Source organism: Streptosporangium sp. 'caverna', from assembly GCF_003203775.1.
GTDB classification, from domain to species: Bacteria; Actinomycetota; Actinomycetes; order Streptosporangiales; family Streptosporangiaceae; genus Streptosporangium; species Streptosporangium subroseum.
On the sequence record NZ_CP029711.1, the window covers coordinates 8,817,037 to 8,874,707 of the forward strand.

The 57,671-nt window shown below is 69.0% G+C and carries 47 protein-coding genes, 1 tRNA gene and 1 pseudogene (2 of these 49 only partly in view); 15 read left to right on the forward strand and 34 right to left on the reverse strand.

Annotation, left to right across the window (positions count from 1 at the left end; translation table 11 throughout):
• Positions 1-525, reverse strand: the 5' portion of a protein-coding gene (locus DKM19_RS37870; protein ID WP_162642072.1) for a hypothetical protein. It extends 195 nt beyond the left edge of the window; the window shows 525 of its 720 coding nt (coding positions 1-525); its start codon is at positions 523-525; the stop codon falls past the left edge of the window.
• A gap of 123 nt (positions 526-648) precedes the next feature.
• Positions 649-1,248 (reverse strand): hypothetical protein, encoded by a 600-nt coding sequence (locus tag DKM19_RS50135; protein ID WP_162642073.1) that lies wholly within the window; start codon positions 1,246-1,248, stop codon positions 649-651.
• Positions 1,249-1,331: 83 nt separating this feature from the next.
• Here DKM19_RS50135 and DKM19_RS37880 point away from each other — a divergent pair, with 83 nt between their 5' ends.
• Positions 1,332-5,756: a cation-translocating P-type ATPase gene (locus DKM19_RS37880; RefSeq protein WP_110702576.1), complete on the forward strand. Its 4,425-nt coding sequence runs from the start codon at positions 1,332-1,334 to the stop codon at positions 5,754-5,756.
• A 604-nt stretch (positions 5,757-6,360) separates the two neighbouring features.
• Here the strand turns inward: DKM19_RS37880 and DKM19_RS37885 are convergent.
• Both DKM19_RS37885 and DKM19_RS37890 read right to left on the reverse strand, forming a co-directional pair.
• On the reverse strand, positions 6,361-8,202 hold the full coding sequence (locus DKM19_RS37885; RefSeq protein WP_239513805.1) for an endo-1,3-alpha-glucanase family glycosylhydrolase: 1,842 nt from the start codon (positions 8,200-8,202) through the stop codon (positions 6,361-6,363).
• Between the two features lie 258 nt (positions 8,203-8,460).
• Entirely contained in the window at positions 8,461-9,357 is an 897-nt protein-coding gene (locus DKM19_RS37890; RefSeq protein WP_110702578.1) for a helix-turn-helix transcriptional regulator, read from the reverse strand.
• A gap of 179 nt (positions 9,358-9,536) precedes the next feature.
• On the opposite strand from DKM19_RS37890, the gene DKM19_RS37895 reads away from it, so the two are divergent.
• Positions 9,537-10,550, forward strand: coding sequence for an aldo/keto reductase (locus DKM19_RS37895; protein ID WP_110702579.1), 1,014 nt, complete (start codon positions 9,537-9,539; stop codon positions 10,548-10,550).
• Positions 10,551-10,670: 120 nt separating this feature from the next.
• Here the strand turns inward: DKM19_RS37895 and DKM19_RS37900 are convergent, their stop codons facing one another.
• Entirely contained in the window at positions 10,671-11,756 is a 1,086-nt protein-coding gene (locus DKM19_RS37900) for a phosphotransferase family protein (RefSeq protein ID WP_204358417.1), read from the reverse strand.
• 490 nt (positions 11,757-12,246) lie between these two features.
• On the opposite strand from DKM19_RS37900, the gene DKM19_RS37905 reads away from it, so the two are divergent.
• Positions 12,247-13,140, forward strand: a complete 894-nt coding sequence (locus DKM19_RS37905; protein WP_110702580.1) for a methyltransferase domain-containing protein — start codon at positions 12,247-12,249, stop codon at positions 13,138-13,140.
• 229 nt (positions 13,141-13,369) lie between these two features.
• Here DKM19_RS37905 and DKM19_RS37915 read toward each other — a convergent pair whose 3' ends face one another.
• Positions 13,370-13,975, reverse strand: a complete 606-nt coding sequence (locus DKM19_RS37915; RefSeq protein WP_239513806.1) for an NUDIX hydrolase — start codon at positions 13,973-13,975, stop codon at positions 13,370-13,372.
• Positions 13,976-14,039: 64 nt separating this feature from the next.
• On the reverse strand, positions 14,040-14,924 hold the full coding sequence (locus tag DKM19_RS37920) for a glycosyltransferase family 2 protein (protein ID WP_204358418.1): 885 nt from the start codon (positions 14,922-14,924) through the stop codon (positions 14,040-14,042).
• Positions 14,925-15,230: 306 nt separating this feature from the next.
• Here DKM19_RS37920 and DKM19_RS37925 point away from each other — a divergent pair, with 306 nt between their 5' ends.
• Positions 15,231-16,223: a phosphotransferase family protein gene (locus DKM19_RS37925; RefSeq protein WP_110706281.1), complete on the forward strand. Its 993-nt coding sequence runs from the start codon at positions 15,231-15,233 to the stop codon at positions 16,221-16,223.
• Between the two features lie 70 nt (positions 16,224-16,293).
• On the opposite strand, the gene DKM19_RS37930 is transcribed toward DKM19_RS37925, so the two are convergent.
• Complete coding sequence (locus tag DKM19_RS37930; protein ID WP_110702584.1) at positions 16,294-16,806, reverse strand: ATP-binding protein; 513 nt, start codon at positions 16,804-16,806, stop codon at positions 16,294-16,296.
• A gap of 84 nt (positions 16,807-16,890) precedes the next feature.
• Complete coding sequence (locus tag DKM19_RS50140) at positions 16,891-17,055, reverse strand: hypothetical protein (RefSeq protein WP_162642074.1); 165 nt, start codon at positions 17,053-17,055, stop codon at positions 16,891-16,893.
• Between the two features lie 146 nt (positions 17,056-17,201).
• On the opposite strand from DKM19_RS50140, the gene DKM19_RS37935 reads away from it, so the two are divergent.
• Together DKM19_RS37935 and DKM19_RS37940 are read left to right on the forward strand one after the other, a co-directional pair.
• Positions 17,202-18,629, forward strand: coding sequence for a sensor histidine kinase (locus tag DKM19_RS37935; protein ID WP_110702585.1), 1,428 nt, complete (start codon positions 17,202-17,204; stop codon positions 18,627-18,629).
• A gap of 7 nt (positions 18,630-18,636) precedes the next feature.
• On the forward strand, positions 18,637-19,320 hold the full coding sequence (locus DKM19_RS37940; protein WP_110702586.1) for a response regulator transcription factor: 684 nt from the start codon (positions 18,637-18,639) through the stop codon (positions 19,318-19,320).
• Between the two features lie 42 nt (positions 19,321-19,362).
• On the opposite strand, the pseudogene DKM19_RS53135 reads toward DKM19_RS37940, so the two are convergent.
• The 12 genes and pseudogenes from DKM19_RS53135 to betA form a co-directional block, all read right to left on the reverse strand.
• Positions 19,363-19,998, reverse strand: a pseudogene (locus DKM19_RS53135) (phosphatase PAP2 family protein); the annotation flags it as partial.
• A gap of 285 nt (positions 19,999-20,283) precedes the next feature.
• On the reverse strand, positions 20,284-20,865 hold the full coding sequence (locus tag DKM19_RS37950; RefSeq protein ID WP_110702587.1) for a sarcosine oxidase subunit gamma: 582 nt from the start codon (positions 20,863-20,865) through the stop codon (positions 20,284-20,286).
• On the reverse strand, positions 20,858-23,872 hold the full coding sequence (locus DKM19_RS37955; RefSeq protein WP_110702588.1) for a 2Fe-2S iron-sulfur cluster-binding protein: 3,015 nt from the start codon (positions 23,870-23,872) through the stop codon (positions 20,858-20,860). The genes DKM19_RS37950 and DKM19_RS37955 overlap by 8 nt, the downstream gene beginning before the upstream one ends.
• Positions 23,869-24,147, reverse strand: a complete 279-nt coding sequence (locus DKM19_RS37960; protein ID WP_110702589.1) for a sarcosine oxidase subunit delta — start codon at positions 24,145-24,147, stop codon at positions 23,869-23,871. The genes DKM19_RS37955 and DKM19_RS37960 overlap by 4 nt, the downstream gene beginning before the upstream one ends.
• 61 nt (positions 24,148-24,208) lie before the next feature.
• Positions 24,209-25,429: a sarcosine oxidase subunit beta family protein gene (locus DKM19_RS37965; protein ID WP_239513807.1), complete on the reverse strand. Its 1,221-nt coding sequence runs from the start codon at positions 25,427-25,429 to the stop codon at positions 24,209-24,211.
• A 111-nt stretch (positions 25,430-25,540) separates the two neighbouring features.
• Positions 25,541-27,967 carry an FAD-dependent oxidoreductase gene (locus tag DKM19_RS37970; protein ID WP_110702590.1) on the reverse strand — a complete coding sequence of 809 codons (2,427 nt, stop codon included), beginning with the start codon at positions 27,965-27,967 and terminating at the stop codon, positions 25,541-25,543.
• 472 nt (positions 27,968-28,439) lie between these two features.
• Positions 28,440-29,429 (reverse strand): ABC transporter substrate-binding protein, encoded by a 990-nt coding sequence (locus tag DKM19_RS37975; RefSeq protein WP_239513808.1) that lies wholly within the window; start codon positions 29,427-29,429, stop codon positions 28,440-28,442.
• A gap of 105 nt (positions 29,430-29,534) precedes the next feature.
• Positions 29,535-31,529 carry a proline/glycine betaine ABC transporter permease gene (locus tag DKM19_RS37980; RefSeq protein ID WP_110702592.1) on the reverse strand — a complete coding sequence of 665 codons (1,995 nt, stop codon included), beginning with the start codon at positions 31,527-31,529 and terminating at the stop codon, positions 29,535-29,537.
• Positions 31,526-32,617, reverse strand: a complete 1,092-nt coding sequence (locus DKM19_RS37985; protein ID WP_110706282.1) for a glycine betaine/L-proline ABC transporter ATP-binding protein — start codon at positions 32,615-32,617, stop codon at positions 31,526-31,528. Before DKM19_RS37985 ends, DKM19_RS37980 begins: the two co-directional genes overlap by 4 nt.
• A gap of 88 nt (positions 32,618-32,705) precedes the next feature.
• Complete coding sequence (locus DKM19_RS37990) at positions 32,706-34,163, reverse strand: aldehyde dehydrogenase family protein (protein ID WP_110702593.1); 1,458 nt, start codon at positions 34,161-34,163, stop codon at positions 32,706-32,708.
• An 88-nt stretch (positions 34,164-34,251) separates the two neighbouring features.
• A complete protein-coding gene (locus tag DKM19_RS37995; RefSeq protein ID WP_110702594.1) occupies positions 34,252-35,055 on the reverse strand; it encodes an IclR family transcriptional regulator in 804 nt (267 codons plus the stop codon).
• 55 nt (positions 35,056-35,110) lie between these two features.
• Positions 35,111-36,751, reverse strand: coding sequence for a choline dehydrogenase (gene betA, locus DKM19_RS38000; RefSeq protein ID WP_110702595.1), 1,641 nt, complete (start codon positions 36,749-36,751; stop codon positions 35,111-35,113).
• 132 nt (positions 36,752-36,883) lie between these two features.
• Here betA and DKM19_RS38005 point away from each other — a divergent pair, with 132 nt between their 5' ends.
• Complete coding sequence (locus tag DKM19_RS38005; RefSeq protein ID WP_110702596.1) at positions 36,884-37,675, forward strand: IclR family transcriptional regulator; 792 nt, start codon at positions 36,884-36,886, stop codon at positions 37,673-37,675.
• 181 nt (positions 37,676-37,856) lie between these two features.
• Here DKM19_RS38005 and DKM19_RS38010 read toward each other — a convergent pair whose 3' ends face one another.
• Genes DKM19_RS38010 through DKM19_RS38020 form a run of 3 tightly spaced genes read right to left on the reverse strand, consistent with a single transcriptional unit; the run spans position 37,857 to position 40,617 of the window.
• Entirely contained in the window at positions 37,857-38,975 is a 1,119-nt protein-coding gene (locus DKM19_RS38010) for an aromatic ring-hydroxylating dioxygenase subunit alpha (RefSeq protein ID WP_110702597.1), read from the reverse strand.
• Complete coding sequence (locus tag DKM19_RS38015) at positions 38,972-40,273, reverse strand: NAD(P)/FAD-dependent oxidoreductase (RefSeq protein WP_110702598.1); 1,302 nt, start codon at positions 40,271-40,273, stop codon at positions 38,972-38,974. The genes DKM19_RS38010 and DKM19_RS38015 overlap by 4 nt, the downstream gene beginning before the upstream one ends.
• Positions 40,270-40,617, reverse strand: coding sequence for a bifunctional 3-phenylpropionate/cinnamic acid dioxygenase ferredoxin subunit (locus DKM19_RS38020; protein ID WP_110702599.1), 348 nt, complete (start codon positions 40,615-40,617; stop codon positions 40,270-40,272). The genes DKM19_RS38015 and DKM19_RS38020 overlap by 4 nt, the downstream gene beginning before the upstream one ends.
• A gap of 436 nt (positions 40,618-41,053) precedes the next feature.
• Between DKM19_RS38020 and DKM19_RS38025 the strand changes: the two genes are divergently transcribed.
• On the forward strand, positions 41,054-44,722 hold the full coding sequence (locus DKM19_RS38025) for a choice-of-anchor D domain-containing protein (protein WP_110702600.1): 3,669 nt from the start codon (positions 41,054-41,056) through the stop codon (positions 44,720-44,722).
• 208 nt (positions 44,723-44,930) lie between these two features.
• On the opposite strand, the gene DKM19_RS38030 is transcribed toward DKM19_RS38025, so the two are convergent.
• Positions 44,931-45,737, reverse strand: a complete 807-nt coding sequence (locus DKM19_RS38030; RefSeq protein ID WP_110702601.1) for an alpha/beta fold hydrolase — start codon at positions 45,735-45,737, stop codon at positions 44,931-44,933.
• 329 nt (positions 45,738-46,066) lie between these two features.
• Here DKM19_RS38030 and DKM19_RS38035 point away from each other — a divergent pair, with 329 nt between their 5' ends.
• Positions 46,067-46,567 (forward strand): MarR family winged helix-turn-helix transcriptional regulator, encoded by a 501-nt coding sequence (locus DKM19_RS38035; RefSeq protein ID WP_110702602.1) that lies wholly within the window; start codon positions 46,067-46,069, stop codon positions 46,565-46,567.
• Between the two features lie 121 nt (positions 46,568-46,688).
• Here DKM19_RS38035 and DKM19_RS38040 read toward each other — a convergent pair whose 3' ends face one another.
• Together DKM19_RS38040 and DKM19_RS38045 are read right to left on the reverse strand one after the other, a co-directional pair.
• The gene (locus DKM19_RS38040; protein ID WP_110702603.1) at positions 46,689-47,465 is read right to left on the reverse strand and encodes a methyltransferase domain-containing protein; all 777 of its coding nucleotides are present in this window, start codon (positions 47,463-47,465) and stop codon (positions 46,689-46,691) included.
• A gap of 70 nt (positions 47,466-47,535) precedes the next feature.
• A complete protein-coding gene (locus DKM19_RS38045; protein WP_204358419.1) occupies positions 47,536-48,171 on the reverse strand; it encodes a GNAT family N-acetyltransferase in 636 nt (211 codons plus the stop codon).
• A gap of 485 nt (positions 48,172-48,656) precedes the next feature.
• Here DKM19_RS38045 and DKM19_RS38050 point away from each other — a divergent pair, with 485 nt between their 5' ends.
• Positions 48,657-49,148, forward strand: coding sequence for an SRPBCC family protein (locus DKM19_RS38050; RefSeq protein ID WP_110702605.1), 492 nt, complete (start codon positions 48,657-48,659; stop codon positions 49,146-49,148).
• Positions 49,149-49,271: 123 nt separating this feature from the next.
• Here the strand turns inward: DKM19_RS38050 and DKM19_RS38055 are convergent, their stop codons facing one another.
• Positions 49,272-50,429 (reverse strand): cation:proton antiporter, encoded by a 1,158-nt coding sequence (locus DKM19_RS38055; protein WP_089208843.1) that lies wholly within the window; start codon positions 50,427-50,429, stop codon positions 49,272-49,274.
• 8 nt (positions 50,430-50,437) lie between these two features.
• Positions 50,438-50,920 carry a cation:proton antiporter regulatory subunit gene (locus tag DKM19_RS38060; RefSeq protein ID WP_110702606.1) on the reverse strand — a complete coding sequence of 161 codons (483 nt, stop codon included), beginning with the start codon at positions 50,918-50,920 and terminating at the stop codon, positions 50,438-50,440.
• A gap of 404 nt (positions 50,921-51,324) precedes the next feature.
• Here DKM19_RS38060 and DKM19_RS38065 point away from each other — a divergent pair, with 404 nt between their 5' ends.
• Positions 51,325-52,494, forward strand: a complete 1,170-nt coding sequence (locus tag DKM19_RS38065) for an ROK family protein (RefSeq protein WP_239513809.1) — start codon at positions 51,325-51,327, stop codon at positions 52,492-52,494.
• Between the two features lie 265 nt (positions 52,495-52,759).
• Here the strand turns inward: DKM19_RS38065 and DKM19_RS38070 are convergent.
• Positions 52,760-52,836 (reverse strand) — tRNA-Lys (locus DKM19_RS38070).
• A 248-nt stretch (positions 52,837-53,084) separates the two neighbouring features.
• On the opposite strand from DKM19_RS38070, the gene DKM19_RS38075 reads away from it, so the two are divergent.
• Positions 53,085-53,453 (forward strand): PRC-barrel domain containing protein, encoded by a 369-nt coding sequence (locus tag DKM19_RS38075; protein ID WP_110706283.1) that lies wholly within the window; start codon positions 53,085-53,087, stop codon positions 53,451-53,453.
• Positions 53,454-53,669: 216 nt separating this feature from the next.
• Here DKM19_RS38075 and DKM19_RS38080 read toward each other — a convergent pair whose 3' ends face one another.
• Positions 53,670-54,266, reverse strand: coding sequence for a nucleotidyltransferase family protein (locus DKM19_RS38080; protein WP_110702608.1), 597 nt, complete (start codon positions 54,264-54,266; stop codon positions 53,670-53,672).
• Positions 54,267-54,332: 66 nt separating this feature from the next.
• Here DKM19_RS38080 and DKM19_RS38085 point away from each other — a divergent pair, with 66 nt between their 5' ends.
• Complete coding sequence (locus DKM19_RS38085) at positions 54,333-54,836, forward strand: DUF6328 family protein (protein ID WP_110702609.1); 504 nt, start codon at positions 54,333-54,335, stop codon at positions 54,834-54,836.
• Positions 54,837-54,858: 22 nt separating this feature from the next.
• Positions 54,859-55,008 carry a GPGG-motif small membrane protein gene (locus tag DKM19_RS51290; RefSeq protein ID WP_204358420.1) on the forward strand — a complete coding sequence of 50 codons (150 nt, stop codon included), beginning with the start codon at positions 54,859-54,861 and terminating at the stop codon, positions 55,006-55,008.
• A 261-nt stretch (positions 55,009-55,269) separates the two neighbouring features.
• Here DKM19_RS51290 and DKM19_RS38090 read toward each other — a convergent pair whose 3' ends face one another.
• Both DKM19_RS38090 and DKM19_RS38095 read right to left on the reverse strand, forming a co-directional pair.
• Entirely contained in the window at positions 55,270-55,983 is a 714-nt protein-coding gene (locus DKM19_RS38090; RefSeq protein ID WP_204358421.1) for a metallophosphoesterase, read from the reverse strand.
• Positions 55,980-56,225, reverse strand: a complete 246-nt coding sequence (locus DKM19_RS38095) for a BON domain-containing protein (RefSeq protein WP_089208835.1) — start codon at positions 56,223-56,225, stop codon at positions 55,980-55,982. Before DKM19_RS38095 ends, DKM19_RS38090 begins: the two co-directional genes overlap by 4 nt.
• A gap of 174 nt (positions 56,226-56,399) precedes the next feature.
• Here DKM19_RS38095 and DKM19_RS38100 point away from each other — a divergent pair, with 174 nt between their 5' ends.
• Positions 56,400-57,608: a glycosyltransferase gene (locus DKM19_RS38100; protein WP_239513811.1), complete on the forward strand. Its 1,209-nt coding sequence runs from the start codon at positions 56,400-56,402 to the stop codon at positions 57,606-57,608.
• Positions 57,609-57,662: 54 nt separating this feature from the next.
• Here DKM19_RS38100 and DKM19_RS38105 read toward each other — a convergent pair whose 3' ends face one another.
• Positions 57,663-57,671 carry the 3' end of a DUF4235 domain-containing protein gene (locus DKM19_RS38105; protein WP_110702611.1) on the reverse strand. Its footprint extends 243 nt past the window's final position, so only the last 9 of its 252 coding nucleotides appear in the window; the start codon falls outside the window, past its right edge; its stop codon occupies positions 57,663-57,665.

Sequence of the window (57,671 nt, forward strand, 5' to 3'; positions counted from 1 at the left end):
GTCCGCAGGCCAGACGGCGACCGCCGCACCGAAGCCCGCATCATCGAGAGCGAAGGCGACCGCCAAACCGAAGCCCGCAGGCCAGAGAGTAAGAGCGGCGGCCTCGTCGGCGAAAGCCAAGACGACGTCCACGCTGAAGTCCGCAGGCCAGACGGCAAAGGCAGCGACCTCGCCAAAACCCGCGTCGTCGAGAGCGAAGGCGACCGCCAAACCGAAGCCTGCAGGCCAGAGAGTAAGGGCGGCGGCCTCGTCGGCGAAAGCCAAGACGACGTCCACGCTGAAGTCCGCAGGCCAGAAGGCGAAGGCGACCGCCACGCCGAAGCCCGCGGGCCAGCGAGCAAGGGCGGCGACCGCGTCAAAGTCCACGAGGCCGAAGGTCACGGACCAGATGTCCGCTGAGCAGAAGCCGACGACAGGACAGAAGGCGACGGGATCGAAGGCGACGGGGCGGAAGAGCGCCGGGCATCCACTCACCCTGAATCTGCCGATGATGACCCTGCAGGTCCGGCCTCCGAACCTTTCCATGCCTTCTATGCCCTCCATGCCTTCTATGCCGCATGTCCCCATGCCACACGTCAACCGGCAGGAAGTCGGTCAGGCCGTCGACACCGCCAAGTCGTTCCTTCCGCCGCCGGAGCGCATTGCTTACTACGGAGGTCTCGGCGCGCTCGCGGTCGCGGGGTTGATCGAATGGCCGGTGGCCGCCGCCATCGGGGTTGGAACGCTTATCGCCCAGCGTGCCCGCGGGAAGAACGGGCCCGCCAGGTCCTCTTCCCGGGCGCAGAGCACCACGGGGTCCGCCGCGTCGTCGCAGAGCACCACGGGGTCCGGCGCGTCGTCGCAGGGCACCACGGGATCTGCCACCACGGGGTCCACCCGCCGGGCCGCGGGCACCACGAGGTCCTCCACTTCCCGGGCGAGCACCGCAAGGTCCGCCGGTTCCACCGCGAGGTCCACCGGTTCCACCGCAAGGGCCGCCGGTTCCACCACGAGGTCGGCCGGTTCCACCACGAGGGCCGCCGGTTCCACGAGGGCCGCCGGTTCCACCACGAGGGCCGCCGGTTCCACCACGAGGGCCGCCGGTTCCACGAGGTCCGCCGGTTCCACCACGAGGGCCGCCGGTTCCACGAGGTCCGCCGGTTCCACCACGAGGGCCGCCGGTTCCACGAGGGCCGCCGGTTCCCGGGCGAGCACCGCGAGGTCTGCTCCCCGAGCGCAGGCCGGTACGGGCAGTAGGAGTGCGTCCAAGTGATCAAATGCTCGCGGTGACACGGCTGACCGGGCCACGGGTCATCACGGCTTGATCTGAATGTTTGTCACTGGAGAACTGAATGTCTTTGTCGCGTGTGCTCACGCTTTCCACCGCAGCGGTGTGGGGCGTCATGCCCGACGCCATCCGGAACATCCTTCCGCGCCCTCGTGAGATGCGAACGTGTGCCGGAGGACTCCATATCGCGCTGAGCACGGTCGGTGGCCCGGGCACCGGTCGGGTCGCACGACGGCTCGAAGAGGTGCTCCTCACGCTGCAGGGAGTCGAGAGAGCCGAGGTCAACGGCGCCCTCGGCTCTATCTTCGTGGGAGGTGAGACGGACTCGATCGACCTCGACAAGCTGTTGTCGATCATCGATGAGTTCGACATCGACGAGGACGGTGACGAGGACGACGAGGACTTCGATGAGGAGTTCGACGAGGACGACGGCGAGGAGGCCGACAAGGATCAGACGCAGGGGTCGGGGTTGTCCAGCATGGTGGGGCATCACACCCGTGCCGGCATCCGCCTCGGCGCGAGCCTGATCGGGACCGGACTGGCGCTCGCCGGGCGCACGATCCAGGCACCGAGCCTCTCCCCCGCCGTTCCCGCCCTGCTGCAACTGGCTGAGTCCACCCCGCGTATCCGTCACGAACTGGAGCACCGCCTCGGTCGCCCTGCCGTCAGTGCCCTGTTCGCGACGGCGAACATCGTCACCCATACGCTCGCGCTGCGTCCGACCGGACTGCTCGTCCAGTCGGTGACCGCCGCCAGCCGCTACGTGGAGGCACGTGGCATGCGGCAGGCGTGGGAGCTGCACGAGCAGAAACTGGCCTCCGCGAAGGGGGGCTACCGCCATATCCGGCCGGCGAGGAAACGACGTCCGGCTCCCCTGGCCCACAGCCCTGTGGAACGGTTCCAGCGTTTCGTGAGCCCGGCGGCGCTGGGCGCCTCCATAGTGACGCATCTCGTGAGCAACAGCAGGCAGCAGGGGCTCGCCATGCTGATCACAACGACGCCCAAGGCCGCCAGAAGCGGCACCGAGGCCTTCGCCGCCGCGGTCGGACGTGTTCTGGCCAAGCGGGGCACGATCGTTCTCAACAGTGCCGCCCTGCGCCACCTGGACGGCATCGACACGGTCGTCCTCGACGCCGACATGCTCAACACCGGTTCCTGGACGATCGACCGCGTCGTACCGCTCGCCGATGATCTGAACATCGACAAGTTGCACGCGCGGCTCTATACCCTGATCAACTTCAGTGACCCGAGCAAGCGGCGGGAGAACGACTCGTGGGTCGCGGAGCCGCTGACGGACCTGGACAGGCTCACCCCGGAGGACGCCCAGGAATGGGAGGCCCGGGGACTTCGGCCCATCGGTGTGACGAGGCAGGGCGACCTGATCGCCCTGGTCGGCCTGGCGCCGGCGATCGAACCTCTGACGGACGCCATCGTCGCCGCGGCCGGGGCCGGGTGCACCGTGATGCTGGCGGGCGGTGACGAAGGACTCGGCCGGCGACTCTCCATCGACGAGGTCCTGCCGGGCGGCAGACGGCTGGCCACCGCGATCCGCGCGCTCCAGGCCGACGGTCACGGGGTCGCCGTGGTGTCGAAGCGTTCGGGATCCGCGCTGGTCCAGGCCGATCTGGGCATCGGCGTGCTGGACCAGTCGGGCCGGATGCCGTGGGACGGGGACGTGATCACCGAGATCGACGGGGTCCATCTGCTCCTGAGCTGCCTGGTCCCGGCGAGGAGGACGGGCGAGCAGTGCGTATGGCTCAGCGCGGCGGGAGCGGCCCTCGGAATCACGCTGACGACCGTCGGGGCTCCGGCGACAGCGGTGAACAGAGCCAACATGGTGGGCGACTGCACGACCCTGACCGCGATCGGCATGGGCGAGTGGGCGGCCCGGAACATCGGCCGCGGAAACCTCCCCGTCCCCGCCGACCGCACTCCCTGGCACGCCATGTCCCCCGAAAACGTCCTCTCTTGGCTCAATTCATCCCTTAAGGGAATCACCGCAGCGGAAGCCTCGAAGCGCAGGAAATACGCGGATCCCGAGGATTCCCGGGGCCCCGATTCGCTGCTCCGTACATCCGTCGAGGAGCTGGCCAACCCGCTGACCCCGGTTCTGGGAGCGGGGGCGGGCGTGTCCGCCGTCGTCGGTTCGATCTCCGACAGCGTGCTGATAGCCGCGGTCATGCTCATCAACGCGCTCATCGGGGGCGGCCAGCGATACGCCGCCGACCAGGCGCTGCACCGCCTGACCGAGTCGGTCGCGGTCCGCGTACGGCTCCGCCGCCCCCGTAAGAACGAGGAGGCGACCGCCGACAACCTCGTACCGGGCGACGTCATCGAGCTGCGCGCGGGCGACGCCGTACCGGCCGACTGCCGCGTGCTCACCGCCGTCGGGCTTGAGGTCGACGAGGCGAGCCTGACGGGCGAGTCCCTGCTCGTCACCAAGTCGCCGGCTCCCGTCAACGCGTCCGCCCTCGCCGACCGGAGCTCGATGGTCTACGAGGGCACGACGGTGGCGGCCGGCCACGGACTCGCCGTGGTCGTCGCCGCGGGCGCGGCGACCGAGGCGTCACGGACCGCCAACCTCGATGTGGAACAGCATCCGCAGACCGGCGTGCAGCTCAGGCTGCAGGCGCTGAGCCGGCGGATCCTTCCGCTCTCGATCGGCGCCGGGGTCGTCCTGCTCGTCACCGAGCTGCTCCGCGGAAGATCGATATCGGCGGCGCTCGCACCCGCGGTGAGCCTCGCCGTCGCAGCGGTCCCCGAGGGCCTGCCCTTCGTCGCCTCGGTCGCGGAGCTCGCCGCCGCCCGGCGGCTGTCGACCCGCAACACCCTGGTGCCCAACCCCTCCACGATCGAGGCCCTCGGCCGGGTGAACGTGCTCTGCTTCGACAAGACGGGAACGCTGACCGAAGGGCACATCACCCTGCGCTACGTCTCGGACGGGCACACCGGAGGCACCGTCGAGGACCTGTCGCCCGAGCTGAAGCAGGTCGTGATCACCGGGCTGCGCGCGAGCCCGCGATACGACAAACGGCCCATCCCCCACCCCACCGACCGGGCCGTCATCGAGGGAGCCGAGAAGCTGGGTCTGACGCCCGACGAGGGGCTGGACGCCGACACCTGGGAACGGGTCGACGAGCTTCCCTTCGAACCGGGACGCGGCTACCACGCCGTACTCGGCCAGGGTGGTTCGGGGCAGCTGCTGAGCGTCAAGGGCGCCCCGGAGATCGTGCTCACCGGTTGCAAGAACATGCTCCGCGACCACAAGACGATTCCCCTCGACGCCTCCCTCAGGGCGGAGCTCGAAGAGGAGATGAACAGGCTCGCCCACCAGGGATACCGGGTGCTCGCGGTGGCTGAGCGCCCCGCCTCCGACCGGAGCGATCTTGACGAGTCCCGCGTCGACGGGCTGACCTTCCTAGGCTTCCTCGGCCTGGCCGACCCCGTCCGGCCCACGGCGGCGGAGAGCGTCGGCCGTCTGGTGCGGGCGGGCGTCCGGGTCGTCATGATCACAGGTGATCATCCGAGCACCGCCGAGGCGATCGCCTGCGAGCTCAACGTCCTGGACCACGGGCGGACCATGACCGGCCCGGAGGTGGACGCGCTCGACGACGACGACCTGATCAAGGTATTGCCCGAGGTGTCGGTCTTCGCCAGGACCACCCCGGCGCACAAGGCCCGGATCGTCAGCTGCCTGCGCCGCGCCGGCGAGGTCGTGGCGGTCACCGGCGACGGCGCCAACGACGCTCCCGCGATCCGCACCGCGGAGGTGGGGATCGCCCTCGGATCGCGCGCCACCCAGGCGGCCCGTGCGGCCGCCGACGTCGTGGTGACCGACGACCGCATCGAGACGATCGTCGACGCGATCATCGAGGGCCGGGCCATGTGGGGTTCGGTCCGCGACGCCCTGAGCATCCTGCTCGGCGGCAACCTCGGCGAGATCATCTTCACGGTCGCGTCCAGCCTGATCGCCGGGCAGAACGTCCTGAACGCCCGCCAGCTACTGCTGATCAACCTTCTCACCGACATGCTGCCGTCGATGGCGGTGGCCGTACGGCCTCCGGCGTCGACCAGTCCGGAGAAGCTGCTCGCCGAGGGCCCTGAGGCCTCGCTGGGCGCCTCCCTGACCCGCGACATCTACCTGCGCGCCGCCGTCACGGCGACCGCGGCCGGCGTCGGCTGGACGATCGGGCGGATGACCGGCACACAGGTGCGGGCGAACACGATCGGAATGGTCGCACTGGTGTCGGCCCAGCTGCTCCAGACCCTGGCCATGGGCAGCAGGGATCGTTTTGTCGTGCTGGCCGTCCTTGGATCTCTCGTCGTCCTGGGCACGACCGTCTCGCTGCCGGTTCTCTGCCGGTTCTTCGGCTGCCGCCCGCTCGGGCCCGTGGGATGGAGCATCGCCCTCGGGAGCGCCGGTGCGGCCACGCTTGTTGGCATGGTGATCGAGCCGATGACGCGCGAGATGTCACCGAGTGTTCACTGATTGGAAACTAGGACTAGCCGTTTCATACAACTTACTGCTAAAACATCCCACTAAGAGACCGTTTCTCATAGTGAGGTTGTTATGTCTGGATTCCTGTCCTCGGTTCTTGCCAAGGCGGTTTTTCTTCTCCTCGAGGCGCTCGTCATGCGCATCGTTCAGTCCCTCGCCCTCTCGATGGCCCGTCGTGGAGGCCTCCTGCCTGCCTAAAACTCAACGTGCCGCCCACCGCCGCCCTCTGGGCGCGGAAGGGCCGAAGCAGACCCCGCGCGCATCCCGTGGCCAGAGGCCCGAGGCGGATCGGCAGGGGTAGCACACCGGGTGACTCCACCCCGGTGCTTTCAGTGATCCCGGATCACTTCCGTGACGGCCGGCCTTCAGGAGCCCGTTGAGGCCGTAGCAGGAATCTTTCCCTCGGGTACGGCCAAAGTCCCCCGGGTCCGGCCGAGCTAGGTGGCGAGCCACCGAATCGCATGAAGACGATCTCCGCCCTCGCAGACGATCAGCGAGGCGCTCCACGACCCGGACACGACCGTCCACGCTCCCGGATGTGCTCGCGGACGGCCGTGTCACCTGTCGTCACCTGTCGTCGCCTGTCGGCGAGGGACTACCTGCGGCCGCTGCTCACGGCGTTGTACTGCAGGTCCTGCACCGAGAAGTCCTGGCGGACCTCGAACGGCGAGGCGACCTCGGCGGTCGTCACGCCGCCCCGTGTCACGGACACGCCGTTGGTGCCGTACTTCAGCGGATACCGCTGGGCGCTCACCCCGGCCGGAGCCTGGTAACTCTGGGCGGTGCCCCCGATCGATGCCTTGACCGTGGCCGCCCCGGTGAGGAAGGACAGGATCTCCACGGTGTCGCGGGGCGTGCTCGTATTGGCACGCGGAGTCATGAACTTGGTCTGCGTGCCGGACGTGGGACGCGCGGCCGCCATCTGGACCCGGTGGGTGAGGTAGACGGTGTCACGGACGATCGGCGGAGACGTCCCGGTCTTCAGCTTGGTCAGGTAGTACGACGAGAGGTCGAGGTAGGCGCCGCCGTTGTGCGCGGACGGCACGAACTGCGTCCCCTCAGAGAAGTCGTTCCACGTGGTGAGCTGGACCCAGTCGGTCCCGCCGGAGATGGCGTTGTCCCAGGTGACCCGGAGGTTCTCGGTGTTGTTCGCCTCGTCGTAGATGCCCTGGTTGGGCCGCTCGTCCTGGATGGCCACGGGTTGCATCCAGATCTTGCCGAGGTCGTGGGACGTCTTGATGTTGCCGGCGGCGCCCGACTGCTGGTTGGGGCTGCGGTTGCCCCAGTTGGAGAAGCCATGGCTGATCGGGGCGAAGGCCTTGTAGTTGGCGGCGAAATTCAGGAAAACCGGGACCAGCGCCACCTTGATGCCGTGTGCCTGCTGCATCTCGTTGATGAAGCCCGACCACCAGGCCGCGGTCTGGTTCTCCGCCTTGAACGGCGAGATGACCAGGCTCCCATTACCCAGGCGGTAGGCCGAGTCCGACTCGGCCAGCTCGGCCATCGACGTGGCGAGGGTGGCGGCGTCGGCCTTCAGTGACGTCATGTCGGGCATGAGGACGATGCCGAAGCCCGGGTCGACGTTCTCCGCGGCCTCGATCAGCAGCTTGGCCCGCGTCCAGTTCTGGCTGGTCAGCGAGAGGATGTCCAGGGTGAAGCCGTCGATGCCCGCGGCCCTGGCGGTGCGCACCTCCCTCTCCATGTCCGCCAGCTGCCAGTTGCCGGACAGCGGGGCTCGCGGAAGCGGACGGTCGCGGAGCAGCCCGCCGTACGCGATGTGCTTGCCCGACTCCCCGGCGGGGTTGAGGTAGTTCCTGGTGTAGTAGTCCTCGCTCTCCGCCTTGTTGTCGAAGGAGACGGGATAGGGCGTGAAGTAGTGCGCGAACACCTTCTTCGGCGAGGCACGCAGTGCCTGGACGGAGGGCAGGTCGAACGGCAGCGGCCCCTCCGCGACCACCGGCGCCTCGGTGTAGGAGATCACGAGACGCGGCCCCAGGCCGCCCGGCGCGCGGGAGGAGTGCAGGACCGCCTGGGCGCCCGCCGACGCCGTCAGGCCGAAGGAGTAGTCGCCGTTCCCTTCGAACGCGGACGAGACGTCGAGCCGAGCCACCTCACCGCTGGTGAAGCCGGTCCGTTCGGCGATCGCCGACCCGAACGCCGGCTGCCTGGTCCACGACGTGGAGGCGACCTCCCATGCCGCGGTGACCGGGTGCACCGCCACGGTCGTACCGGTTGACCGCGCGGGTTGGAGCTCCAGCGCCATCGTGACATCCGTCGCACCGGAGGGAACACCGGCGACGTCGAACCGGAGCAGGGCGCGTCGTTCGGAGTTGGCGACCCCGTCGCAGGCCTTCGGGCACACGGACAGCCACGTGTAGTCGGCATGGTTCAGGGTGGGGCTCGCCTGGCTGACATAGATGTCGGCGGCGGCCGCCACCGTGATCTTCTCGACGGCGGCCTTCGTGCCCGAGGCCTCCGAGGGCGCGCCTACCGTACCCGCGAGTGCGACGGCCGTGAGGACAGTTAAGATCTTTTTTATTGGACCAGCCGATAAGGGGGTCCCCTTAAAAATCATGGAACGCAATATGTCACCAAGTTAGGTTTTTTCAGGGAAAAACCAGATTTTGGTGGAGACCGGTTCGCGGATCCCGTCATCGATGAACGAGACCGGCGAGGCCCGCGGGACGGTAAGTGATCAGCCGCGATGGTGGCCGGAGTCCGGCGGCGCCGGTATGGCCTGTTCGTCCGTCCAGGCGGCCAGCAGACGCAGGGCGTGCTCGGACGGGGAGCCGGGCTCGGCGGTGTGCAGGCCGAGGGTCTGCTCGGGATTGCCGGTGGGGACGAACGCCTCGTATTCCAGGGTCAGGTCGCCGACCAGGGGATGATGGTAATTCTTGGTGCCGTGGGTGCCGCGATTGACGTCATGGTCGGCCCACCAGCGGCGGAAGTCCTTGCTCCGGATGGACAGGTCACCGATCAGCTCGGCGAACTGCGGGTCATGGGGATGACTTCCGGCGTACAGGTGGAGGGTGGCGGCGACGCCGCGGCCGGCCGTCTCCCAGTCGGCGTACAGGTCGCGGGCGGCCTCGTCGAGGAAGATGAAGCGGGCCATGTTGCGTTCGCGGTGCGGCAGCGCGTCGAAGTCGGTGAGCAGCGCGCGGCCCATCCTGTTGATGGCCAGGACGTCCAGGCGCCGGCCGGTGATGATGGCCGGGGTCTCGGTCATGGTCTCCAGCACCCGGCGCAGCCCGGGCCGCACCCGCTGCGGCGGCATCGGGCGGGGCCGCGCGCGGGTGGGCCTGGCCAGGGCGAAGAGGTGGGCGCGCTCGGTGTCGTTCAGGCGCAGCGCCCGCGCGACGGCGTCCAGCACGCTCTCGGAGGCGTTCAGGCGCCGGCCTCGCTCCAGACGTACGTAGTAGTCGACGCTCACCCCGGCGAGCTGGGCCACCTCCTCCCGGCGCAGGCCCGGCACCCGCCGCGTGCCCGGCCGCACCGGCAGCCCGGCCTCCTCGGGGGTGATCCGGGACCGGCAGGAGCGCAGGAACTCCCGGAGCTCCGGATTGCCCTCGGCGCCGGAGGAGTGGTCACTCATGGTATTCAGACTAGGAGAGGGTGAGGAGGGGTCGATCCGCGAGAGGGGTTCTGCTGGACCCCTGGTAGAAGCGGCCCCCTCCCGTGGCGCCGGAGAAGGCCGGGCCGTAGTTGGCTGGACGTACGGCCACCGACGGTGATCAGGCCGGCGGGGTCGGGGCCAGAAAGGCGAGGACAGTGGTGAAGCGCAGGATTCTCGGTGGGACCGGGATATCGGTCAGCGAGTTCGCGCTCGGGACGATGATGTTCGGAGCCATGGGCAACGCGGATCACGAGGAGTCGATTCGCATGATCCACACGGCGCTGGACGCCGGCGTCAACTTCGTCGACACGGCCGACGTCTACTCACGGGGCGAGTCCGAAGAGATCGTCGGCAAGGCGATCAAGGGCCGGCGCGACGACGTCGTGCTCGCGACGAAGTTCGCCCTTCCCATGGGCCCGGACGCCAACCAGCGCGGAGGCTCACCGCTGTGGACCAAGCGCGCCGTGGAGGACAGCCTGCGGCGGCTCGGCACCGACCACATCGATCTCTACCAGATGCACCGGCCGGACCCGGACACCGACATCGACGAGACACTCGCGGCGCTCTCCGACCTGGTCCGCTCGGGCAAGGTGCGCGCGATCGGCTCCTCGACCTTCCTCGCCGAGTTGATCGTCGAGGCGCAGTGGGCCGCGGACCGCGGCGGGCACCACCGATTCCGCACGGAGCAGCCGCGATACTCGATCCTCACGAGAACCGTCGAAGGCGGCGTACTGCCCACCGCGCAGCGTTACGGCATGGGAGTCCTGACCTACGGTCCGCTGAGCAGCGGCTGGCTGTCCGGGCGCGCGGACCCGACGCGGGGCCACCGCGTGGCGACGGCTCCCCAGGCCTTCGACCTGTCGGTCCCGGCCAACCAGGTGAGGCTGGAGGCCGTCCGGCGTCTCACCGAACTCGCCGCCGAGGCGGGAATGCCGCTCTCCCATCTGGCCACCGCGTTCGTCCGGTCGCACCCGGCCGTCACCTCCGTCCTGATCGGCCCCCGCACCCCCGAGCAACTCGATGATCTCCTGGCAGGTGCCGACGTGGAGCTGAGCGAGGACGTGCTCGACCGGATCGACGAGATCGTGCCTCCCGGCACCGAGATCAACCCGGCGGACAACTACCTCGCCGCGTCACCCGCGATCGGAGACAAGCGCCTCCGCCGCCGCTGACCGGCTTGGGAGTCGCAACAGAATGAGCCGGGTGGACCGATGCCTGTCTGGTTTGCCGCTTCCCATGCTCGGGCGCGATTACGCGGGCGTCCGGGACCCGCGATTCGGCCGGACGGCTTGTCAGTGGCCCGCGGCGCCTACTCCGGCCGCAGATGCCCAGGACAGGGCGCGCAGGCACCCCGAGCGGATGTCATCGAGGTGTGTGGCGAGTTCTTCCGGGGTCTCGCCTTGGAAGCCCTGACGTACTGCGGTCAGGCCGGGGCCGAGACGTAGGTGTAGTCCCCAGGTGAGGTGGACAGTGGCGAAGCCGAGGGCGGCGAAGTGGCGCATCTCGGTGTCGGCCAGGTCACTGAGGGCTTGGCTGTAGACCTCGAGGAGGGCTGGCTCGTCCAGCTCGCCGTGGCCGCCGAAGGCGCGGTAGAGAGAGACGAAGGTGCCAAGGTCGAAGCCCACGGGGCCGACGCCGACGTGCTCCCAGTCGATGAGGACGAGAGCGTCGTCTCGGTCCAGGCCGGCATTGCGCGGGGTGAGATCGCCGTGGACGAGAGTGGTGGGTAGCGTGGCGGCGCGTGAGTTCAGCTCCGCGGCCGCGTCCAGGCAGGTGTGCAGGGCGTGGACCTGCTCGCGAGTGAACAGTGCCTTGAGCTGCGGCTCGTGGGCCAGGGCGTCGAGGTTGTCGTGTCCGGCCGGGATGTGGTGGGTGTAGGCGGCGTAGCCTTCGTGCTCCAGCCAGGGGGTGTCGAGGAGGTCGGGGTGCAAGGCTCCTGGGACATACAACAGCGCGGTGCGCAGGGCGGTCGTTGTGGCGGCGGCGGGGTTCCAGGGCTGGTGCAGAGCAATGCCGATGTCGCGCATGACAATCCAGGCGAGACCGTTGTGGCTGACCACTGTCGCGTCCGGCGGTGTGGCCAGGCCGCAGGGCAGCAGAGCGGGAATGCCGCTGCCGAAGAAGTGGGCTTCGCGGCGGTCCAGTTGGCTGTCACGCGAGTCGAGCAGGGACTGGTGACCCCAACCGGGGATCTTGACGATCCACCGGGACGGGAAACCGTCTGGTGCGGTGGTGCTCACCCCAAGGACTGCTGCCTGTCCCAGTCCGGGCGACAGGTCCTGCACCGAGAGCACGCGCGTTCCGGCTCCCCATGCGCCCTCATGGGATGCGAGGACGGCCTCGATCGTCCCGGTGTCGGGCAGGTCACGGTCGGTCATCTACTTCCTTCCTGACGTGGTCCGCGAGTGGGTCTCGGACGAAGAGCATCCGACCACAGGTGCGACGGGAACGTCATGCCGGTTTCGGCACGGCCCCGGTCGCTGACGCTTCGCCAGGAAACGAGGTCTTCAGGCGTCGCCAGCAGATGATCACGCATGGTTCTGCTCGTGAGAGTTGACCGTGGTTGCTCGCCGGGTGTGACCGCGGCCCTGTTCCGGTGAAGTCGTTGTTCATGAGTTTTGACCGCACAGCATGGCTTACGGTGAGACGCCGGATGCGCTTCGTGATGAAGGAGCGTCCCCATGCCCCCTTCGAAGGTCGAGCTCTACGCCGCGATCCGCCGGGATGCCCGCGCGGGGATGTCGGGCCGTGCGATCGAGAAGAAGTACCGGGTCGACGGCGGACGATCGTCAAGGCCCTGTCATCTGTGTGAGATATCCCTCTCCCGTCGTCGTGGCGCTGGTGGTCTGGTGAGATGACCATGTAGTGATGACCTCCTCGCCCCGCCCGCCGCACGTCGGTGGCCGACCGGATCCGATAGGCGGGACTACCGCGCTCGGTGGAGAGCCCGCTCCCGCCCGCGGGTACCTGCTGGACAACGCGCGCGCCGAGGCGGGCGAGCGATTCGTTTGGCTGGCCGAGCTGTTCGACGGTGTGACGCGGGGGCACTTCGATCGACTGGGGGTCGGGGTTGGCTCGCGCTGCTGGGAGGTGGGGGCCGGTGGCCGCAGTATCCCGGAGGCGCTCGCGGCGGCCGTCGGTCCGACCGGGCACGTGCTGGCCACGGACATCGACCCGTCGTGGCTGAAGGCAGGCGGCGGGTACGAGGTGCGCCGGCACGACGTCGCCGCTGATCCGCCCCCGGAGCCGGGGACGTTCGATCTGGTGCACGCCCGGCTCGTGCTGGTCCATGTACCCGACCGGGCTCGGGCGTTGGCCACGATGGCCGCGGCGCTGCGGCCCGGCGGCTGGCTGCTGGTCGAGGACGCCGACACCGCTCTGCAGCCACTGGCGTGCCTGGACGACAGCGGCCCGGCGCAGCGGCGGGCCAACCGGCTGCGCAACGCGGTCCGGGAGCTGCTGACGCGCCGCGGCGCGGACCTGCGCTACGGCCGGACACTGCCGCGGGCATTGCGTGAGGCCGGCCTGGTGGATGTAGCCGCGACGGGCTCTTTCCCGGTCGGCGGGCTAGCCTGCGACCGGCTGGAGGCCGCGACCATCCGGCAGGTGCGCGGCGAGCTGCTCGCGGCCGGCCTGGCCGACGACGCCGAGATCGACGCGCACTTGGCCGCCATCCACGGGGGCGAACTCGACCTGACACTCGCGCCGCTGATCTCGGCCTGGGGACGCCGTCCAGCCGAGCACCCGCCGGCACTCGGTTAGGTGCGGATCCAGGCGTTGTCCGACCTGCCCACAGCGCTGTTCGTCGAGGAGATTTTCGGGCCGCAGGAGTAGCCCCTTACGGGGGCGGTCGTCATGCCGAGCATCGTCTCGGAAACGTCCCGCAACCCCGGTGCCGACACACCGGTCGGGTACGCCCGGGTATCCACCCGCGGCACGATGTGCGGCGGCTCGTCCCTGTCAACGGTCTCCCGTGGTGCGGTGAGTGTGGTCACGCATGGGCGACGGCCGCCATGAGCTTGCGGGTGAACCGGTGCATGTGGGGGTCGAGGATGTCCTCGGGCTCGGCGAGGACCTGCTGCGGCGACAGCCACCTGATCGCTTCGAATTCACCCTCGTCGAAGGAGGTGACGTCGTCGATCGCCGATCGCAGGACGTACCACAACGACACGTCGGTGTGCCGCTCCCGGCTGCGCGTTTGCGTGATGGTCAGAAAGAACGGGCGGGTGCCGGAGACCGCTGACGGGACGGCCTCGATATGCAGCTCCTCGCGGCACTCACGGAGCACCGTGTCCCACGGGTCCTCCCCCGGCTCCACGTGGCCGCCGCTGGGAAGCCACAGGCCGGCCTTGCGGTGGGCGACAAGCAGAAGCCGCCCGTGGAACTCGTCGAGGACCACGAAGTAGCTGACCAGGTGCATCGCCGGGACATCGGGCTTCCGGACCCGATACAGCGGAGCTCCGCCGGCGATCCACTCCGCTGCCGCGGCGAGGTGGACGCGCTCCTGGTCATCCCAGGGACGGATGCCTTCCAGCAGCTCCGCCAGCCGAGCCCGAAGAGTCTGATCCGGAATGTCTGATGCACCGAGGGCGGTCACGGTCCTCATGATGCCAAGGCGCGGTGACATTCTCTCCGCCTGAGTTCACGCCTGACGGAGACGCTCAAACGATCGGGGGGCGGCCGGCGAGCGTCAGCCTCAGCACGGTGGTCCAGGACATCGGTCGGCGCTGGCCGTGTCCGCCCTTGAGGCCTTCCCGCAGACCGGCGAACCAGACGGCGAGGTTCGCGCGGGATCGGATCCGGGCGATGCTGAGCAACGTCCAGATCGTCAGGTAGACGGGGATCAGGACGGCGGGCAGGCGGCGATAGGCGAGCCAGACGCGGTTGCGGGCGACGAGGCGGTAGAAGGTGTCGTGCCGGGCGGGGTCGGTGGCGGGGTGGTGGATGACGATGCCGGGCGCGTACCAGCCGGTCCGCCCGAGGTCCCACAGCCTCCAGCTCAGGTCGATGCCCTCGTGGAAGAGGAAGAAGTGGCCGGGCCAGCCGCCGGCCCGCTCGTAGTCGGTGCGACGTATGAGGACCACGCCTTCGGCCATGACGGTGATGGTGCCGGGCCGGGTGGCGTCGCCGGCGCGCAGGCGCGGGACCCAGCGGCGCATGGTGACGCCCGTGTCGGGGTCGGCTATGCGGGGTTGGATGTAGGCGGCTTCGGGGTGGCGGCGGGCTTCGGCGACGAGCCGGGCGAGGATGTCGGGGGTGGGGAGGACGGCGTCGTTGTCGAAGAAGAACACAAAATCGCCGCGGCCCGGCCCTGTCAGGGCGTCGGCGCCGACGTTGCGGCCCTGGGGGATGCCTTCGTTGGCGGGCAGGGTAACGGTGCTCACACCGGCCGGCACATGGTCGGGCTCGACCCCGTTGCCCACGATGACCACACGCAGCTCGACGTCCTGCTGGGCGAGGAGGGAGGCCATCGCCTGCCCGAACGCGGCGGGCCGATCGTTCATGGTGAGGACCACCACGTCGACGGTGGGCTTCGGGCTGGTCATCACGTCTCCCGGACGGGGTGAAGCGCTCGGCGTGTAGGAGCGGTGCCACGTGCTGGAGGGCGGGCGATGTGGTCTGGCCATGTGGTGTTTCCCTTGCATTAACCCGCCCACCCTAGCGCCGCGTCAGCCCGGAGACGGGCGGCACGCCGCGAGGTGCCGGGCCGGATCTACGCGGTCCGGCAGCCCACGGCCAGCGGTTCCGATCGCCTAAAGTCAGTCGCTTATGCAGCGGTTCGCCCGAGCGGCAGTTGCCTGCCCTCCTCCGGCAGGGGCTTCGCCGTCGACACGTGGAGGTAACCGGTGGACATGGCGCGCAGGGTTGTCACACGCGATCATCTGGCAGGAGTCGCACGCACGGCTCTGGGCGCCGAACATCGCCTCACCGGCGTCTCACGGCTGCGCGGCGGCAGCAAGAAAGGCGTGTACCGCCTCACCTTCGATGATGACTCCACCGCGATCGCCTACATCTGGGACGACGCCGAGAACTACTGGCCCACCGCACAGATCGACGAAACCGAAAACCGGGCGAATCCGTTCTCGCACGCCTCGGGCATCGATCTTTTCGAGGCCGCTCACCGGCGCCTGGACACCCTGGGGATCCGCACCCCGCGGATCCACCTGGCCGACCGCAGCCGGAGCCACTACCCGGCGGACATCGCGGTGGTCGAGGATGTGCCCGGCGCGACGCTGGAGGCACTGCTCCAGCAGGACCCGCACGGCGTGAAGGCGCCTCTGTCACGGCTTGCCGACGCGCTCGGCGCGATGCGGCGGCACCGGGGACCGGGCTTCGGCAAAGTCGCCCTGATCGACGACGGCGGCATCTCCCAGGGTCACTCGTGCGAGCAGGTCGTCCTCGACCGCGCGCTCGACGACCTCACCGAAACCACCTCACGTGACACGCGGATCGCGGGCGTCCGCGACCGCCTGGAAGACCTGGTTCGCGGGCTGGCCGCCACGGTGCGCCCGCGCTCGGAGTACGGGCTCATCCACGGCGAGCTCGGACCGGACCACGTGCTGGTGGACCGGCACGGGCACCCGGTCCTCATCGACATCGAGGGCCTGATGTTCTTCGACGTCGAGTGGGAGCACGCGTTTTTGCGGCTCCGCTTCGGCGAGCACTACCGGTGGCTGCACGCCAGCGGCCTCGACGAGCGGCGCCTGACCTTCTACACGCTGGCGATGCACCTGTCGCTCGTCGCCGGACCACTGCGGCTTCTGGACGGCGACTTCCCCGACCGCGACGTCATGACGGGAATCGCCGAGCACAACCTCCAGCAGGCTCTTGCCTTCCTGCGCTAGGAGTGCGGCGTGCCGAGATCATTGCTTCCGCCGGCTCCGGACGCCATTCCGACGTGCTCAGGAGGGATTTCTACCGGGCATCGCGGAGGTGGGCCAGGGCGATCTGCACGCTGCCGGTCAGCGGGGCGACGGAGTCGAGGACGAGTCGGTCCTCACACCAGGTGTCGAAGCTCGCGCGTCGCGCCTCCACTGACGCCCAGGTCGGTTCGGCGAAGCCGTCGATGTCGCGCCGGCGGCCTTCCAGCCGTTGCCGGTGCAGGGCGCGATCGGAGCAGGTCACCTCGATGTAGCGCAGCGCCACGCTCCAGCGGCGGGCGAGGCCGCGCCACTGTTCGCGTGCCTCCTTCGCGTCGTTCACCGCATCGACGATGACCGCCTGCCCGAGCGCGAGAACGTCGGAGGCGACTGCCTCCACCACGACATAGGCCGCCAGCCCGGTCGGCTGGCCGCGGTCGACTCCCGCTCTCCACATCGCGGCCTCCACCGGATCGACCGACAGCACCGGCGCCGGAAGCAAACGCCCCAGCTCCTGGGCCACGGAACTCTTGCCGGCACCGGGCAGGCCGCTCATCACGATCAGCATGGTCGGAACCCTGCCATACGGATCCGACAAACCATCCGATGCCGAGGAAGGCCTCTCGATGGTCGTCGACCCGCGCCGCGATGTTCAACCGGGCCACGCCGCTGTCACGCCGACCTCATTGTGAAACCCTCGGTAAGCGATCGTCTCCACCCTCGCCGAGGAAGCGCGACCGGTTTCGACGAGCTCTTCGGCGTAGGCGCTGAGGTGCAGATCCACGGTAATCGTGATCCGGATCTTCTTACCGCTCATGGTTGGATCTTGTTTAGCCGGTGGAGCACGAAACAGGCGAATCATCGAAACCCGCCCACGTACGAATTGGACTTTCGGTGGTGTCGATGTTCCACGGCTCTCCGTATCGTCACGTCTGTGGAACGACCGACGACTGAGGCGAGACTGTGACCACGGAGAGAAACCGGAGCGCTGGAGAGTGGTGGTCTCCCGGGCCGGCGCCCTTCCTGATCACGGCGGCCACGACGGCGGCCGGTCTGAGCGTCATCAGCCTATGGTGGGCCCTGCCGACCGCGGTCGCCGCGTTTCTGGCGGGGCTACGACCTGGACGGGCCCGGTCGGTGACGCTCGTGCTGGTCGCGGTGCTCGCGATCGCCGTGGTGGCGGTCTCCGTGGTCCCCTCCTGGATCGAGCTGGGGAGCCGGTTCGTGGCGGTGGTGGTGGGAGCCGCCATGCTGCCCTGGTTCGCGGGCCGCTTCTGGCTCCAGTATCGGGAACTCGTTCGGGCCGGCTGGGAGCGGGCCTCGCAGCTGGAACGTGAGCAGCGACTCGTCGCCGAGCAGGCCCGGTTGCGCGAACGGGCCCGTATAGCCCAGGACATGCACGACGTCCTCGGCCACGACCTAAGCCTGATCGCCCTGTCGGCCGGCGCCCTGAAGCTCGCGCCCGATCTGCCGGACGCACACCGGGCGGCCGCCCAGGACATGAGGGCGAGGGCGGCGGCCGCGGTGGAGCGCCTCGGTGAGGTGATCGGCGTCCTGCGTGAGGAGGCGGATGGAGCGCCGACGCAGCCGGCCGGCGAAGGCATCGCGGACCTGGTCGGCAGGACATCCGCGGCCGGGCTCGCGGTCACGTTGCGCGTCGAAGGCCAGGCGGACGATCTGCCGCCGATGGTCGAACGGGCCGCACATCGTGTCGTGCAGGAGTCACTGACCAACGTCACCAGACACGCGCCCGGTGCGGCAGCGGTCGTCCGGGTTCGGCACACCGCCACGGAGACGGAGGTCCTGGTGGAGAACGGCCCCGCGCCGGACACCGCCGACCCCGCACCCCGGGGCGGGGGGCGCGGCCTCATCGGCCTGGACGAACGTGTCCGGCGGGCCGGGGGCTCCCTGACGTATCGTCCCTCAGGCGGCGGTTTCACCGTCCTTGCCCGGCTCCCGCACACTCCCTCGGCGCAACCGTCACACCCCTCTGATCCCGCGCCGCCCGGTGACGCCGTGCCGCGAGAGCATCGGCGCGCACGCCGCCGGCTCGGCCGTACCCTGGTCACCGCGCTTATGCTGCCCCTGGTGACGGGCGCGCTGCTCGGCGGTGTTCTGAGAGGGTCGGAGATATTGACGGTGCGGCAGTCGGTACTGGTTCCGGCCGACTACGCCCGCATCCAGATCGGACAAGATCATTCCAAGGTGGAGCAGTATCTACCGGACCGGCAGACGACCCATCGGCCGGGAGCCGCCGAACCAAAAGAGCAGGGCATGACGTGCGAGTACTACGCGATAACGGCCGATCCTTTCGACGACCGGTCTGGAGATGCCTACCGCCTGTGCTTCCAGACGGGCAAGTTGGTGTCCGCGGACTCACTCGCGGGGTGAGTGTCCGATGATCCGCGTACTGATCGTCGACGACGAGCCGATGATCCGCGCGGGCGTGCGGGCCGTCCTGTCCACTGACCCGGACATCACCGTCGTCGCCGAGGCCGCCGACGGCCACGAGGCGGTGGAGCTGGTCCAGCGCCACCGCCCCCAGGTGGCCGTGCTCGACATCCGTATGCCTGGAGTCAACGGCATCGAAGCCACGGCGGAGATCCGCAGGACGGTTCCGGCCACCGGTGTTGTCATCCTGACGACGTTCGGCGAGGACGACTACATCCTTCAGGCGCTCAGCGGCGGAGCCTCGGGGTTCCTGATCAAGTCTGGCGAGCCCGAGGAGCTGATCGTCGGGGTCCGCGCGGTGGCCGACGGAGCGGCTTATCTGTCACCGAAGGTCGCGGCCCGCGTGGTCGCCCATCTCGCGGCCGGCAGCGTGGGGGCCCTGGCCGGTCGCCGCAGCGCCGCCCGCAGGGGGGTCGACGCGCTCACCACCCGGGAACGCGAAGTGCTGGCCTTCCTCGGCGGTGGGCTGTCCAACGGACAGATCGCCCGCCGGCTGCACGTGGTGGAGGGGACGGTCAAAGCCCATGTCAGCTCGATCCTGGCCCGCCTGGGGGTCGACAACCGGGCGGCGGCGGCCGTGGTGGCCCACGAGGCCGGAATCGTTCCCACGCGGGCGTCCGAGCAGCGGTGACACCAGCCGCGCGGCCGGCGGCGTGAGCGTGAGCAGTGCCGCCACCGCCACGGTGCCACCGAGGGTCACGCCGGCGAGCACGTCGTGCGGGTAGTGGGCTCCCACCATTACTCGCAGCAGCCCCGCCGCCCCGGCCAGCGGCAGAGTCACCGCGGCGAGGCGAGGACGCAGCACGGCCAGCCCTATCGCGAGTCCGGCGGCCAGGGTGGCGTGGTTACTCGGGAACGACCAGTCCCCCACCGCGGGACACTCCGCGATCGCCGTCCCGGCCCCCCGCAGCGCACGACAGGGCCGCTCCTCATCCACCACCAGCTTCAACGCCTCACTGATCGCGTAGGCGGCGACGGTACCGATGCCGATCGTGACGGTTCCGGCGACACCGTGAGCGTCTCTGCGCCGAACGGTGGCCAACCACACCAGGACGAGCAGCAGCCCGAGGATCACCAGGGTGCCCTCCGTAGCCACCTCCAGAGCTGTGCCCACCCATGACGGCGCGTCCGCCACCGCCTCGGTGACCGATCGGTACGCGAATGCCGAAGCCCCGTTCACGACCTTCACCGGACCGGCCTCGCCCAGCCCACCCGGGGAGAGCCACGAGACGGCTCCCGCCCCCGCGCCCAGCAACGCGATCGAGCCCAGCAGCCGGCGGCCGAAATTATGCCAAGGGTCAGTTTCCATAGCCTCTGACCGTAGGAACGACCACAGCCGGACACCCGAGCCGAACGGCAAGGCCGAACCTAGACGAACGTCAGGGTTGACACCCAGCGCTCACCACGTCCAGAGCTGCCGCCCCTCCCCGGCCGGCCTGTGCGCGGATGGTCGCCGAACCACTCGTGCCCGGATCGGGCTCAACTGGCTGGGTGCAGATCGTCGAGTGGTACGACGAGCTCTCGCGCCTGACCGACAGCCCGGTCGTCCGGCTCAACGCCCGCCGGTGTCGCTGACGGGTCCGGAGGTCCTACGTCATTCGACGAGATATTCGGCGGCGGCGTCGAGGAGCCAGGTGGCGAGGTAGCCGGCGAAGGACGAGCGGACGAGCACCGTGAACTCGTCGCCTTCGTGGGCGACGAGCAGGACCTGGGCCCGGGCCAGCATGGTCTGGGCGCACCGGCCGGGACCGAACGACCGGGGGTGCAGGTCGAGGGCGCAGCCGTGGGACAGCAGGTCGCGCCCCCGAGGCCCGGACATGAGCAGCGCCGTCCGCTGCGCGGAGACGTCGGTGACCCCGACGTGCTCCGTACCGGCCGCGAACCGCAGCCGGGCCTCCAGCTCGTCCGCGGTGCCGACCTCGTCCGCCTCACCGACGACCAGCCACTCGTCGGGGCCGAGCCAGAGCACGTCGGCGTCCGCGCTCGCGTACGTGCCGGGCTCGGTGGGGAGCGGCACGCCGAGGGCGAGACCGATCTCGGCGGCGGCGCGGCCCTCGGGGTTCACCCGCAGGTTGACCTGCGTGAGGAACGGCATCTCCGCTATGCACAGGTCCCTGCCCGACACCGGCTCGAGGTGGGCCAGCGGGCTCTGTCGCACGGCAATCGGCTCAGCCATCGCGACGCGCTCCTTCGGGGTCGTAGAGAACATGGTGGGTGACGGTGACGGGGATCATCTCGGCTCCGACGGGTACGTGGAGCCGCTCGCCGAGCCGCTCACGTCCGCCGCTGACGAGGGCGAGGGCGAAGGTCCGGCCGAGCGCCGCGCTGCGGTAGCTGGAGGTGACGTGGCCGAGCATCGGCACCGGCGGCTCGGGCAGTACGGAAGCGGCCACCAGGTGGGCCCCTTCGGGCAGCAGCCGGTCCGGGTCGGCCGGCAGCAGACCGACGAGGTGCTTGCGATCGGGCCTGACGTTGTCGGCGCGGGCGTAGGACCGCTTGCCGAGGAAGTCGGCCTTCTTCTTGGACACCACCCAGTCCATGCCCAGGTCGGAGGGGGTGACCGTGCCGTCGGTGTCCTGGCCGACGATGGGGTAGCCCTTCTCGGCCCGCAGCACGTGCATGGTCTCGGTTCCGTACGGCGTGACCACGCCGGTCGCCTGGACGGCCTCCCACAGTGCGAGCCCGTCCCAGGCGCTGACGTTGATCTCGTAGGCCAGCTCTCCGGAGAAGCTGATCCGGCACACCCGCGCCTCGATGCCCGCCACCCGGGTGTCGCGCCACGTCATGAACGGGAAGCTCTCGTTGCCCGTGGCCAGTCCGGGGGCGAGCCCGGCCAGCACCTCCCGGGAGCCCGGTCCCGCGAGTGCCACCGTCGCCCACTGCTCGGTGACCGAGGTGCAGTAGACCCTCAGGGACGGCCACTCCGTCTGCAGCCACTCCTCCATCCAGTCCAGGACGGCGGCGGCGTTGCCCGTGGTCGTGGTCAGCAGGAACCGGTCCGCCGCCAGGCGGATCACCGTCCCGTCGTCGAAGACCATCCCGTCGGGCCGGCACATCACGCCGTAGCGGATCGCGCCCACCTTCAGCGTGCTCATCATGTTGGTGTAGAGCCGGTCCAGCAGCTCGGCGGCGTCCGGTCCCTGAACGTCGATCTTGCCCAGCGTGGAGGCGTCCATCGCCCCGACGCCCTCGCGTACGGCCGCGCATTCCCGCAGGACCGCGGCCTCCATGTCCTCGCCCGGCCGGGGGTAGTACCAGGGACGCTTCCACTGCCCGACGTTCTCGAACGGCGCGCCCTGCGCCACGTGCCACTCGTGCAGCGAGGTGACCCTGACGGGGTCGTGCAGCACTCCCCTGTCACGCCCGGCGAGGGTGGCGAAGGAGACCGGCACGTACGGCGCCCGGAAGGTGGTCGTACCGAGTTCCGCGAGATCCACCCCAAGGGCGTGGGCGACGATCCCGCTGGTCAGCACCCCCGAGGTCTTGCCCTGGTCGTGGGCGGTCCCGGCGGTGGTGTAGCGCTTGACGTGCTCGACGGAGCGCAGCCCGGCACCGGTCGCGCGCATGACGTCGGCGACGGTGACGTCCCGTTGCAGGTCGACGAAGTGGCTCCGGTAGTCGGCGGCGGGCACGAGCCACACGTGCTCCTCCGGGAGCACCGGGACGTCCTCGGCATCGGCGACCGGCCCGGGGTGGGCAGTGTGAGGGGCCTGCCCGGGGTCTGCGGCACCGGAAACCGGTCCGGGCCGGGTGGTGCGAGAGCCCGGGTCGGACCGGGTGGATCGGGGAACCGTTCTGGGCCGGGTGGCGTGGAATCCGGCCGACTCCACCGCCCTGTCTCCGGCTGCGGCACCGTCCGCGAGGCAGGCGTCCAGGGTGAACACCCCTCGCGCGGATCCCGCCACCTCCACCGCCTGGCGAACGGTTCCGGGAACGAACGTGCCGAGTTCCTCGTCGTACCGGAGCCGGCCTCCCGCCTGGCTGAACAGATGGGCCACGGGGTTCCAGCCGCCCGAGACGAGCAGGAGATCCGCCTCGATCTCGCGCTCCGAACCCTCACGGCCGGAGGCCCCATCGCCCCCGAGGACCTTCCCCTTTCCGGAGATCCCCCCGTTCGCGGAGACCCTCCCGCTCCCGGAGATCTCACGGCCCTCGGAGATCTTCCCGTCCTCGGCGACCTCACGGCTGCGGGAAACGGTCACCGAGGTGACGGAGTCCTTCCCGCCCACCCCGGTGACAACGTGCCCGGCGAGCACCTCGGAACCGTCCCATCCCTGCCCGCCGCCCGGCCGTACGTCGACGACGGCGGCGATCTCGACACCGGCGTCCGCCAGGTCGCGGGCCGCGTCATAGGCGCTGTCGTTGGTCGTGAACACCACCGCGCGGCGGCCGGGCAGGACTCCGTACCTGTTCACGTAGGCGCGGGCGGCCCCGGCGAGCATGACGCCCGGCCGGTCGTTGTCGGCGAAGGCGATCGACCGCTCGTGCGCGCCGGTCGCCAGCACGACGCGGCGGGCTCGGATGCGCCAGACGCGCTCGCGGGAGGAGGCCTGCTCCCCGCGGCGCTCCACCGCGACCAGGTAGTTGTCGTCGTAGTAGCCGAACACGCTGGTGCGTCCGAGCACCCGCACCTCGGGGCGGCTCTCCAGCTCGGCCAGTGCCGCGGCGGCCCAGTCGGCTCCCGGGACGCCGTCGATGGTCTCGGTGGTGTCCAGGAGGCTGCCGCCGGCCGTCGGCCGGTCGTCGGCGAGGATCACCCGGGCGCCCGAGTCCGCGGCGGACAGCGCCGCGCAGAGTCCGGCCGGTCCCGCCCCGACCACCAGGATGTCGCAGTGGGCGTGAACGGCGTCGTAGCGCGCCGGGTCGGGCTCGTCACTCAGCCTCCCCTTTCCCGGCAGGCCCCTGGCCACCAGTCCGTCGTACAGCTCGACGGTGGTGGCCTGCAGCATCGGCTCGGGAAAGGGGTGTTCGATCTGGACGACCGCGCTGGGCTCCTCGGTCCACGCGGCGAAGACGCCCCGGGGACGGCCCAGCCCGACGCTCGTCGCCACCGTGCGCACGCCGTTGGCGAGCAGGGCGGCGGCGAGCGTGTCACCGCGGTATCCCTCGAGGTCCCGGCCGTCGAACTGGAACCGCAGCACCTCGCCCCGGCGGGTGTCCCTGCGGAACGGCTGGGAGGTCATGCGTTCACCGGTCCTGTCTCGCCCACGCGGTAGACGGCGTGGATCTCGTTGGTGGCCGTGTCCCTGACCACGTTGAACCAGCGGCGGCAACCGGCGGAGTGGCTCCACCGTTCGGCGAACGGCCCCTTGGGGTTGTCACGGAAGAACAGGTAGCGGGCCCACTCGGTGTCGGAGAGCGCGGCGGGGTTGTCGGGGTAGACGACGTGCGCCTGCCCGCCGTAGTGGAACTCGGCCTCGTCGCGAGGCCCGCACCACGGGCAGGGAATCAACAGCATCTGGCGGGCTCTCCTTCGAAGGAGTCGTTCGGTGGGTCGGTTGGCTGTGCTCGGCGCATGGTCAGTGGGCTACGGCGGCGGCGCCGTGCTCGTCCACGAGTGCGCCCGTGGTGAACCGTTCGAGGGAGAAGGCGGCGTTGAGCGGATGCGGCTCCCCGTGGGCGATCGTGTGCGCGTAGCACCACCCGACCCCCGGCGTGGCCTTGAAACCGCCGGTGCCCCAGCCGCAGTTGACGTACAGGTCGTCCACGGGGGTGAGCCCGACGACCGGCGAGGCGTCGGGGCTGACGTCCACCACCCCGCCCCAGGTTCGCAGCACGTGCGCCCGCGCGAAGATGGGGAACAGCTCCAGCGCCGCCGCCATCTGCTGCTCGATGATGTGGAACGCGCCGCGCTGCCGGTAGGAGTTGTAGGCGTCGATGCCCGCCCCCATGACCAGTTCGCCCTTGTGCGCCTGGCTGACGTAGACGTGCACGGCGTTGGACATGACCACCGTCGGGTGCACGGGCTCCAGCAGCTCCGACACCAGTGCCTGCAGGGGATGGCTCTGCACCGGAAGCTCCACCCCCGCCATCCGGCCCACGACCGAGGAGTGGCCGGCCGCGCACAGGGCGACCTTGCCCGCCGCGATGCGGCCTCTGGTGGTCTGTACGGCCCGCACCCGCCCGTCGACGACGTCGATCCCGGTCACCTCGCAGTGCTCGATCAGGTCGACGCCCATCGCCGCGGCGGCGCGGGCGAACCCCCAGGCGACGTAGTCGTGCTTGGCGATCCCGGCGCGCGGCTGGTAGGTGGCGCCCAGCACCGGATAGCGCACGTCGGGCGAGACGTTGACGATCGGGCAGACCTCCTTGACCTCCTCGGGGCCGAGCCACTCGGCGTCGACGCCGTTGAGCCGGTTGGCGTTGACGCGGCGCACGCTCTCCCGGACGTCCTGCATGCTGTGCGCGAGGTTGAGCACGCCGCGCTGGCTGAACAGGATCGGGTAGCCGAGGTCCTCCTCGAGTCCCTCCCACAGCTTGAGCGAGTGCTCGTAGATGCCCGCGCTCTCGTCCCAGAGGTAGTTGGACCGGATGATGGTGGTGTTGCGGGCCATGTTGCCGCCCGCCAGCCAGCCCTTCTCCAGCACGGCGATGTTGGTGATCCCGTGGTTCTTGGCCAGGTAGTAGGCGGTGGCCAGGCCGTGGCCGCCTCCGCCGACGATCACCACGTCGTAGGAGCGTTTCGGCTCGGGACTGCTCCACAGCCAGTCGGGGTGCTCGGGCAGCTCGTCGGTGCTCATCGTCATCCTTCCGCGGTCTCGGCAACGTCGGTGGGCGAGATCGCGTGTGTCGCGGCGGACATCGCGCTGCCGGGAGTCCGTACGGTCATGAGTCTTCTCCGTCGCCGTGCCCTAGCCACGCAGGCGCTCCATCGCCGGGTCGTAGAGCGGTTCCTCGGCGACGACGGCGGCGAGGCGCCGGTCGAAGTAGCCGATGTGGAGCGTCCGTCCGGGGACGGACAGCTCGGCGGGCAGCCAGGCGTAGGCGATGCCCCTGCCGATCGTGTAGCCGTAGGCGGCACTGGTGACGTATCCGACGCAGTCCTCGCCGTCGTACACCGGCTCCTTGCCCATGACGACGGCGGCGGGGCCGTCGACCGTCAGGCAGGTCAGACGGCGGCGCGGTGCGGTGCCGCGCTCCTGTAAGGCCGCGCGGCCGATGAAGTCGCCCTTGTCGGCCTTCCGTACGGCGAAGCCGAGCCCCGCCTCGTAGGGGTCGTGCTCGTAGGTCATGTCGGTGCCGAAGGAGCGGTAGCCCTTCTCCAGCCGCAGGCTGTTGAAGGCGCCGCGACCGCCCGCGATGATCCCGTGGCGCTGCCCCTGCTCCCAGAGGGTGTCCCACAGTTTCGCGCCCATGTCGGCGGTCGTGTAGAGCTCCCAGCCGAGCTCCCCGATGTAGGACAGCCGCAGCGCGGTGACGGGCACCGTACCCACGTGGGCCCGCTTGCCGCGGAAGTAGCGGAAGCCGCCGGCGGCGAAGTCCGGACCGGCCAGCGGCGCGACGAGGTCGCGGGCGCGGGGGCCCCAGACCCCGATGCAGCAGGTGCCCGCCGTGATGTCGCGGATCACGACCGATCCGTCGGCCGGGAGGTGGCGGTGGAACCAGTCGAGGTCGAGGTTGCCGTTGGCGCCGACCTGGAACAGGTCGCGGCCGAGCCGGGCGACGGTGATGTCGCTGCGGATGCCGCCGTCGTGGTCGAGCAGCAGGCAGTAGGTGACCGAGCCGACGGACTTGTCGACGTCGCCCGTCGAGAGCCGCTGCAGGAAGGCCACGGCCCCGCGGCCGCCGACCTCGATCCGCTTCAGCGCCGTCATGTCGTACAGCGCGACCGACTCCCGCGACGCCTGCGCCTCGGCGGCGACGATCGGCGACCAGTGACGGGCCGCCCAGTCGCCGGGCTCGGGAACGTCCCGGCCCTCCAGCAAGGAGGCGTTGGCGCCGTACCACTGCGGGCGCTCCCAGCCGCCGGCCTCCAGGAAGTACGCGTCGAGCTCGCGCTGGCGCGAGTAAAAGGGACTCGTGCGCAGCGGGCGCAGGTTCTCCGGCGGCTGCAGCGGGTGAATGATGTCGTAGACCTCGACGAAGTTCTGGCAGTCGCGGGTCAGGACGTACTCCGGGGAGAGCTGGTGGGGCTCGAAGCGGTTGACGTCGCACTCGTGCAGGTCGAACGACGAGCAGCGGCCGTCCGCCAGCCATTCGGCCATGGCGCGGCCCACCCCCGCCGAGTGCGTCACCCACACGGCCTCGGCGACCCAGAAGCCCTTGACCTCGGGCGACTCGCCGAGCAGCGGCATGTTGTCGGTGGTGAAGGAGAACAGGCCGTTGATGCCCTCTTCGAGCTTCGCCTCCTGCGCGGCGGGCAGCAGCGCCCTGGTCTCGGTCCACGCCGGCGCGAAGTCGTCCTCGGTGAACGACATCACCGACGGCATCACCTCCGCCGCGTCGACCGAGAGGATCTCCTCCGGCCTCACCGGCATCGGGCGGTGGCCGTAGTAGCCGATGCCCAGCCGGTCGAACCGCTCCCGGTAGTACAGGTCGGCGTCCTGGTGGCGCAGGATGGGCCGGAGCGCCTCCTCGGTCTGCCCGCTCAGCGCGGGGACCGGACCGGTCCAGGCGAGCTGGTGCGCCAGGGGGGTCAGCGGGAGGGACATGCCCACCATGCCCGCGACCTTCGGGCCCCAGATGCCCGCGCAGCACACCACGATGTCCGCCGGGATCTCTCCCCGGTCGGTGACGACGGCGGCGACCCGGTCGTCCTCGACGCGGATGTCCAGCACCTCGTGCCGCTCCAGCAGGCGCGTGCCCCGCTCCTGGGCGCGCCGGAGCTGGACCTCGACGGCGCGCACGGCTCTGGCCAGGCCGTCGGTGGGAACGTGCAGCCCGCCCAGGACCCGCTCGGGGTCGAGCAGGGAGTGCCGCTCCAGGCATTGCTCGGGGGTGAGCAGGTGCGCCTCGACGCCCCAGGCGGTGGCCCAGCCGTGACGGCGGCGCAGCTCGACGAGCCTTTCGGGGGTGGTGGCCACCTCCAGGCCGCCCACCTGGAGGAAGCAGTCGAGTGCCATGAGCTTCTCGACGGTGTAGCGGGCCATCTCCGTCATCGTCTTGGAGGGGTTCGTCTGGAACACCAGCCCGGGGGCGTGGGACGACGACCCGCCCGTGGACGGCACAGCGCCCTGGTCGACGACGGTGATGTCGTCCCAGCCCTTCGCCGAGAGCTCGTCCGCCAGGGCTGCCCCGACGACTCCGGCTCCGATGATGACGACGCGCTGGCCTGTCATACACACCTCCGTCGTTGCGCAGTCCGAAACAAAGTGCGCTTATCGCAACAGACTGTCTTCCCCCGGGTGGCGCTGTCAAGAATGAACCGGGGCAGATCAGCCGGTCGTACGGAACGATCTCCCACCCCGGGAAGGATCACCGGGCGCGCGCGACCCGCCGTCCGCACCGATGCCTCGGGAACCGTGTGGAACGCGCCGGAAACGAGCATCGGGCACGGCACGGACAGGACGTCCGTGCCGTGCCCGATACGAGGACTCGCCAACCTGCGCGAGCGAGCGCCGACCACGGGAAGTGCCCGCCTACACGAACGACCACCGGTCCGCACGAGAAGACGCCCCTCCCGGGAGTGCCGGCTGCGCACCGACTCCGGCCCACGCGGACGACCGACGTCCGACACGGGAGACACCGCCCCTTCGGGAAGTGCCGGCTCACGAGGGAGAGCGCCGACTCAAAGTCTCAGGCCGGTGGTGCTCAGGACGCGGGGAGCCAGGCCTTCACCTTGTCCGGGTTGTCGTTGACCCACTTCTCCGACGCTTCCTCGGCCGTCATCTTGTCCTCGGCGATGTACTTCGCCACCAGGTTCTGGTCGTCGTTGGTCCACGAGAAGTTCTTGATCAGGTCGTACGCCGGGCTGCCCGAGTCCGCGAACTTCTTGCTCACGATCTTGTCGAGGTCGGTGAGCGGGTAGTCGCAGGCCACCTTCTCCGCGTCGGCGTCACACCCCTCGGTGTACTCGGGAAGGTTGACCTTGACCAGCTTCACCTCGGACAGGAACCACTGCGGCTCGTAGAAGTAGCCGAGCATCGCGGTCTTCTGCTTCTCGGCCTGCCTGAACCCGGTGATGAGCGCCGCCTCGCTGCCCGCGAAGACGACCTTGTAGTTCAGATCCAGGTTCTTCACCAGGGCCACGTCGTTGGTGACGAACGACGGGTCGCCGTCGAGAAGCTGTCCCTTGCCCCCCGACTCCGAGGTCTTGAACAGGTCGGCGTACTTGTTGAGGTTCTTGTAGTCGGTGATGTCGGGATACTTCTCGGCCATCCACGGCGGCACGTACCAGCCGATGGCGCCCTTGTTCCCCGTCGAGCCGGCGCTGACGGCGACCTTCTGGTCCTCGATGTACTTCTTCTTCAGGTCGGCGTGCGACCAGTTCTCCACGATCGCGTCCACCTGCCCCGTGGCGAACCCCTGCCAGGCCACCTCCTCCTTGAGGTCCTTCTTGGTGACCGTGCAGCCGAGCTTCTTCTCGGCCACATAGGCGATCACCCCGGCGGTGGCCTCGTAGCCGACCCACGGGTTGATGGCGAGGTTCACCGCGCCGCACGCCTTCTTCCCCGCGTCGCCGGTCTGCTGCGCCGCGGACGGGCTCTCGCCCACCTTCGCCCCGCCGCAGGCGGAGACGAGGAGGCCGGTGGCGACCATGAGCGCTATCGCCCTCGGCGGCCCGGTTCTTATGACTGTCACTCAGATCCTCCTGTTGTCCAGGGCCGCCTTCGGCGGCTTGTCATGGGCCGCCTTCGGCGGTCGTCGCCCGTCGCCGGTCACGGTGAGGGGCCCTTGTCCTCTTGTTCAGCGCGTGTGGTGCGACGCGGTGTCCGCCCGTCTCGCCGCGGTCCTGGTGATCCGTTCGAGCATGATGCCGAGCACGACGATCGCCACCCCGGCCGCGAGACCCTTGCCGCGCAACTGCAGCTGGGAGAAGCCGGCCACGACGTCGTAGCCGAGCGCCCCGGCCCCCACCAGGCCGCCCACGACGACCATGGCGAGCACGTAGATGAGCCCCTGGCTCGTGGCGAGGGTCACCGCGCTGCGCGCCATCGGCAGCTGCACCTTCGAGATCACCTGCCAGGTGCTCGACCCGGCGGCCGTCGCGGCCTCCACCGTACTGGCGGAGACGCCCCGGATACCGTCCGCCGTGAGCTTGATCGCCACCGGCGCGGCATAAACGACCGCCGCGATGATGGCGGTGAACCTGGTCGCGCCGAACAGGCCCAGGATCGGCACCAGATACACGAACGGCGGCATGGTCTGCCCGGCGTCCAGCACCGGCCGCAGCACCTGGTCGACGCGGCCGCTCCGCCCCATCCAGACGCCGAAGGCCACCCCCAGGATCATCACCAGTACGGTGGCCACGAGCGTCGAGGCCAGCGTCACCATGGTGTCCTGCCACAGGCCGAGCCCGACGAGAAGGCCGAGCGACACCGCGCACATGATCACCACCCGGATGTTCGACAGGATCGCGGCGAACGCGATCACGACGATGCCGATGAGCCACCACGGCGAGCCCGTCAGCAGGGCCTCGAACGGGTTCAGCAGGCTGTAGGTGATGAGGTTTTTGAAGGCGCTGGTGTAGACGAACAGGTTGTCCTGCGCCCACTGGCTCGCCGCGTCGGCGCCGCGGCGCACGTACGGGCCCACGTTCGCGTCACCGGCGAACTCCGCCGCCCACACGTAGATGTGGGACAGGTAGACCGCCGCGGCGGTGACCACGAGGACGGCGGCGACCTCGATGCGGCGGCGGACCGGCTTCTGCGCGCGGCCGGCCCGGTGCGCGGTCTCGACGCGCCGGCCGGCCGCCGAGGTCATCCGGTCGAGCACGATCGCCATGACGACGATCGCCAGGCCCGCGTTGAAGGCGGTGCCGACGTCCAGCGTCTCCAGGGCCTTGAGCACGCTCTTGCCCAGCCCCGGGGCGTCGATGAGGGCGGCGATGGTGACCATGCACAGCGCGGCCATGATGGTCTGGTTGATGCCGACGACGATGGTCCGCTTGGCCAGCGGGAGCTGCACCTTCCTGAGCGACTGCCACGGGGTCGAGCCCAGTGACGTGCTGGCCTCCAGGGTCTCGGGCCGCACCTCCCGTATCCCGTGGGCGGTGATCCGGATCGCGGGCGGGACCGCGTAGATGATCGTCGCCACGGTGGCGCTCGCCGGCCCGATGAGGAAGAACAGGGTGAGCGGGGCGAGGTAGACGAACGTCGGCATCGTCTGCATGAAGTCGAGCACCGGGGTGACCAGCCGGTTGAACCGGTCGTTCACCCCCGCCCAGATCCCGAGCGGGATGCCGATCAGCAGCGAGAGCGCGACGGCGGCCAGGACCAGGGCGAGGGTGTCCATGCTCTCCTCCCACAGGCCGAGCAGGCCGAAGGAGACGAAGCCCGCCAGGGTCAGCAGGGCGATCTTGCGGTTGCCGTACAGCCACGCGACGGCCGTGGCGATGGCGACCACGCCCAGCCAGCCGATGACCGGAAGCGGCCTGCCGAAGGAGGGCTGGCTGATCAGCCCCTGGACGAACGTGATGGACTCGTCGAGGAACAGGCGGATGTAGTTGATGAAGTACAGGAACAGCGGGTTGTCGTTCCTGCTGTTGTCGATGGCCTCGCTGCCCTCGTTGAGCCGCGCGTGCAGCGGCGTCAGCTCGGCGCCGCCGAGCTGGAGGGTGTCCTGGCCCCGGACGAACAGCCAGACCAGCACCCACGCCACGATGACGGCGGCGAGCAGGTAGCGACGGGGCCAGAGCGGCCTGCGCAGACCACCGGACAGGGTGGACAGCGCGGCCATCATTTCCCCTCCTCCGGTTCCCCCGGAGACTCGGCGATCACCGCGAGGATCTCCTCGCTGGTGACGACGCCCAGAAGCTCGCCGTCGGCGATGATCTTGACCGGGCGCGTCGCGCGCAGGACCGTGTGCACGGCGTCGCGGACGACGACGTCGGGTCCGAGTTCGGGTCCGTCCAGCGGCTCGTCGGGAAGGGGCGGGCGCATGATCCATCGAGTCGTGAGCACGTGCGAGCGGGGCACGTCGCGGACGAACTCGCGCACGTAGTCGTCGACGGGCGCCCCGACGACCTCGTCGGGCGCGCCCACCTGGACGAGCTCGCCGTCGCGCATGATGAGAATGCGGTCACCGAGCTTGAGGGCCTCGCTCAGGTCGTGCGTGATGAAGACCATCGTCTTGCCGACCTCGCGGTGCAGGCGGATGACCTCGTTCTGCATGTCCCGCCGGATCAGCGGGTCGAGCGCCGAGAACGGCTCGTCGAAGAAGAGGACCTCGGGATCCACCGCGAGGGCCCTGGCCAGTCCGACGCGCTGCTGCATGCCGCCGGAGAGCTGGTCGGGGTAGGAGTCCTCGTAACCGGAGAGCCCGACGAGGTCGATCACCTCCCGTGCCCGCTTGTACCGGGCCTCCTTCTTCGCCCCGCCGATCTCGAGCCCGTAGGAGACGTTGTCCAGAACCCGCCGGTGCGGCAGCAGCCCGAAGTGCTGGAAGACCATGGCGAACCGGCGGCGGCGCAGCTCGCGCAGGTGCTTGTCGCTCGCCTTGCGGATGTCCTCCCCGTCGAGCAGCACCTCGCCCGCCGTCGGCTCGATCAGCCGCGTCAGGCAGCGCACGAGCGTGGACTTGCCCGATCCGGACAGGCCCATGACGACGAAGACCTCCTGGGGGCGCACGGTGAAGGAGACGTCGCGGATCGCGGCGACGCACCCGGTCCTCTCCTTCAGCTCGGCCCGCGAAAGCTCCTCCAGCGGGCTTCCCACGACCTTGTCGGAACGCGGGCCGAAGACCTTCCACAGACCGCGCACGTCGAGGACGGCCCGATCCTCGGCCTGCGCGTCAACGCTCGGCTGTACCTGTTTGGTCGGTGACGTCATGGTCATGACCACCTCATGGTCGTCTGGGATGGGGGTCCGTTCGTGGAGATCCGTCTACGGAAGCCGTCCTGTGGGGGTGACTTTCTCCTCAGCCGCGGAACCACCGCTGCGGCTGAGGACGGACGTTCTGCCACACGTGCTTGATCTCGCGGTATTCGCCCAGGCCGGTCGGCCCCAGCTCACGACCGACGCCTGACTGCTTGAACCCGCCCCACTCCGCCTGCGGGACGTAGGGGTGGTAGTCGTTGATCCAGACCGTACCGTGCCGGAGTCGCTTGGCCACCCGCTGCGCCTTGCCCGCGTCCTGCGTCCACACCGCTCCGGCCAGGCCGTAGTCGGTGTCGTTGCCGAGGCGGACCGCCTCGTCCTCGCCGATGAAACGCTCGACGGTGAGGACGGGACCGAAGGACTCCTCGCGGACCACCCGCATGTCCCGGCGGCACTCGTCCAGCACGGTCGGCGGGTAGAAGTTGCCCTTGCCGGGGAGCCGCTGCCCGCCGCAGCGCAGCACCGCCCCCTCGGCGACTCCGGCCGCGACGTAGTCCTCCACCTTGGCCAGATGAGCGGCCGAGATGAGCGGACCGGTCTCCGCCTCCAGGTCGAACGGCCCGCCGAGCCTGATGCGTCCGGCCCGGCGCACCACCTCGTCGACGAAGGCGTCGTGCAGGGAGTCCTCCACCAGCAGGCGGGCGCCGGCGGAGCAGACCTGGCCGGAGTGGAGGAAGACCGCGGTCAGCGCGAAGTCGACGGCGGTCTCGAAGTCGGCGTCGGCGAAGACGATGTTGGGGTTCTTGCCGCCGAGCTCCAGCGCGACCTTCTTCACGGTCTTCGCCGCCGACGCCATGATGAGCCGGCCCGTCGCCAGGCCGCCGGTGAACGACACCATGTCCACGTCGGGGTGCTCGGCCAGCGGCGCACCGACCTCGGCGCCCGCGCCCAGTACGAGGTTGGCGACGCCCGGGGGCAGGCCGGCCTCCTCCAGCAGGCGCATGAGCATGATCGCGGTGGACGGCGTGAACTCGCTGGGCTTGAGGACGAAGGTGTTTCCGGCGACCAGCGCGGGAGCGATCTTCCAGGAGGTCTGCAGCAGCGGGTAGTTCCACGGCGTGATGAGACCGCACACGCCGACCGGCTCGTAGACGATCCGGCTGATGGCGTCGTCCCGGCCCGTGTCGACCACGCGGCCGGCCTCGGTCCCGGCGATGCCGCCGAAGTAGCGCAGGGACGCCACCACGTCGTCGACGTCGTACTCGCTCTCGACGAGCCGCTTTCCGGTGTCGAGCGACTCGGCCCGGGCGAAGTCCTTCTTGTCGCGCTCAAGCAGGTCCGCCACTCGCAGGAGCAGGGCCCCGCGCTCGCGCTCCGGGGTCGTCGGCCAGGGGCCCTCGTCGAACGCCCTGCGCGCCTCGGAGATCGCGATCTCGGTGTCGGCCCCGGTGGCCTCCGCCACCGTGGCCACCAAGCCGCCGTCGGCGGGGGAACGGATCTCCCTGCGTCCGCCCGCGACAGGATCCCTCCAGCTGCCACCCAGATAGAGATCTGTCACGAACGAGCCGTCCTTCCGAGTTACCGCATGATCCGTTGCGTATCACGCACTGGAATGCTTAACGAGGAACAGAATCGACCCTTTATGTTCATGCAGTCAAGGGTCTGCCGTTTTCATTACCAGGCCAGCCGAGTCGTGAGGAAATTTGCTCCGCCGCCGCCATCACCTGCCCGGCCACCTCGGGAAGTCGTTCGGCGGGAAGCCGGAAGGTCGGACCCGACACGCTCATCGAGGCGACGACCACACCCTCGACGTTGAAGACGGGCGCCGCCACCGCGGTGAGGCCGATCTCCAGCTCGTCGACGGCGGTCGCGTATCCACGCGCCCTGACCCCGTCGAGCTCCTCCCCCAGCCGCCGGACGTCGGTGACGGTCCGCTCCGTGAACGACCGCAACGGCCCGGTGGCCAGCTCCTTCAGACGCCCGGCGGGGGCGTGGGCCAGCAGCACCTTGCCGTTGGAGGTGGCGTGCAGCGCCACGCGCCGGCCCGCCCAGTTGTAGGCCTGCAGGGCCGAGGGGCCCGCCATCTGATCGACGTACAGGGCCTCGTCGCGGTCGAGGATGGCGACGTTGACGGTCTCGCCGACCGCCGCCGCAAGCCTCTCCCCGATGGCACGGCTCTCCTGGACCACGTCAAGCCTGGCGGTCGTGGCGCCCGCGAGCCGGAGAACCCCCACGCCCAGCCGGTACTTCCCCCGGTCGGCGGTCTGCTCGACCAGATCGTGCATCTCCAACGTCATGACCAGCCGGAACGCCGTGGACCGGTGAACTCCCAGCTCCGCGGCGAGCTCGCTGACCCCCAGGTCTCCGTGCCGGGCGAGCAACGCGAGAACGGACAGCGCCCGGTCGACGGACTGCACCGCGGCGCCGTCCTTTTCCAACTCGTTGCTCATGGCACAACTTTAAGCGGGTTACGCACCGTCCCTTGCCCGCTACCACGCCGAACGGTCACCGGCTCGGGCTCTTGCGGTGCCGGTAGAAGTCGACGTGCTCGGCCGCGAGCGGGGTGTTGCCCAGGATCAGGTCGGCGGACTTCTCCGCCACCATCATGACCGGCGCATAGATGTTGCCGTTGGTCACGTACGGCATGACCGAGGCGTCCACGACGCGGATCCCTTCGAGGCCGCGGATCCTCATGGACAGCGGATCGACGACGGACATGTCGTCGACACCCATCCTGGCCGTGCACGAGGGATGCAGCGCGGTCTCGCCGTCCTTGGCGACCCAGTCCAGGATCTCCTCGTCCGTCCGGACCTCCGGCCCCGGCGACAGTTCCCCCTCGTTGAACTCGTCCATGGCCTTCTGGGTCAGGATGTCGCGAGCGACCCGGATGGCCTCCACCCACTCCCTGCGGTCCTGCGCGGTGGACAGGTAGTTGAATCGCAGCGCCGGGTGGACGCGGGGATCCGTACTCTTGATCTTCACCGAGCCGCGCGCGTCGGAGTACATCGGCCCGATGTGCACCTGGTAGCCGTGGCCGCCCGCGGGCGCGGAGCCGTCGTAGCGCACGGCGATGGGCAGGAAGTGGAACATCAGGTTCGGGTAGTCGACGTCGTCGTTGCTCCGGGCGAAGCCGCCGGCCTCGAAGTGGTTGGTCGCGCCGGGCCCGGAGCGCGCGAACAGCCACTGCGCGCCGATCCACGGCCGGTTGCGCCACTTCATCGCGGGCTGCATCGACACCGGCTGCTTGCAGCCGTACTGGATGTAGACCTCGAGATGGTCCTGCAGGTTCTCCCCGACTCCCGGCAGGTCGTGCACGACGTCGACGCCGAGGGCGCCCAGCTCCGCGGCGTTGCCCACCCCGGAGAGCTGGAGCAGCTGCGGCGAGTTGATCGAGCCGCCGCAGAGGATGACCTCGCCCGCGCGGACCGTCTGGCCGTTGTACTCCACGCCGACGGCGCGCTCTCCCTCGAAGAGGATTTTTGTGACGAACGCCCGCGTCTTGATATCGAGGTTGGGACGCTTCTTCACGGGGTGCAGATAGGCCCGGGCGGCGGACAGCCGGCGTCCCCGTCGAATGTTGCGGTCGAAACGGGCGAAACCCTCCTGGCGATATCCGTTGACGTCATCGGTCAGCGGATATCCGGCCTGCTGCACCGCCTCGAAGAAGGCCGCGAACAGCGGATTGCGCACGGGCCCGCGTTCGAGCGCGAGAGGTCCGTCGTGCCCCCGCATGAGGTCGTCCGGATCCGCGGCGAGGCAGTTCTCCATCCGCTTGAAGTACGGCAGGCAGTGGGCGAAGTCCCAGGTCTCCATGCCGGGGTCGGAGCCCCAGCGCTCGTAGTCCATGGGGTTGCCCCGCTGGAAGATCATCCCGTTGATGCTGCTGGAACCGCCCAGCACCTTTCCCCGGGCGTGGTAGATCCGGCGGCCGTTCATGTACGGCTCGGGCTCGGATTCGTACTTCCAGTCGTAGAAGCGGCTGCCGATGGGGAAGGGCAGCGCGGCCGGCATGTGAATGAAGACGTCCCACGGATAATCCGGGCGACCGGCCTCCAGCACCAGCACTCGGTTGGAGGGATCGGCGGACAGCCGGTTCGCGAGGGCGCTTCCAGCAGATCCGCCCCCAACGATGACGAAGTCGTACATGTATGCCTCGTCTCGCTCAAGCAAGATTAATGCCGCTAATCGTAGCGAATGGCGCAATGTGTTGTGCTATTCGCAACCAAGATTGTTGTCCTGCAATGGACGCATGTTCCTCACAGCGCTTACAGTCCCGCTATGGGCAACGATTTCACCGGTGGTCGCACCGACAGCAGCGGGGGGGTCCAGTCCGTCGACCGGGCCATCAGCATTCTGGAAATCCTTTCCCAGCGCCGTGAGGCGGGAGTGAGCGAGATCGCCCTGGAGATCGCGGTCCACAAGTCGACCGCCTTCCGGCTGCTCGGGGCGCTGGAGTCCCGGGGGCTGGTCGAGCAGGCCGAGGACCGCGGGAAATACCGGCTCAGCTTCGGGATCGTCCGTCTCGCGGGCGGCGTGGCCGCCCGGATGGACCTCACCCAGCAGGGCCGTCCCGTCTGCCGTCGCCTCGCCGAGGAGATCGGCGAGACGGTGAACCTCGCCGTCCTGCGATCCCACTACGCGGTGAACCTCGACCAGGTGCGCGGACCTGCGGCGGTCACCACGCAGAACTGGGTCGGACAGCTCACCCCCCTGCACGCCACGTCGAGCGGGAAGATCCTGCTGGCCCATCTCGACGACCGGTACCGCGTGCAACTGCTCGACGCGGCGGGCTTCGAGAAGTACACCCCGAACACGATCACCTCGCTCCCCGTCCTGGAGAAGCAGCTCGACGAGGCTCGCGGCAAGGGCTACGCGGTCACCGTCGAGGAGTTCGAGATCGGGCTGAACGCCGTCGCGGCGCCCATCCGCTCCTACGAGGGCGAGGTCGTCGCCGCGGTCAGCGCCTCGGGTCCCGCCTACCGCTTCAGCGAGGAGCGGATACACGAGTTCGCCCCGGCCCTGATCGCGGGGGCCGAGGACATCAGCCACCGCCTGGGCTACGTCGGCTGAGCCGATCACGACGCCCTCGACCGGCGAGGTCGTCCTCGGTGACGTCCCCGCGCCTTCTTCCGGTCGCGGGGGCATCGGCCTCCTCGTCACGGCACGTTCGCCCCCGCCCCGATCGCGGGGCCCTCCCGATATCCCACGCCCTGCTCCGGTCGCGAGGGCTCGCCTCCCCGTCACGCGAACGTCATCCCAGCTTTTCGAGCACCCAGTCGTGAAACGCCCCGATGTGGTGCTCGCTCGGCACCAGGACCCCGCCCCCGGCGTAGGCGCGGGAGTTCATCGCGGGCTGACATCTCTCACACGCGTCGAAGTCCTGCACGTTGACCCGGTGGAAGAGCTCGACGGACGGGCCGAGATCCTTGCCGCCCTCCACGACGTCCTTGCGGAACAGCCAGTCACACTCGACGATCGTCCGGTCGGCGGCCAGGGGGAACATCCGGTGGATGATCACGTGGTCGGGCACCAGGTTGATGAACACCTGCGGCTTGATGGTGATCGCGTAGTAGCGGCGGTCCTGGTCCTCGCTGACGCCCTGGATGCGGTCCACCCCCTCCGACCCGTCGACCGTGAACCCCCGGATCTCCTCGCCGAACTCCGCGCCGTGCCCCACGAAGGACTGCGCCGCGTAGCCGTCGGCGAACTCGGGAAGCACCTCGGTGAGCTCGGGGTGGATGGTGGCGCAGTGGTAGCACTCCATGAAGTTCTCGATGATGAGCTTCCAGTTCGCCTTCACGTCGTAGACGATCCTGCGCCCCACCTCGAGGTTTTCGATGTCGTAGTTTTTGATCAGATCCCCGTCGCCCAGCCGGGTCACCACCTCGCCGGTCACGTCCGCCTCGAACGACGGCGGCTCATCGGCCAGGCACACCCACACGTAGCCCAGCCACTCCCGCACGTGGACGTTCACCAGCCCGAACTCGACCCGGTCGATGTCGGGCATCTTGGTGAGGTTCGGAGCGGCGATCAGCTTGCCCTCGAGGTCGTAGGTCCAGGCGTGGTATGGGCACTGGAACGCCCGCTTCACCTCGCCGGACTCCTCGGTGCAGATCCGGGCTCCCCGGTGGCGGCACACATTGAGGAAGGCGCGGACCGAACCGTTCCTGGCCCGGGTGACGAGGACGCTCTCCCGCCCCACCTGAACCGTCCTGAAGGCGCCGGGTTTCCCCAGGTCGGAGGAGCGGACGACGCAGAACCACATCGACTCGAAGATCCGCGCCTGCTCCGAGGCGAAGACGCTCTCATCGGTGTAGTAGCCGCCGGGCAGGGTGGAGATCACGCTGGGGGGCAGGTTTCGCGTGCTCACAGTTCGCTCCTCAGGGTGGAATCCGTACGACTCGGGGCGGCGTCGAGCCGGCGACGCCAGCGGGTGAACAGACGGACCTGGTTCAGGCTCAGCACCGCGACCGGCCGATCCTGCCGCCGGTAGACGGCGAGGAAGCTGCGGTCGGCCACGTCGCCCTCCTCCACGGTGACCGTGTCTCCCGGGCGCGTGTGACCGACAAATTGGATCTTCATGCCGTACTGGTCGGACCAGAAGTACGGCGAGCCGGGAGGGTCGGGCGCGGTCGCCCCACCGGAGAGCAGTGTGCGCGCCGCCGCGGCGGGCCGCCGCAGCGCCCCGGTCCAGTGTTCGACGCGATGGTGGTACCCCATCGTGGGGTCGAACCACGCCGCGCAGTCGCCGACGGCGACGACACCGGGCACCCCGGTGGCTCCCCCGGCGTCGCACACCACTCCGTCGGTGAGCTGGAAGCCCGCTCCCGCCAGCCATTCGACGTTGGGCCGCGCGCCGATGCCGACGAGCACGACGTCCGCGGGCAGGATCCGGTCGTCGTCGAGCAGCACGCCCGCCACCCGGTCCGCTCCCCCGGGCGCACGCGCGCCGCCCGCCAGGTCCGTTCTCGCGGACCCCCGCCCACCGTCCACCCGGCCCGCTCCCCCAGACCCTGGCACGACGTCCGCCCGGTCCGCTCCCAGGAGCCCTCGAACGCCGACACCGCAGATGAGGCGGACTCCGTGGTCACCGTGGAGCGAGGCCACCACGGCGCCCATCTCGGCGCCGAGCGCGCCGGCGAACGGTGTCGGGGCCGTCTCGACGACCGTCACGTCGAGTCCCAGATCGCGAGCCGTCGAGGCCACCTCGGCCCCGATGAAACCGGCGCCGATCACCACGAGACGCCGTCCCTTGACGAGGTCGGAGCGCAGGGCCCGGGCGTCGTCGAGCGAGCGCAGGGTGTGGACTCCTCCGAGGTCGCCGCCTCCGGGCAGGGTGCGGGCGGAGGCGCCGGTCGCGACGACGATCCCGTCGGCTCGCACCGAGGTGCCGTCGGCGAGGAGCACCCTGCGGTCGCTCGGATCAAGACCGGTCGCGGTCGCCCCGAGCCTCCACTCGGCTCCGAGGTCCTCGTCGTCGGCTTCCAGCGCCAGGTCGGCCTCGCTCATCCGCCCGGCGAGGAATTCCTTCGACAGGGGCGGCCGGTCGTAGGGGCGGTGCGATTCGGTTCCGATGAGCGTCAGGCGCCCGTCGAATCCCTGGCCGCGCAGCGCGCGGGCGGCCGACAGGCCCGCCAGCGAGGCGCCGACGACGGCGATCGACCTCACGCCGTCCCCGCGCGAAGGCCGGGCGGCAGGTTGGGAGGCTCCTCCGACGGGACGACGTAGACGGTGCCGTCCTCGACCACCACCCGGTGGGTGCGGACCGGCAGTTTCGCCGGCGGGGCGTCCACCCTTCCCGTCCGCAGGTCGAACCGTGAGGCGTGGAGCGGGCACTCCACCTCGCAGCCTTCCAGCCACCCGTCGGCGAGCGACGCGTCCTGATGCGTGCAGGTGTCGTCTATGGCGTAGATCTCGCCGTCCTCGGTGTGGAAGAGGGCGATGGGCGGTTCGACGTCGAGTCGATAGGCCTCACCCCGTGGGAGGGCCGCCAGGGGGCACGCAGGGATCATCGCAACCAACCCCAGTTTCGTAAGACGGAACAACAAGCGCTATACGCAACAGCGTGAACCCGAAAAACCCCGGTGTCAAGAGTCGACATGTGGGGTCAAAGTACCCATTTTTTCCCAGGCGATCCTCCGGCCCGGCTGCCGTGCGGGACAGCGCCTCGATCGCCACTACAGCGCCCCGACGATGACACCGCCGAGTGATTTTTTCGGACTGTCGCTTCCACTGTGGCGCAAGCGGCTTCCAGGGTCGGACAGACCCTTGCAGGGAAATTGCGGTAAGAGAAAGAACGCAACGTAGTCGATACATTTCATGGAACAGCTGAAACCTTGCAGACATCTGTCCGTCATTTTAAGGTGTGGATACCCCCCCGGGCACCACCGGTCTGTGTGTCTCTGACCGCGAAGCGTCCGGCTCTTCGCAGGATTGAAGGGTCAGTCGATGAAAAAGTCCGGCAGGCTTAAGGCCTGGACGATCGCCACTGTCGTGGTGCTGACAGCGGGAGGGCTCGCCGGCATACCGGCCACCTCCGCCTCGGCCGCCGCGCGAGCAGACTCCCCGTTCGACTTCGCGGGGCGCGGCGCCACCGTGCCCTTCGTGGAGATCGAAGCCGAAGACGCCCTCACCTCAGGCCAGGTGATCGGCCCCGACAGGATCTATGGTCACCTCCCCTCCGAGGCCTCGGGCCGCAGGGCGGTGACACTCGACTCCTCGGGTGAGTATGTGGAGTTCACGCTCACCAGGCCGGCCAACGGGATGTCACTGCGCTACAGCGTGCCGGACAGCGGCTCGGGAACAGGCCAGAACACCACCGCCGACCTCCGGGTCAACGGCGCACACCTGAAGGACCTGTCCCTCACCTCGAAGTACGGCTGGTACTACGGCGGTTATCCGTTCAACAACAACCCCGGCGACACCAACCCCCACCACTTCTACGACGAGACGCGGACCCTGTTCGGGTCCACGCTCGCCGCGGGGGCCAAGGTCCGCGTCCAGTCCACCGGCGGCATCCCGATCACCGTCGACCTGGCCGACTTCGAGGTCGTCCCCGGCCAGATCACCCGGCCCGCGGGCTCGCTGTCCGTCGACGACTTCGGCGCCATCAAGAACAACACGGGCGTCGACAACACGGCCGCCTTCCAGGCCGCGGTCAACGCCGGCAAGGCGCAGGCCAAGGAGGTCTGGATCCCCGAGGGCACCTACAACCTCTACGACCACGTGGTCGTCGACGGCGTGACCCTGCGCGGAGCCGGTCCCTGGTACAGCGTGCTCGGCGGACGCCACCCCACCCAGCGCAACAGGGGCGTCGGCGTCTACGGCAAGTACGTCCAGGGCGGCGGCTACGGCGGCGAGATCCGCGCCCATGAGGCGGGCGGCCCGAGCCGCAACGTCACGCTCAAGGACTTCGCCATCATCGGCGAGGTCATGGAGCGCGAGGACAACGACCAGATCAACGCCCTGGGCGGCGCCATGACCGACTCGGTCGTGGACAACGTGTGGATGCAGCACACCAAGGTCGGGGCCTGGATGGACGGCCCGATGAACAACTTCACCATCAAGAACAGCCGCATCCTCGACCAGACCGCCGACGGCGTGAACTTCCACACCGGGGTCACCAACTCGACCGTGACCAACACCTTCGTCCGCAACACCGGTGACGACGGCCTGGCCATGTGGCCCGAGCGGATTCCGAACGTGAACAACAAGTTCACCTTCAACACCGTCGGAGTGACGCTGCTGGCCAACAACATCGTCACGTACGGCGGCAGGGACATCCAGATCACCGACAACGTGGTGGCCGACACCATCAGCAACGGCGGCGGCATCCACATCGCCAACCGCTACCCGGGCGTCAACTCCGGCCAGGGCACCGCGGTCGCCGGCACCCACACCGTCGCCCGCAACACCCTGCTCCGGGCGGGCAACAACGACTTCAACTGGCACTTCGGCGTCGGCGCCATCTGGTTCAGCGGGCTCAACGAGCCGGTCAACGCCACCATCAACGTCACCGACACCGACATCCTGGACAGCTCCTACGCCGCCATCCACGTCATCGAGGGCAGCACGAGCACGGTCAACTTCAACAACGTCAACATCGACGGCACCGGCACCTACATGATCCAGGCCCAGTCGGGGGCCAACATGACGTTCAACAACGTCAAGGCCGCTCACATCGGCGCGGGCGTCGCCATCCACAACTGCGTCGGCACGAGCTTCACGCCCGTCTTCGGCACGGGAAACACCGGCTGGAGCCCCACCTCCACGACCTGCACCGGCACCTGGCCGGCGCCGAACTACATCTACCCCGGTGGGGGTGGCAGCACGGGCGGCCTGTCCGGTTCTCCCGGCAGCCTGTCCTTCCCCGCGCTCCAGGTCGGCGGGACCAGCTCGGCGCAGGCCGTCACCATCACGAACGGCGGCACCACGGCGGCCCCGGTCAGCTCGGTGACCGCCACCGGTGACTACACCCAGACCAACAACTGCGGCAGCTCCCTCGCCGCGGGCGCGACCTGTACGGTCAACGTCACCTTCAGACCGACCGCGACGGGCACCCGCACCGGCACGCTCACCCTCGCCAGCAGCGCCCCCGGCGGCCCGGTGACCGTCGGCCTCACCGGCAGCGGCACCAACGGCGTCGCCCTCACCGCTTCGGTCGGCAGCCTGTCCTTCGGAGCGCGTCAGAGCGGCACGACCAGCCCGGCGCAGACCGTGACGATCACCAACACCGGCAGCGCGGCGGCGGCCCTGAGCGGCGTCACCGTCACCGGTGACTACGCGCAGACCAAGACCTGCGGCACCACCCTCGCCGCCGGAGCCTCCTGCACCGTCAGCGTCACCTTCACCCCCACCGCCTCGGGCACCCGTACCGGCACCCTGACGGTGGCCAGCAACGACCCGAACAGCCCCCTGTCGGTGGGCCTGACCGGTAGCGGCGTCACCTCGACCACCAACCTCGCGCTCGGCGCGACGATGACCGCCGGCAGCTCCAACGGCGGATTCCCGGCCGGCAACACCAACGACGACAACACCGCCACCTACTGGGAGGCCGGCGGCGCCTTCCCGCAGTGGCTGCAGGCCGACCTCGGCTCCACCCAGAGCATCGGCTCCATCACCCTGAAGCTGCCGCCGCCGGCCGCGTGGGCGACCAGGACACAGACCCTGTCCGTCGAGGCCAGCACCAACGGCTCCACCTGGACCACCCTCAAGGCCTCGGCCGGCTACACCTTCAACCCCTCCAGCGGCAACACCGTCACGATCCCCCTGACCGCCTCCACCGCGCGCCAGATCCGGCTGAACTTCACCGCCAACACCGGCTGGAGCGCGGCCCAGCTCGCAGAATTCCAGATCTTCCCCGGCGGCGGCGGCCCCGTCCAGACCGTGTCGCTGTCGGCCTCCCCGACCACCCTGGCGTTCGCCGCCAGAACGGTCGCCAGCACCAGCCCCGCGCAGACCGTAACGATCACGAACAACGGCACCGCGGCGGCGACGCTCGGCACCATCGCCACCACCGGTGACTACGCGCAGACCAAGACCTGCGCCACCACCCTGGCCGCCGGAGCCTCCTGCACCGTCAGCGTCACCTTCACCCCCACCGCGACCGGCACCCGTACCGGCACCCTGAGCGTGGCCAGCAACGACCCGAACGGGCCGCTGACCGTGGCCCTGACCGGCACCGGCGGCTCGGCGCCCGTCACCAACCTGGCGCAGGGCAGGGCGACCACGGAGACCAGCCACTCCCAGACCTACGGCTCGGCCAACATCGTGGACGGCAACGCCGGCACCTACTGGGAGTCGGCCAACAACGCCTTCCCGCAGTCGGTCACCGTCGACCTCGGCTCGTCGGTGAGCGTCGGCCGCATCGTCCTCAAGCTGCCCCCGGCCACCGCCTGGGCCACCCGTACTCAGGCGGTCACCGTTCTGGGCAGCACCGATGGATCGAACTTCACCGGCGTCGTCGGCTCGGCGACCTACACCTTCAACCCCGCCACCGGTAACACGGCCACCGTCACCTTCCCGGCCACCAGCAGGCGTTACCTGCGCCTGACCTTCACCGCCAACAGCGGCTGGCCCGCCGGCCAGCTCTCCGAGTTCGAGGTCTACGCCTCCTGACCCCACCCCAAGCTCCGGAGGAGGCGAACCCGCCCCCTCCGGAGCTTTCTCATCTGCCCCGGGCGATCCATGTTGATCTTTGTGGGTCGCGAACGATCGTTCTTGCCGAGTTCCACGATCCGGCCCGGGCACGAATGACCTGTCACGCCGGTTGCTCATCTCCGGCTCACCTCGACCAGGCGCGGGGTGCGGTGGCGGCGGCTGGACGTCAGCCGTGGTCGGTGGCGGCGCGTTCGATGAACTTGGCCACGGTGTCGGGCTGGGAGACGAGTACGGCGTGCGAGGCGTCCTTGACCTCGACGGTGGCGCGGGCGTGGGCGCGCTCGGCCATGAAGTGCTGTGCGGCCGGGGGGATGTTCTTGTCGCCGGTCGGGATCAGCACGTAGCTGGCGATGCTCTTCCAGGCGGGGGCTCCGGAGGGTTCGTTCAGTGCGGCGGAGGTGATGGGGCGCTGGGTGGCGGCCATCACGGCGGCGTCGCGGGCGGGGACATCGTGGGCGAACTGCTTGCGGAACTTGTCCTGCTGGACGTACAGGTCGGTCAGCCCACCGGGCAGCGCGACCTCCTGGAGGGTGGGCCCGAGGGTGCTGCCGGGGTATTTGTCCGACAGGGTGGCGGCGCTCTCACCGGTGTCGGGGAGGAATCCGGCAATGGCGACCAGGGCCTTGACGTTGGCGTTGCCGCGGGCGGCGTTGCTGATCACCGCGCCGCCGTAGGAGTGACCGGCCAGGATGATGGGGCCCTTGACGGTCTTGAGCAGGGCCGCGGTGTAGGCGGCGTCGCCGGCCAGGCCGCGCAGCGGGACCGCCGGAGCGATGACGTGATAACCGTGGCTCTGCAGGCGCTTGGCCACTCCGCTCCAACTGGAGGCGTCAGCGAAGGCGCCGTGCACCAGCACGATGGTCGGCTTGGGCTTGGTGCCGGCGGCGGCCGGCAGGGCCGCGGCGGCCAGGGTGGTCGCGACGACGGCGGTGCCGAGCAGGGCGGTCAGGGTGCGACGGGCGGAGAAGGTCATCGGGTGCTCCTTGGTGATCCGTTCGGGCTTGCAAGCAGAGCCTACACGTTTAAATCGTGCACGAGTCAATCGCATACGAGGTGATATGGGTCACGTGGGAGGCAAGGTGTCGCACCGATCGGGCCAGCTCACGCGACAAGGACACGTTCGCCTCTGCGCCGATGACATCTCGCACCCGTCCGGCGTCTCGCCCCGAAGGTGCGGAGACATCGCCGTACGGCGACCGGCACGCCGGTTACATTCCGAGGAGGCCGGGGTGGAGGGGCCCCCGCGTTTAGCATCGAGAACGAGTCAATCGTGGGCGCTGCTTCTTTGACTACACTCGGGGCATGGCATCTCCAACACCTCATGCCGCCGTCACAGACTCCGCCGCGCAGGCCACCGATGCGGGACCGCTGTCCGCACTGCTGTGCTTCGATCTGTATGCGGCTTCGCGCAGCGTCACCGCGGTCTACCGCACCTTGCTGGATCCCCTCGGGCTGACCTACCCCCAGTACCTGGTGATGGTCGTGCTGTGGCAACACGACCCCAGCACGGTCCGCGACCTCGTCGAGGAGATCCGGCTCGACTACAACACCCTCTCCCCGTTGCTCAAGCGGCTTGAGGCCCGCGGCCTGCTGAGCCGCCGGCGCCGCGCCGACGACGAACGCTCCGTGGAGATCGCGCTCACCGCCGACGGACGCGCCCTGGAGGAACAGGCCCGCCACGTCCCCGGCGCTATCGGCGAGGCCATGAGAATCGACGACGCGACCGTCGTCGAGTTGCAGCGTCTCCTGCGCGACATCACGACCTCCACCGGTGACTACATCGCGCCGGACACGGCACGCTGATCACGAGCCTCGGGAGGCGTCGCTCAAACCGCTTCACCGACGATTCCGGAATGCTCGGCGAGCATGCCGAGAGCCCGGCATCGCGCTTATCCGGTCCAGGACTTCCTTGACGGGAAACGGGCTACTCAGGCGCTTCAGCGACGACGAGGAAAACCATGACGCCGGCGAGGAAGGGCATCGCACCCATCTCTTCGATCCACCGCTCGGCGTCCCCGTCGAGATAGCCCGCTTCGACGGCTCTGACGATGTTGCGGCGCAGCCCCAAAAGCTGATCGGCCATCTCGAAGTCGCGGAATACCGGAGCGGTCGTCACGACGGACCGGACGATGAGACCCGCCTGGGCGGACAGCCTCGCGAGACTGCGGCCGATGGTGGCGTTGCGGACCACCTCCGTCACGATGAAACGGTTGAGACCACGATTCATCGCCAGGTCGTCGTGATCGATCAGCAGCGTGTCCCAGTCGGGTTCCGCCATGACGATTCTGGCGCCTGGCCGGGCCACACGACGAAACTCGGCAAGCACCTGCGACGGGTCGGCCACATGTTGGAGCACACGGTCAGTACGGGCTCGGTCAACGCTGTGATCATCGATGGGCAGGGAGTGCGCGTCGCCGATGCGAATGTCGACGATGGGCTGTCCGGCCAGACGGACTCGCGCCCGCTCAGCCATGACGGGGCTGTGGTCCACTCCGATGACCGAACCGGTCTGGGTGACACCCGCCGCCAGGTCTGCGAGGTCAGTTCCCGGCCCGCACCCGATGTCGAGCACGGTCTGTCCAGGGTGCAGATCAAGCATCCCCAGCATCTGCCGCTTGTAGGTCCGGCCTGAATCGCTCGCGGCGACCCGGTCAAGGTAGGCGATCGAGTCGGGGGGAGAGAGGCGATCAATTTCGATCATGGAGCTAGCCAAGCACGGCGAGATGGTGTTCATGAGGAGAGACCGTCGAGATCGTGTGCAGAGGCGAGTTTCAGAGACCGGGCCGGACGCTGACCTGCGTTCCCAGCTCTCGAAAACCGAGTGCCCGCGCGACGCGCCGCGACGGTTCGACACGCGCTCTCCACTGCGGCACCAACCGGCTTTCCAGCGCGTCCGTGACCGCCGCCGAGGCCGCGAGCCGGGCAAGGCCACGGCCCCGATATCGGGAAGCCGTCAAGATGCACAGATGCGCCACCGAACCGGGCCAGGATCGATACCCGGCAGCGGCGACCACCTCCGGACCGTCACGGACGACGAAGGCCGCCGAGGTGATCCCCGCCAGCCCGCTCTCGTCCGCGTCCGCATCTTCCACCGCGGCCAGAAGACCGCGAACATCATGGTGGTCCGCCGGCAGCCTTTCGACAGCGGCGGTCTCGTGTGCCATGACGAAGTCCTCGGCCTCGAGATACGCCAGCGTCGCCGGACCCAGGACGTCGACCACAGCCAGTGCCGCCCGGAGTCGATCGAGATCGATCGTTGTTTCCCCGGCCTGGTTGGCCAGCGCGTCGCGCAGGGGCTCGACCAGCCGGCCGTCGGGCACCGTGGCGATCGCAGCACCCCCCAGCGCGACGATGCCCGCCCACTGCGGCGGACACAACTGTGATTCCACGGAGGTGACCACGCTCACGCCGCCTCTCCGGGGAAAGGTGACGGGCACGCGAGCAAGACCTGTCCACATCTCACACGCACGACCCAGGGCGCTATTCGGCATGCGCCCATGATCTCCGACCTCGCAGTCCGAAACGAATGGATTTACAGCGACGGTGAGACCGGAACACGGCGAGATGGCTGTGGCGGGCCTGGTCTGGAGAAACCACGACGGCCCGGACCCGGTCGCGGAGGCCGTACTCGGGGTCGAAGCGGCTCCCCGGCCGCCCAATGCTCCTTGACCTGCTCGTTGATGCAGCGGAGCCGGGCATCCCGACGACCTGCCCGTTGACGCAGCGGAGCCGGGCATCCCGACGACCTGCCCGTTGACGTGGCGGAGCCGGGCATCCCGATCGAGATACCGGCATGGGAGGAGGCTTGACCGGTCATATATATGTCGTGTAATTTAATGACACGACATAGAACTTCTTGCGACCCACCCAGGGGTCGCCAAAGGAGCGGACGATGATTACAGACTTCTTCAGGTCCTCCCGGACGGACAAGCACGTGAGGTTCACCAACACCGTGCGCATCGAGCGTCCAGCCGGCGTGGTCTTCGACTACCTGGCAGACCTGCGAAACCTTCCCGCCTGGAACTACGCCATCCGCGAGACCCGGCCGATCACGCCGGGACCGGCCGGCCTCGGAAGCGTCTACCGGCAACTGCGCAGCCTCCCCCGGCCCATGCAGGAACAACTCGAGATCATCGAGTACGAGCGCGACCACCGCCTCGTCATCGAAGGCGGCTTCGGCCTCCTCCAGGGACGCGCAACCTACGGACTCGACGGATCGGCCGGCGCGACGACCCTGGTCAACGAGTTCGACCTCCACGCCGGGGCCCTGAACGCACTGAGCGGTCTGGCGACCCGCGGCATAGCCGGCGCCGTCGCACAGAACCTCCAGGTGCTGAAGGACATCCTCGAAGCCCCGAACGCACGGAACGGAATCACACGGTGACGGCCACCCGAGGTGAGACCGCTTCGGCCGCCTCCGTGGAGGCGCCCCTCCTCGCCCGGCCGCTTGAGAGGTGACACCGCAGGCGGCATCGTCCGGTACGGCCGGCCCCCGTCACATATCGGTTCAGGCGCGTTTGGCGATGGCGGTGATGAACGGCTGGACGAGCCGGGCGGCCAGCGGGCCGAACGCGGCGAGGATCAGGACATAGGCAGCCGCCAGCGGACCCAGGTCGGGGTGGACCCCGGCGGTCACCGCGAGCCCGGCGATCACGATGTTGAACTCGCCGCGCGGGATGAGCGCGATCCCGGCCCGCGCGCGGCCCGCTCTGGCGATGCCCGCCCGGCGGGCGGCGTAGGCGCCGGTGAGCAGCTTTGTGATCATGCTGATCACGGCGAGCAGGATGGCCAGTCCGGCGACCGGGAGGATTTTGGTGGGGTCGGTCTGCAGGCCGAAGAAGACGAAGAACACCGCGGCGAACAGGTCCCGGAGCGGGGTCAGCAGCGCCTGGGCGTCCTCGGCCAGCTTCCCCGACAGCGCGATGCCGACCAGGAACGCGCCGACGGCGGCCGAGACCTGGAGCTGCTGGGCCACTCCGGCGACCAGCAGTGCGAGGCCGACGACCTTCAGCAGCAGCACCTCGTTGTTGGGGCTGGCCACGAACGCCTCGATGAACCGGCCGTAGCGGAGCGCGACCAGCAGCACCACGCTGACCGTGGCCAGCGCGATCGCCACGGTGATCGCACCGCTGGCGAAGCTCAGTCCGGCCAGCACCGCAGTGAGGATCGGCAGGTAGATCGCCATGGTCAGGTCCTCGAAGACCAGCAGCGACAGCACCACCGGGGTCTCCCGGTTACCGATCCAGCCCAGGTCGGACAGCACCTTGGCGGCGATGCCCGAAGACGTCGCATAGGTGACCCCGGCCATGGCGAGGGCGGCCACCGGACCCCAGCCGAGCAGCAGCGCCGCGATCGCACCGGGCGCCGCGTTGAGCACCAGGTCGATGATGCCCGCGCGGGCGTTGCCCTTGAGGCTGGTCACGAGTTCGTCGGCGTTGTACTCCAGGCCGAGCGTGAGCAGCAGCAGGATGACGCCGAGCTCGGCGCCGACCGAGATGAACTCCTCGCTGGTGGCCAGGGGCATGATGCCGCCGGTGCCGAAGGCCAGACCGGCGATGAGATAGAGGGGAATGGGGGAGATGCCGACACGGAGCGCCAGCGCGCCCAGGATGCCGAGCCCGAGCAGGACAGCACCGAGCTCCAGGAAAAGAATTGCGATGTGCACCCGATGTCCTACCCGTGGGCCAGGATCTCGGAGACGGCCGCCGTGCTCTCCGGGCTGCCCACCACGACCACTATGTCGTCGGCGGCCAACTCGAAGTCGGGTGCGGGACTGGCGAACACCTGACCCTCGCGCACCACGGCCACGATGGAGGCACCGGTGCGGGTGCGGACCCGCGCGTCGCCCATCGGCCGTCCGGCGTACGGGGTTTCGGGCGAGATGGGCAGCTGGAGGCTGACCAGTCCCTCGACCTCCCGGTGCAGGGCGTTCAGGCGCTGCACGATGCGCGGGGCGCCGAGCAGCTCGGCGAGGGCGTCGGCCTCCTCGTCGTTCAGCTTGACGGTCTCGCACGCGCGGTCGGGGTCGGCGGGATCGTAGATCACCAGGTCGCGACGGCCGGTGCGGTGAGAGACGATCCCGATCCGCCGTCCGGACCGCGTCGTGAACTCGTGCCGCAGCCCGATTCCCGGCAGCGCCGTCTGCTCAACCTCCACCGAGCTACCCCGCTTCATCCTGAATTGGTCTTATTTGCCCACACCGTACCAACCAACCTAGCCAAAAGATTTGGCCGACGATCGGCCCCGCCGTACGGTGATTTGCGCCCGAAAGGGGTGGGGGCGATCACGCGAGGCGCGTGCGCCTCGCGGGGAGACCGAGTCGGCCGAGATCGGCGGCGCGGAGGCCACGGGACCGGGCGGATCCACTGTGGGGTCGGCACCCGAAATCCAAGGAAGGTTATTAATTTTAAACTTAAATTAATTTAGAGAAGATAGGAAATCAACTTGTGACAAGGGGTGGGATGACTTAGTTCACGACCCGATCTAACATGGTCGCAGGTAACCGGGGGGTTGCGCGTAACGGGGGAAGGAAAAAGATGGCGACGCCCGAACGAAGGACGGTGCGCGACCTTCGGCGCGGAAACCGCGCGGTGCTGTTGCGCACGCTCTACTTCGCGGGTCTGACCACCCGCCACGAACTGAGCGGCCTGACCGGCTTGAGCGCCGCCTCCATCAGCAACGTGACCAGCGACCTCATCGCCGAGAACATCATCGTCGAGGCGGGCCTGGTGGAGTCCGACGGTGGACGTCCCCGGGTGCTGCTCCGCGTCAACCCGAACTTCGGGCACGTGATCGGAGTGGACGTCGGCGAGACCCACGTGCAGGTCGCGCTGTTCGACCTGGACATGAACGAGCAGGCCAAGTCCGAGTTCACGCTACGCCCGGGCGAGCACGACGTCGACCTGGTCGTGCGGCACATACTGACCGGCATCGACGCCGTGATGGCCGCCGGCGGCACCGATCCCGCGCAGGTGATGGGGGTCGGCATCGGCGTCCCCGGCATCGTCGAGAGCGGACCCGAGGCACTCATCCACGCCCAGACCTTCGGCTGGGACGCCGTCCCCCTGAGCGCCCTCCTGCGCGAGGGCACCTCGCTGCCCCTTTACATCGACAACGGCGCCAAGACCCTGGCCCAGGCCGAGCTCTGGTTCGGCTCCGGCCGCGGATCACGGCACGTCATCGTCGTGCTGATCGGCTCGGGGGTCGGCGCCAGCATCATCACCGACGGGCGCACCTACCGCGGCGTCAACAGCAGCGCCGGCGAGTGGGGACACACGAAGATCGCGGTAGCGGGCAGGACCTGCCGCTGTGGCGCCCGCGGCTGCCTCGAGGCCTACATCGGGGCCGAGGGCATTCTGGAACGTGCCGGAATGACCGCCGAGATGGCCAACGAGCAGGCCGCGCTGGCCGAGTTGGTGAAGGCCGGCGGCCCCGTCATCAACGAGACGATCGACTATCTCGGTGCGGGCCTGGCGAATCTGATCAACCTGTTCAACCCCGAGCGAATCGTCATCGGCGGCTGGGCCGGGCTTCTCCTGGGCCAGCACGAGTTGGTCAAGATCAAGAAGGCCGTCGCCGAGAACTCGCTCTCCCAGCCGTACAAGACCGTCTCCATCACGCTCGGCAGGCTCGGGCCGGACGCGGTCGCACTCGGCGCCGCCACCCTCGTGGTGGAGGAGTTCCTCCTCGGAGAGATCTTCTCCACCACCCAGCAGCCGGCCGTCATCTGACGGCGCGGCGCACCCGTACGTCCCGACCGACGGCGTTCGGCCGACTCGGCGACCGCGCGATGGGCCGGCGCGCACGCCGCCAGGCGGGAAGCGCTGATCGAGGGCCGCACCACTTTCCACGCGCTCACCACCCGGAGCGTTGAAAGCGAGCAGGGTCCGCGGTCTCCGCTGGGGACAGGCCTGCGGCCCTGAGGAGCCCACAGCGCCTGGAGCAAAAACAAAAAGCCGTTGTCCTGCGAGTTTCCGCAGGACAACGGCCTGATGATGGTGCGCCGCCAGGGACTCGAACCCCGGACCCGCTGATTAAGAGTCAGCTGCTCTAACCAACTGAGCTAGCGGCGCTTGACCTCGACAAGACTACCGGATGCTCAGCCGTGGTCAGTACGTGAACCGACACATGCCGGGCACGACGCTCTTCGGATGCCTTTGCTTGATTCAATCGAAATGTCCCCCTTGCCGCGCGAGACCCCGCCGAAGCCGGAGGAGGTCAAGGGCCGACTTTTTTTAACTTCGGGTTGATTCCGTTTAGCCCTCCTCGCTCGGGTACGGGACTGAAGCCCGGAGAATCAACCCAAAGGGAGATGTACACCATGCAGCCTGAGCTGTGGAATTACCGAGCTGATGTCTACGACGTCAACAAGAGCCTCGACCTCGCCGGCTACCACGTGGAAGCCACAGATGGAAAAATCGGTTCCATCGACGAGGCGACCTATGAGGTCGGCGAGAGCTACATGGTCGTCGACACCGGACCGTGGATCTTCGGTAAGAAGGTCATGCTGCCCGCCAGTACGGTGACCCAGATCGACCCGCAGGAGCGCAAGGTCTACGTCGCACGCACCAAGCAGGAGATCAAGGACGCCCCGGAGTTCGACGAGTCGAGCTTCAAGGAGTCCGCCTATCGCGACCGCGTCGGCGAGTACTACGGCCGTTTCCCCTATGGGGGCACGGGCACTTTCTGACCCGGCACGATGCACGAGGGGGCCCCGCCGCAAGGCGGGGCCCCTCCTCTTGTTCCCGGTCCATTCGCCTCGACCTGTTCACGATGGTCACCGCGCCAATCCGGCGAATCTAAAACGGACAAATATGATAAAAGCGACAATTATCGGTGATGGACATAAAAACATCCGGGCGGGCATTCGGCCGATGACCGAATGCCCGCCCGGACGCCGAGTGGCTCAGGGCCAGGATGGATCGCCCTTCGGGACAATGGGGGCGGGGACGACGTCGAGCCGTTCCAGCAGGGTCAGAAAGGTGAACGCGTACGGCGAGTCCTCCGCGACCGCCGCGACCCGGTTCCAGTCGACCTGCTCGCGCAGCGCCCTCACCTGCGGCAGCAGCGAACCGTAGTCGCAACTGTGCTCCGAGAGCGGCAGCAGCCACGAGATGACCAGATCGGTGGCCTCCAGGACCGGCACGATCACCGCGGACGCCTTCATCGGCTCGGCCCGCGCCAGGAGTTCCGGAGTGACGGGATGGTCGCAGATCGAGAAGATCAGATCTACCAGCCTGCCCTCGTCGTAGGCCTTGACCAGCCAGTCCTCCGGCGGCTTGACCGTCTCGAACCCCAGCGCGCGCAGTGCTTCCAGAGCGGCTGGAACGTCCTTCTCGGAGAGGACGAAGTCCACATCGTGGAGTGAAGGCGCGGCCCCACGCGCGTATGCGGCACAGCCTCCTGCGAGTGCGAACCCGACATCGGCCTCCTTCAGCCCACTGCTCGCTCGCTTGAGCGTTTCCAGGATCGCGTCGGTTACCTCATGACTGTGGCTTCCCATAGCTCACGCGTACCCCATAGACCCGCAGGTAGGCATAGCAAACGCCAACTCGGGTAAACGAATGCCATGATTCAGCCGGAACACACACAAAATGATGAGCCCGAACCGGGTGAGACCCCCAAGGAACGTGTGGACCGCGAGCTCGGCGAACTCTTCCAGGGCCTGCGGGTCGCGGTCACCGGTGTACAGGTCCTGTTCGCCTTCCTCCTGACGCTGCCGTTCGCGGCGGGCTTCGACAAAGTCGACACTCTCGGCCGCTGGCTTTTTTTCATCGCCCTGCTGAGCGCCGCCCTGGCCTCCATCTGCTTCATCACCCCGGCCGCGCAGCACCGCCTGCTGTTTCGGACAAGCCTGAAGGAGAAGATGGTTCACCGCGCCAACGAGCTCGGCATCGCCGGTGCCATCGGGCTTTCGATCGCGATGACCAGCTCGGTCGCGCTGGTGGCGGAGACGGTCATCAACGCCTGGCCGGCCGCGCTGTTCGCCGGTGCGGTCGCCTTGACCAGCGCCTGGCTCTGGTTCATCCAGCCAATTGCCGATCTGTACCGAACCCAGGATGTTAAGGCGTGAATTGTGAGGGCAGGGGATTCTCATGGTTACCTTGCTCTGGATCATCGCAGTCATTCTCGTCATCTCCGGGATCTACGTGATCCTGGCCCGTCGCGACCTCCTCTGGGGGATCGTCCTCATCGTCCTCGGCTTCCTCGTGGGTCCCGGGGGTGTGAGTATCTTTAATGTCTAATGCGGGTCCCAACCCGCCCAAGCAACTTCAAGTCGCCCCGAATTCTCACCCGAAGACTCGCGGGCCGGGTTCAACCCGGCCCGCTTCTTCATGTCGCGCCCCTGTTCATGTAGCGACCGTGTCAGGGCAGAACCATCAAAAGGCGGGGACCCGGAGACGGCACATCTCTCGTACGCCTTCGGGCGCCGACATGGCAACGGGCCCTTAAGGGCGCCGGCGGCAGACCCCTAAGAGCCGGGGAACGGTACGTTCCCGAAAACGCTAGAGGCAGTACACCCCGTACGCGTGTCCCAGCACGGGCAGTGCCACGTTGCGCACCCGGATGCCGCCGGGAGTCACGCCCTTCTCCGTCCCGGCGTGCGCGTGGCCGTGGATGATCAGATCTGCGCCCTCCGCGTCCACCGCCTCCGCCAGCAGGTAGCTGCCGAGGAAGGGATAGATCTCCAGCGGCTCCCCCGCGAGGGTGTCCTTGACCGGTGAGTAGTGCGACAGCACGACCCGGCGGTCGGCCTCAAGCTCCTTCAACGCGACCCGCCAGCGATCCGCGATCCGCTTGGTGTGCCCGACGAACGCCTTGATCTCCGGCTCGCCGAAATCGCTGGCGCACTTGCCCGCGTATCCCCCGCCGAAGCCCTTGCCGCCGACCACGCCGAGCCGTACCCCGTCGATGTCGAGCACGGTCGCGTCGTCGTGCAGGACCGCGATCCCGGCGTCGCGCAACATGGCCGCGATCTCCGCGGGGCGGTCGGAGTGATGGTCGTGGTTGCCGAGAACGGCGACGACCGGGATCGGCAGGTCGCGGAACTCATCCGCCACCACCCGCCCCTCCTCCAGCGTGCCGTGCCGGGTCAGGTCACCGGCGAGCAGCAGCACGTCGGCTCGATCCTCGATGTCATGGAGTCGTTTGCGGTAGGACCCCCTGAGGCTCTCGTCCAGGTGCACGTCTCCGACCGCTGCGATCCGCAACTCCCTCACAGCTTCTCCTCCTCGCACGGGTCCCGGACGTCCAGGACGGTGATCTCGTTGCGGACGGTCAGCCCCGGAGCCGCCTCCTCCGCCACGTCGGCGATCAGCGCGCGGCGCCTGGCATCGGCCACCTGGCCGCGCAGGAAGAGCTGCTCTCCCCGGATGTCCACGAGGATGCCGAGCTCGCTGATCCTCTCGTCCTCGGCCAGCGCGCTCTTCACACGCGCGGCCACATACTGCGGAGCTTCCATATTCGACTCCTTCCGTCCCTCGGATTCCGTTCTCCAAAACATTTCGCCTTCCCGAGAAGACCAAGGTCAAACTCGTTTATAGGGCGGCAAAGAGGGGATAAAAAACACTTGGATGCCTAGGACGCAGGCACGTTTGTTTCGCATGTCAGCGGAGCCGTGCCTATGAAAATCGCAATGGTGTCAGAGCACGCAAGCCCCCTCGCCACCGTCGGCGGTGCCGACGCGGGTGGCCAGAACGTCCATGTCGCCGCGCTCTCCCTCGCGCTCGCCGCGCAGGGGCACGAGGTGACCGTCTACACCCGCCGTGAATGCCCCTTCCAGCCGGAGGAGACCGCCTTCGCCCCGGGGGTCACCGTGGTCCACGTCCCGGCGGGACCCGCCAAGATCATGGCCAAGGACGACCTGCTTCCCTGGATGCCCGAGTTCAGCCGGTGGCTGGCCAGGCGCTGGAAGACCGACCCGCCCGACGTCGCGCACAGCCACTTCTGGATGAGCGGCCTGGCGACCCTGGTCGCGGCCCGGGACACCTCGGTGCCCGTCGTGCACACCTTCCACGCCCTCGGCACCGTCAAGCGCCGTCACCAGGGCAAGGCCGACACCAGCCCGCGTGAGCGCATCCAGGCCGAGGCGGCCGTCGCCTGCCAGGTGGACGCGGTGATCGCGACCTGCGCCGACGAGGTGACGGAACTGGGCCGGATGCGGATGCCCAGGCGTTCCGTGAGGGTCGTGCCCTGCGGTGTCGACCTGAGCGCCTTCACCTCGGCGGGCCCGAGGATGGACCTCCACCCCGGCCCGGTTCTGCTCGCCATCGGCCGCCCGGTGCCGCGTAAGGGCGTGGAGACCACGATCCAGGCCCTGAGCCAGGTGCCCGGCGCCACCCTCGTCGTCGCCGGCGGTGACGTCACCGATCCGGAGGTGACCCGGCTCGCCCGGGTCGCCGGCAGGTACGGCGTGGCGGACCGCGTCCGGTTCCTCGGCAAGGTGGACCGGGCATCCGTCCCCTCGCTGATGCGTTCGGCGGACATCGTGGTGAGCGTGCCCTGGTACGAACCGTTCGGCATCGTGCCGCTGGAGGCCATGGCCTGCGGCGTGCCGGTGGTCGCCTCGGCCGTGGGCGGGCATCTGGACACGGTCGTCCCCGGCGTCACCGGCCTGCTCGTCCCGCCCCGTCAGGCGTCCCTTCTCGCCCGCGCCCTGCGCCGACTGCTGACCGATCCCTTCCTTCTCGCCGCGTACGGCATCGCCGCCGCGGACCGGGCGCGATCCCGCTACGACTGGAACAGGATCGCCGCTCAGACCGTCGCCGTGTACACGGACGTGCTCGCCTCGTATCGCGGCGGACGGGAAAGGGCCGGCGCCCGCCTGGAGACGGAAGTGGCCTGAAACCCGGAAGGACTCCGGCCCTGTGACAGGGCCGGAGTCCTTATTCGCGTGAGATCACTTACC

Coding starts and splice junctions, on each gene's coding strand:
- DKM19_RS37905 (WP_110702580.1), top strand. CDS start 12,247: ATGACCTCCTCGCCCCGCCCGCCGCACGTCGGTGGCCGACCGGATCCG.
- DKM19_RS37995 (WP_110702594.1), bottom strand. CDS start 35,055: ATGAGCAACGAGTTGGAAAAGGACGGCGCCGCGGTGCAGTCCGTCGAC.
- DKM19_RS37970 (WP_110702590.1), bottom strand. CDS start 27,967: ATGACAGGCCAGCGCGTCGTCATCATCGGAGCCGGAGTCGTCGGGGCA.
- betA (WP_110702595.1), bottom strand. CDS start 36,751: ATGTACGACTTCGTCATCGTTGGGGGCGGATCTGCTGGAAGCGCCCTC.
- DKM19_RS37960 (WP_110702589.1), bottom strand. CDS start 24,147: ATGCTGTTGATTCCCTGCCCGTGGTGCGGGCCTCGCGACGAGGCCGAG.
- DKM19_RS50140 (WP_162642074.1), bottom strand. CDS start 17,055: ATGAGCGGTAAGAAGATCCGGATCACGATTACCGTGGATCTGCACCTC.
- DKM19_RS37980 (WP_110702592.1), bottom strand. CDS start 31,529: ATGATGGCCGCGCTGTCCACCCTGTCCGGTGGTCTGCGCAGGCCGCTC.
- DKM19_RS38035 (WP_110702602.1), top strand. CDS start 46,067: ATGGCATCTCCAACACCTCATGCCGCCGTCACAGACTCCGCCGCGCAG.
- DKM19_RS37900 (WP_204358417.1), bottom strand. CDS start 11,756: ATGACCGACCGTGACCTGCCCGACACCGGGACGATCGAGGCCGTCCTC.
- DKM19_RS37920 (WP_204358418.1), bottom strand. CDS start 14,924: ATGACCAGCCCGAAGCCCACCGTCGACGTGGTGGTCCTCACCATGAAC.
- DKM19_RS38095 (WP_089208835.1), bottom strand. CDS start 56,225: ATGGAAGCTCCGCAGTATGTGGCCGCGCGTGTGAAGAGCGCGCTGGCC.
- DKM19_RS37925 (WP_110706281.1), top strand. CDS start 15,231: ATGGCGCGCAGGGTTGTCACACGCGATCATCTGGCAGGAGTCGCACGC.
- DKM19_RS38100 (WP_239513811.1), top strand. CDS start 56,400: ATGGTGTCAGAGCACGCAAGCCCCCTCGCCACCGTCGGCGGTGCCGAC.
- DKM19_RS37950 (WP_110702587.1), bottom strand. CDS start 20,865: ATGGCTGAGCCGATTGCCGTGCGACAGAGCCCGCTGGCCCACCTCGAG.
- DKM19_RS38050 (WP_110702605.1), top strand. CDS start 48,657: ATGATTACAGACTTCTTCAGGTCCTCCCGGACGGACAAGCACGTGAGG.
- DKM19_RS38075 (WP_110706283.1), top strand. CDS start 53,085: ATGCAGCCTGAGCTGTGGAATTACCGAGCTGATGTCTACGACGTCAAC.
- DKM19_RS37955 (WP_110702588.1), bottom strand. CDS start 23,872: ATGACCTCCCAGCCGTTCCGCAGGGACACCCGCCGGGGCGAGGTGCTG.
- DKM19_RS38040 (WP_110702603.1), bottom strand. CDS start 47,465: ATGATCGAAATTGATCGCCTCTCTCCCCCCGACTCGATCGCCTACCTT.
- DKM19_RS37965 (WP_239513807.1), bottom strand. CDS start 25,429: ATGAGCACCGACGAGCTGCCCGAGCACCCCGACTGGCTGTGGAGCAGT.
- DKM19_RS38085 (WP_110702609.1), top strand. CDS start 54,333: ATGATTCAGCCGGAACACACACAAAATGATGAGCCCGAACCGGGTGAG.
- DKM19_RS38080 (WP_110702608.1), bottom strand. CDS start 54,266: ATGGGAAGCCACAGTCATGAGGTAACCGACGCGATCCTGGAAACGCTC.
- DKM19_RS37930 (WP_110702584.1), bottom strand. CDS start 16,806: ATGCTGATCGTGATGAGCGGCCTGCCCGGTGCCGGCAAGAGTTCCGTG.
- DKM19_RS38025 (WP_110702600.1), top strand. CDS start 41,054: ATGAAAAAGTCCGGCAGGCTTAAGGCCTGGACGATCGCCACTGTCGTG.
- DKM19_RS38005 (WP_110702596.1), top strand. CDS start 36,884: ATGGGCAACGATTTCACCGGTGGTCGCACCGACAGCAGCGGGGGGGTC.
- DKM19_RS37890 (WP_110702578.1), bottom strand. CDS start 9,357: ATGAGTGACCACTCCTCCGGCGCCGAGGGCAATCCGGAGCTCCGGGAG.
- DKM19_RS37880 (WP_110702576.1), top strand. CDS start 1,332: ATGTCTTTGTCGCGTGTGCTCACGCTTTCCACCGCAGCGGTGTGGGGC.
- DKM19_RS38020 (WP_110702599.1), bottom strand. CDS start 40,617: ATGATCCCTGCGTGCCCCCTGGCGGCCCTCCCACGGGGTGAGGCCTAT.
- DKM19_RS37985 (WP_110706282.1), bottom strand. CDS start 32,617: ATGACGTCACCGACCAAACAGGTACAGCCGAGCGTTGACGCGCAGGCC.
- DKM19_RS37940 (WP_110702586.1), top strand. CDS start 18,637: ATGATCCGCGTACTGATCGTCGACGACGAGCCGATGATCCGCGCGGGC.
- DKM19_RS51290 (WP_204358420.1), top strand. CDS start 54,859: ATGGTTACCTTGCTCTGGATCATCGCAGTCATTCTCGTCATCTCCGGG.
- DKM19_RS38030 (WP_110702601.1), bottom strand. CDS start 45,737: ATGACCTTCTCCGCCCGTCGCACCCTGACCGCCCTGCTCGGCACCGCC.